Raw genomic sequence first — 51,096 nt, forward strand, 5'->3', positions numbered from 1 at the left:
ACCATCGCTGCAGCTACGGGAGGCGCGGCAGCAGCCGCACCAGCAGCTGCACCGCCACCGGCGGCCGCGCCGGCCCCAGCGCCTGCTGTACTGCCAGCCCCAGCGGTGCTGCTCGTTGCTGATCCGGTCGGCACTACTTTCGAGCCGCCGCCGGTCACGTCTGCACCCGTCGGTGCAGCACCATCGCCGCTACCGTCCCCGCCACCCTTGGGAGCGGACGATGACTTCTCCGACTTCGCCGGAGGTCCCTGCGGTGGTGCCTGGCTACCGAATCCCTGTCCTCCACGCGGCGTGCGGGACGCACCCTGCGGTATTGCCGCACCCAGTGCGGCGAAGCCCATCGCAGCCCCACCGCCGCCACCGGAGGACGCCATGGCACCCAGCGCCGGACTAAGGAACCCGATGAGGACCGGCAAAGCGACGACGGACGCGAGGATCAGCATGAGGCCAGCGGAGAACTGCAGGAGAGCCTGACCGGAGAACAGGCCAGAGGTCGTCATCTGGATACCGGTCGCGTAAATTAGTGCGGCGGCTGGCTTGTAGAACGCGAAGGCGAGAGTCCACGCGATGATTTTGCTGAACCAGCTCTTACCGGTTTCGGTGTTCATGAACGCCGCCGACAGGGGCAGGACGCCCGCGATGAGGAACAGCATCGCCGTGCGCAGGACCATGAGCATGATCTGCACGATGTTGACCAGCACGGCGAGCAGACCGCCGACGATGATGAGCATCTGGTTGCCCATGAGGAAGGTTGCGCTGGATGTGCCGGTGTCTTCCATGCCCAGCAGCATCTGGACGTCTGATTGGAAGTCGTCTCCGACTCCGGCTGTGATGATCTGTTCAGCCAGAGCGTCGGTAGCTCCGAGGAGCACGTTGAGGAGGGCGACACCGGAGGCGGTGACGATGGCCAGCGTCAGGAGTCCCTTGAGAAGGTCCTGCGCCGGTTCGGCGCGCTGGGACCACACCATGCGGACTCCGGCGACGATCATGCTGATAGCCGCCAACGCGAGGGTCAGGTAGAAGGTCTGATCCTGCACGAAGCCCACGGCCGGAGCCGACGAGGCTGCCCGTCGAGGAACGATGTAGCCGACGAGCGAGGTGGCGCCACCAACAAGGGCAGCTCCACCGAAGACAATCGTCGCGGTGTTCACCAAGCCAGCGCCGTCACCACGGCGAGCATTGGTCACCAGAGTGATCCCGAGAAGGATGATGGCGATCGTGCTGATGCCCAGCCCGATCCACGTCGCGTAACCGAGGATCGTTGCGACCTGATCGTTGAACGCACCACCAGCGGGAGCGTCCGCGGAACCAGTTTGACCTGTCGTCAGGTCACCAGCGTCGATGGTCGTCCACAGCGTGCCGAGCTGCGCGATCGTCGCGACCAATGCCGCCTGTACGGCATCCGCTATGGCCTCAATCGCATCACCCGCTGCACCAGAAATTGCGTTAGATATGCCGTTGGCCGTTTTGCAACCAATGTCAACGAGCCCGCACTCCTCCGAGGGAGCTTCAGCCATTGGTAGGTCCCCAAAGGATGTAGCCGGAGAGGTCCGAAATCTGGCCTTCTACCGGCCCACTTGAGCCGTCGTCGTTGTAGCGGATGTACCAGTCGCCGTTGTGCCACTCCATAACCGCTGAGGTTGTGATGTAGACGAGTTCAGAGCCTGAGTCTCCGGACGCCACCACCTCGACCGTTGCCTTGTCATCGTTGTAAGACAGGAGGCGGAAGCCTTCGATCTTGACTGGAGGGCTGGTGCTGGAACCTGAATCAACACGGCGCTGCAAGCGTTCCATGTCGATGTCCTTGCCTGGGCCTTCAAGTGCTACCGCTTCGGTGGTTCTAAGCAGCAGCTCAGGGTCTCCGCTGGCCGCGAGCAAGTTGGAGAGCGAAAGCAGTGCGCCTTCGGGTGTGTGGGAGTAGCACGACCGTATGCCTGTCTGTTCGCCCACGACGCCTGGGCCATGCTCGGCTGACTTGGGTGCTGCAATTCCACCGATGAACTCCCACTCAACATCCTCGGGTGCAGAGGTGAGGGTGGTTCCGCCGGTGGCATCCAGCCCGCACACGGACTCATCCGACGCCGTCATCGAAGCGGACGGCGTTGGCGTGGCTGCCTGTGTCTGGGCTGGTGGTGCGGCATCGGATTCGTCGTCGTTGCCGATCCAGACGAAGAGGATGATCCCGACGATGATGAGCAGCAGGATGGCGACCGCTGACATGAGGAAGCGGGGTGCGGCCCACCAGACGTTCTCGGTTTCTTCGGTTTCGGCCATGACTACTCCTGTAGATAGGGCTGGTTCTGCAGGGTGGCTAGGCCGTGCCGCCGCCGGAGATGAAGGTCAGCAGTGAGGCACCGCCGGAGATGAGGGCGACGGCGAGGACGATCTTGATGATGCCGGAGATCTCCTGCGTGGTTTCGCCGCGGCTGGAGTCGAAGGCCATCTTGCCGCCGACAACGAGCAGACCCAGGACGCAGATGCCCAGGGCGATCCACTTGCCGACACCGACCATGCGGTTCCAGGCGTCCCCGATACCGGGAGGGGCCAGCGGTCCGCTGTCGGGCAGGGTGTTGGCGTTGATCAGGACATCCTGTGCGATGAGCAGCAGTTGCATGGTTCTAATTCCTTCCAGAATTACGGTGTTCGATGACCTCACTGAGACTGGTGAGGACTTTCCTTGGCTCGCGGGCCAGCGACTCGGGGTCGACTGTGCCTTCGAGTCGAAGCTCTTCTATCCACGGCAGCGTCCACGTCTGTGGGACACCGCCGGCGGTGATGCGGGTCAGGTTGTGCAGGACCTTGGGCGTTTTGCCGGGTGCGTCTGTGATCACGACGAGGCCGCGCAGGGTGATGGTTGGGTGTGAGCCTGCGGCCCAGTCGCGGGCGGCGAGCTGGGCGGCTTTCAGTCCCCGGTGGTTTTGACGGGCGACGAGGAAGACGTCGGCGGGAGGCACGGTCGGGTCGGCGTCCGAGCGGGAGGGCCAGCGGTGGTGGCAGGGTACGCCGCCCAGGAGGTCGGCCATGGTGTTCTCGCCGGCTCCACCGTGTACTCCAAGCCAGAAGACCTCGGGGTTGTCCGTGATGAACCGGGCCATGCCCTCCCCTGCAGCGAGGCCAAGAATGCCCTGCTGCGGACCGGCGACACCGCGTAAAACCTCAACGGCGTCCCGAATTTCGGTTTCCGTCACGACCGGCGCCTTTACAGGCTCGCGCGTGACGAAATCACCCCAGCGATTGCTCATTTAGCTATGCCCCCAACGGCTTCCCATAGACTCGACTCTGATCATAGTAGCTCACTTAGTGAACTGGAAGGCCGTTATGTCAACTGAAGTGAATCAGAATGAAAGAAGGCTCAATCTAGGGTATCGTTCCCTGCATGGGGAATGGAGTGGTCGTTGTGTCTAGAGCGCTCGATGTTCTTTTCGCTGACCTGCCCGCGCGACTCAGTGTCGAACAGCTCACTGACGTTCTTGGTCTGTCCGACAAGACAGTGACGTACCGATGGCTGCGCGAGGGGCGGATACCTGCAATCAGGCTCGGCGGGACATGGCTCATCTTTCGCGATGACATCAAGGATCACCTCGAGGCGCACTACAACACGCCTGGCTCCATCTCCGTACCGGAACCAGGTGCAGAGGATGAGAAACCTGAGGATCTTGAGGGGACATGATGACGACGGAAGCGTTGACCAGACCTGTATGCACGGCAACCATTGGCGATGACGACACAGTGAGCGTCACGGTCGATGGAGTCGACCAAGCGTTCGGCTCCATGCCGGAAGCAATCGGCTTTTTCGCGGGCACGGCCGGCGATCTTGGCCGCCCCGTCAAAGTCACCGCCTACGACCCGTCCTCGGCCACGCAGCCGGAAACCTACCTCATCGTCAACGAAGACGGCTCAGTCGACGCAGACACCAGCGTGGCCGTGAAGAAGCGACCCGCACGCCGAACCACTCCTCGTCCCGTCAAGGCAGCAGCTGCAACCCAGCCCGAAACTCCATCAGGGGAAGAAGGTACTGCGGCTATGCAGCCCGCTGCCGTCATTGGTGCCCATTTCGTGCCCGACGTCGCAGCAGCGGAATCAGCCGACGCTGCCAGAACTGAGCAGCGACCGTCGGTCGAGACACCACCTGAGGCACACCCTGCTCTTCCCACCCAGCAAGAGGTCCCGACCTCCTCTCCCGAGCCAGCACCGGTCTCATCGGCACCGCAGGTGTCGCAGGAACCACAGGTACAGCGGACCGCGTCCACCGTTGTTCAGGTCGAGCCGGGGGACGAGCGGATCAAGGTGCGCCCCGAGGTGAAGGCCGAGAAGGCTGCAGCACCGGCCCGTGAGGGGTTCCGAGGCTGGCTGAACGCCACCTTCAAGGCGAACCTCGCCGCCTCCCCTGCAGAGCAGGCAAGCCGTGGGCGCCGGGCACGTATCCAGCGGCCGCTGGAGACCCACTGCACCATGGCCGTCGTCCAGCTCAAGGGCGGGGCGACGAAGACCACCGTCGCCTACCACCTGGCCGCGACCTACGGGCGGATCCGCGGAGGCAACATCCTCGCCGGTGAGTTCAACGAGAATCAGGGCACCCTCGGTGAGCGTGCCCTGGCAGGCTCCCACGACCGCACCACCCTGGACCTGATCCGGAACCTCGGCACCGTCACCCGGCGCACCAGCGACCTCGTGCGCTACATCCGGCCCCAGGGCGACGACAGGATCCACGTCCTTGCGTCCCCACCCGAAGGCGCTGACCGCCGCCGTGTGGACGGCACCTCCGTGAAAGCCGCGCACGACGTGCTGCTCTCGCTCTACAACCTGATCCTGCTCGACACCGGCAACTCCGCCCAGGCATCGACCTGGCAGGCCGCCGTCGACGTCGCTGACTCGCTCGTGTTCGTCGCCCAGAACAAGGCCGATGACTTCCGACTCCTCGAGGCAACCATCGAGGGCGTCAAAGCCCAAGGCCACGCGGACAAGTTCGCCCGGTCGATCCTGGTCATCACGAACACCGCTCAGCCCAACAGCGAACGCCTCGCCCAGCTCAAGGAATACGGGGAAAGCATTGGCCTCGCGGCCGTCGTCGTCGTGCCGTTCGATAGGTCTCTCCAGGAGGGCCAGAACTTCGACTACGAAGCACTGAACCCCGCCACACGCCGGGCCTACGAGGAAGCAACAGCCGCCCTCACCGACCAGCTCTAAACGCACATCATTCGGTCTCACATCCGGGCTCACATTCGGGCTCAGTTCAAACGCAGGGGTTAGGAAGGCATGGCAGGGGGGAAAGCCATCGGGTGCGGCATCGCCGCGCTCACCGTCGTGCCTCTCGGCGCGGTTGTGGCCATGACCATGCTTGTCGCCGGCATCGCTGAGGACGAGGAGGCCGCGCAGCTTGAACGAGCGTCCTGCACGGTGTCCGAGGACGCGGGTGCGAAGCCAGGCGCCCTGCAGGCTGTTCCGAACGGGTGGGGGCCTCTGGTGGAGGCGGCGGCGAAGGAGGCGGGCCTTCCGGCCAGCGTCGTCGCCGCCCAGCTGAACCAAGAGTCGGGGTGGAACGAGAACGCCACCAGTCCTGTCGGGGCTCAGGGCGTCGCTCAGTTCATGCCAGCAACGTGGGCGGCCTACGGCAACGGCGGTGACCCGTTCTCCGCGAAGGACGCCATTCCCGCCTACGGGCGGTACATGGCCGCACTGAAGGAGGAAGTGCAGTCGATCGCAGGCGGGGATGCGAACCTGCTCGTGCAGCTCACCCTCGCTGCGTACAACGCCGGGCCGGGAGCCGTGCAGCAGTACAAGGGCATTCCCCCGTACCAGGAGACCGAGAAGTACGTCAGTGCCATCCTCGACTCCGCGCAGAGCGGGTTCTCCATGGACTGCAATGCACCCACCGGCGGCAAGCCGTGGGACGGCGACCTCGGAGACGGCGAGTGGACCACTCCCCTGCCCGGAGGCGTCTTCACCTCCGGATACGGGAAGCGCAACGTCATCGGCCTGCCCGCTTGGGCACAGGACCACGTCGGTGTGGACATCTCCACACCCGGTGCCGGCTACGGCAACGGTGGCCCCGTCGTTGCACCCACAGACCTCCGCATCACCGGGTTCAACGACAAAGACGGGTGCGTGATTGCCAAGGAAGACGGCGACGACCCCGACTTCGGGTTCGCGTTCTGCCACCTCAACGCCTACTCCGTGAAGGTGGGCGACAAGCTCAAACGCGGCGACATCGTCGGCACCGAGGGCAACAAGGCCGACCTCGGCAGTGTTCCTACACATCTACATTTCGAGATTTATACACCCGAAGCCCCCGACGTCACCTACCCGTACGAAGGCTTCAACATCGACCCCGAACCGATCCTCAAAGAGAAAGGCGCGTGGCCAGCATCATGACCCCGACACCCACGCACCACCGACCCACACACCGGCACCTACCCCGCCGCGCGGCGGCCGTGCTGTGCCTGGTCCTGCCTCTCACGCTTTCAGCCGTCGCCTGCACCAACAACGAGGGCCAAGCAGGGTCGACGCTCGAGCCGACGCCCACGACCATCTACGAGGGCTCCTACACGACGGCGGCCGCCGAGGACATGATCGGCAACGGCACCTTTCCCATGCCGGCTGACGCCGACCGGACCAACGTTGAGTCCACAGCCGAGGTTGCCGCCCTCATGCTCCATTCGTGGGACACCACCATCGACACGACTCAGACAGCAGCCGCCATCCGTGCGATCCCGTTGATGAGCAATGAATGGGCGACCAACCAGGTCGAGCCAGAGCGCAACGGCGCACAAGGCGAATGGCTTGAACCGGCTAAGCACCAGGCCTACAGCGCGCCCTCGATCGTCCCCGCCCCCGGCGACGTCTCCCAGGACGTGGCCGACGACAAAGCCATCCGCGCTTACGACGTCAGCTGGCGCTGGATTAGCCGCAACGGCACCGACCTCCCTACCACCGGCCGGCAGATCGTCACGATCTACCTCGAGAAGCACGACGGCCAGTGGGACGTCGTAGGCCACCAGTTCCAGGACATGGGCCTGTGACGACAATGTCTTTAATTTCCGACACGCCGCAGACCTCCCCCGTCGCTGTAACAGTTAAGGCAAGAATCGGCGCTATGGCACTTCCAGGGCGAACGAGGCGGTCACGACCGACCAAAGGTGAACGGCATCTCATTGGCGCGAGACTCCCCATGGCCGATGCCATCAAGCTTGCTGACGTAGTGGAAGCCCAAGGCACCACAGTCAGCGAATACGTCGCACACCTGCTCCACGAGCACCTCGCGACTGTCGATATTTCCCACATCACCAACCAGGAGACGCTCCAGATCAACCAAGCAAGTTAAAAAGAGAGGGCCCGCCTAAGCGGACCCTCGTCATATTCAATTCTTCGAAGCGTTCCACCCCATCGCTGCCAGGCACCGGGTGAAGCGCTCAACCAAACACACCCTTGGAGGGGCCGTTTGTTGTGCCCAGTTTACACATGACGCCAGAACTACCGGTAGCAGATTCGGCGCGCCGCGCACCTGAGTCCTGCCGTGATGCTTGGGTTTTTGCGTCGCTGATCGCGGGACAGCCGTTTTACCGTCTGGGGCGGTGGAAGGACGGCCGGTTCCAGTACCCACGGCCCACTACTCCCTTGCCAATTACTAGGACGCCCCCGGAGCGGCCCGCGGCCGTCATGCTGCACGACGTCGACGGTACTGTCCGCACACTGGCCCTCGACCTCGACACCTCCAAGGCCCGGAAGCCGGTCGTCGACGACGACGCCCGACGCCTCGGAGACCTCCTGCGCACAGCCGGCCTCGCCTACGTCGAGGACGAGTCCCCCAGCGGCGGCCGCCACCTGTACGTGCCCCTGCAGGAACCCCTCACAGCCGCCGAGGCCCGCCAACTGGTCGAAGCGCTCGGACGTCGAGCCGTCAGCCTCGACCCGAGCCCACACCAGAACGTCGTCCACGGCTGCATTCGTGTCCCAGGATCCGCACACAAGGCCGGTGGCCACCAACGGCTCATCACGCCGCTCACGGACGCCTACCGCATCCTCACCCGCCGCAACCCCGCTACCGCGGTAGCGGCCCTCCGAAAAGCCCTGGCGCCGGAGCTGTATCGCATCGAGCAGCAACGCCGCACCCAGGAACGCGCGACGGCAGCGACAGCAGCCGTCCACGCGATCGCCAAGGGCTCCGCCGCATCGTCGGCACCAACGGTGGGCAGTGAGCGCCCGCTGCGCTCCGTGGCCCGCACAGGGCTCTACGACACCAGCCGGTACGCCAGCCACTCAGAAGCCCGCATGGCGGTCCTCAACCACTTCTCCGCCTGCCACTGGACCCTTGACCAGGTCCGCACCGGCATGACCGACCAGTACGCCGGCCTCGCCGCCCTCTACGGCACCAAGACCGACCGGCTCCTGCCCCTCGAGTGGGCCAAAGCCCAAGCCTTCACCGCCACCACAGCGCCAGCGAAAGACCCCGCGCAGCGAGCAGGAAAGAAGACTGCGCACAAATACGACACAAGCCCTACTTACCTCACGGGGGGCAGCCCCGAACCCGCTCCGCAGCCAAGCCAGCACTCCATCCATCAGCTCGTGAACGACCTCGAAAATGTCCTCTACGCCGTGCTCGACTACAGGCTCATGGAACGAGGCAGGGAAGGCATTCACCTGCGCTTCCTCATCCGCGCAGTCCTGGCCTACATGCGGACCATGGAGACGAACATCCTCGACGTCGGATGCCGCACCTTCGCCCTGGCCCTCGGCAAGAGCCACGCCACTATCGCACGTCTCCTACCCGTCCTCGAGCAAGCATCAGCAGGCATCCTCACCCGTATCGATCGTGCACGCGGCCGCAACGCCGATACCTACGCCGTGCAGCTCCCCGAACACTTCCAGCAGCTTGCCCGCGAGTTCACCTGGCGCAAGGGCAAGATCCACGCCATCCGCCCCGTCTTCCGGGTCCTTGGGGACGTCTCAGCCCTCGCCTTTGAGGCCATCGAACGCGGACACCACTCCCCCACCACCGCGGACCTCGCCCGCATCACCGGCATCTCACGCCGCGCCCTCACCGATCACCTGGCCGGCATGGAAGCCCTGCAGATGATCCGCCGGCACCACGGCCGTTGGGAGCTCGTAACCACCACCAACCTCGCCCAACTAGCGGACCGTCTCGGAGCCACCGAGGACCGTGAAGCCCAGCTCACCCGCTACCGCAAGGAACGGGCCGCCTGGCACGCATGGCTCGACCGCCACCTGACACCCCAGCTCGAGGAGCACGAGCTGTACGACGCCGACACGGACGAGTACTGGCAACCCCCGATCGAGGACGAATACGAGCATCAACGCGCACTGTGGAACGCCGCCTGATACTGAGGGCTGCTACCTCGATCGAGGATACTGATGCTGTGATCTTCATCGTTCCTGATACAAACATCCTGCTCGGCTCTCCGTTGCTGGTTCATGAAGAGTGGAAGTCTCTGGGCCAAAATCGGGAGGAGTGGGCGACTCAAATTGCTGTCCCCGATGTCGTGCAGATGGAAACAGTTCGCAAGATCCGAGAGACGTGGACTCTAGAGCGCAAGCCATTCGACGAAGCGCGTCTGGGAGAGTTTGGTGTACAGGATGAATTGAGGGCGATCGCTAGCGCGATCACGGCTCGTATCGACAGCTACGAAGCCGACTTGACGGAAAGGTTCGCTGAACTCGGAGCTAAAGTCGTTTCACCGTCGGCTGTGGATCATCTCGAAATTGCGCGTCGCGCTGCCTATGGCATCGCTCCTTACCATGGCAAGAAAAAAGACGGCTACAGAGACACGGTGATCTGGTTGACGGTCATGTCCATAGCCGAGGAGAACCCGGACGCTGAAGTGTGGTTCGTCAGCGACAACCACACGGATTTCGGCCCGATTCCGCCGAACTGGACCGGGGAGAACGAGGGAAGTCGCAGCGACTGCCCCATCCTTTTTCACTCCCAGCTTCGGCAAGACTTGGAAGCCCGAGGACTAGCGGATCGGGTCAAGTATGTGACCAGCCTGCAGACCCTGGAACAACACCTTGCTTCACTCCACGAACCTATCTCAGACGATGAGCTGGCTGCTCTTATCTCAGAGTTGGACGGGTCTGAGCTGTCATTCCTTTTGGAGGAGCAGATTAAAGGCCAGCGGATCGCCCCTTCCCAAGCAGCACTGTCCTTGAACACACTCTCTGCTTCGATAGTGAACGCTGATTCCGTCGGCTACAACTGGCGCTTTTCGGATAGTGCGCGACGCGGCCAAGGTCGATGGACCGCAAACTTCGACATCACTGTCGATGCATATGTTCAGACAAGGACGTACAGCGGAGATGTCGTGATGGTATCGAAGCCACTGAACGCTGGTGGGCGAATCACTTTCAATGACTCGTCGAACGTTGAAAGTCTTGAGATCCTCTCGGTTGAGGCCTTGCCCGATGATCCAAACAGATCCCTCTGGACGGCCGATGCGCAGCTTGAGCGCATCCAAGGAAAACAGCTCACACTGGGATTCCTTCAACAGCTCGACCTCGCGGGGTTACTACCCAAGATCGACACGTCACTCATGTTGCCAGGCGTCAATTGGGCTGAGGTGATCGGTTCTCAAATCGACACGATGGGCATGCTGCCGGGCTTCGACTTCACAGGCGTCGACACAAGCAAGCTATGGGGCAACGTCGACCCGCCGAACATCGCGTTATCCAAAGGAGTTTGGGACCTCGTGCGGGCAGCAGGTGAAGTAGCACAAGCAGAAACTCCATCTTCAGATCAGTATTCAGGCGTGGAGGAGCAGCCCGGCACCTCTCAGGACCCTGAAACCACAACGGACGAGAGCACCCGGGAGGAAACCCCTCCTGACATCGAAAAGAATGAAGGGGAGGACGGCCGCTGAATGGACGGCGCTTTACTAGAGTCTCGGGCCTCCTGCCCACCTGGGCACGGCTCAAGCTCCCCCACGCTCCGCTGCTTGTCCCGCACACACGTGGACAGCAGGAACCAGAGGGCCCGCCTGCACACACCCACCTGCGTCACCGACACGGTTAGCTCACCTTGCCCGAGCGGTGGCCGTGCACAGCCTCCTGATGCTCAGGTACCGAAACGATTCTTGACTGGGATTTCCCGGCGCCGGCACTGATCCGGCCGCACCCACGCCTCACGAGCCCGCGAGAACTCAACCCACTGCGCGTACACAGCATCAGGGGTCCATGCCATCGCGAAGCCCTTCACCGTCTGCTTCCGCCCATCGGGGTATTCCAGCTCCACCCAGAGGGCAGGTGCCTTCTCCGGCTCCGTCGCAGGCTTATCGGGTGGGTCGAGCTGCAGCGGAGGCACATAGCGGTCCGCGCTCGGCGGGATGCCATGCCAACCAGGGCGAGGAGCAGGAGTCACCGGCACACCGTACCGACCTCCCCCGACAGTCAGGGTCTACGAGTCCCGGTCCGTGTGAATCGCGATCAGGGAGAACCCTTCGGGTACTCGGGACAGCATCTGCGCTTTCGCGTCCTCATAGGTCGCGCCCGCGGCGCTCACCTGGTCCAGCTCTGCGCCTCGAATGACTCCCGTAATAACCATCAGACCAGCCTAGCGGCGGGCTATGGCACCACTCCCCCGCCGAAGTGCTCTGCACCAGGTTCAGAGCACTTTGCTGCGCTCAGCCGATCGATCAACACCTTTTTGCAGCTGCCCAGGGAGCGTACGCACTCCCTCCGACCTGTCTACAGCTACGCCGCCATGACCCCAGAACTTCTCCCGGGCGCTGCGCTTATTTCCCGGCAGAACTTCTGTGCCCCTGGCCCTACGGGTAGACACCTCTCCGCGGAGCGCAGCGAGACAAGCTCGCCAGCAGCAAAAGCGATGGAGAGGAACCACACCATGAGCCCCGCAACCCACCAGATCGCCCATTAGGTCGACCTGTTCGACCTCCTCACCCTCGAGGAACCCATCACCGCTCCCCTCGGCTTCACGACCGACACCTACAGCCCGGACGACCTGAACAAAGCCGCCGACCGGTGGCGCGCCGAGCACGGAGTCTTCGGACTCTGGGGCAAGTCCCACATGTGGCACTGCTCCAACTACGACTTTGGCAGGACCAGGACGGTAGCCGGCGAACACCCGACTGTGCTGATGACCGCAGACACCCGCTGCGACCACTACGGCCCCACCCGCTGCTCCTGCATCGGTGACCTGCTCTACCGGGCACTGTGCGAAGGATGCGGCCACGCCACCGCCATCCATGCCACCGAGAATGCCGCCGTAGAGGAACACCTCGACCACTGCTGGACCGGATGGAGGAACCTCCCCACCGTCACCCGCACAGCACAGGGCGCATGGAAAATCCCCGACGACTACCCCACCAACTGGCAGATCCCCGGCGCCCCCGTCCGCACACTCCGCGAACCCATGGGAACCCGCCACGTACCCGGAGCATCCCCCTTCGGAGGCTACAACGCAGGAACCCTCACACCCTGACCACCAGCTACACATCGAGATACCTAGCCTTCTACCAATCAAGAAGGGTAGGTATCTGCTTTTGTCGTAAAGTAGAAATCTAGAAATGTAGAAAAGTAGAAAACACGAAAACTACAGGTGTCGAAGTGTAGACATCTACGCTTCGTGGCCTGTAGATTTCTGGATATGCAGGTACTAGCGGTCTACTCAGAGAGCGGTGGAGTCACCAAGACCTCCACCGCGGTATCCCTTGCCGTCATTGCGGCACGAACCGGACGGCGCGTGACGCTGATCGACTTGGACCCCCGAGCTGCGACGACGAAGTGGGCACGCGTCGAGCCCGAGAAGGAACACCTTCACGTCGGGGCAATCCTCGCTAATGACGACGTGGAAGGCTACGCCGAAGAACTCGGCATCGTCGTCCCCACCTGGTCAGACAACCTCCGGGTGATCCCGGCGGCACGGAACGTATCGAACAGGGAAGCCGAGAATGCCGACGGGGCAGAGTTTCGGCTGAAGACCTCACTCGTGGACCTCGAAGCGGATCTCGTCGTCATCGACTGCCCCAACAGGCAGGGCGGACCCCTCATCAAGGGAGCCCTCATCGCATCCGACTCCATCGTTTACGCCTCAAAGCTTTCCGGTGATGGAGTCGACGGCGTGCTCGGCGCCCGGCAGACCGTCGCCCAGTTCAAGAAGAACCTCGCCCGCATCGGAGCGCCGGCCTCACCGGACGAGCTGGGCATCATCGCGGCCGCGATCAGCGACAACCCCGTCGCGCAGCCCGTGGTCGAACGCGCCGCAGCCGAAGACCTCGCCGCCATGGGCATGCTCCTGACACCGATGGTCCCCAAGCGGACCATCGTTGAGCAGGTACGCCTGACAGGGGAGTGGTACGGCGACTACTCAGCCGGCAAGAAAGTCCTCGACGCCTACACCGAACTCGTACAGAAAGTGATCCGATGAGCGACCGCCCGAACCTCGAAGCACGACGAACCCGCCGTGACATAAAACCAGCACCCGACGAGCACGTCGACCCAATCGAGACGCCGGCCCCGCGTGCGGCCGAACCTGCACAGAAGGCACAGCCAAAGGCATCCGCCCAAGCAGAGACAACGCGACGCGCCCTGAATATCCAGGTCAGCGAGGAAGTCGCGCAGACCATCGACTTCGCCAAGTTCAAGACCAAGCTCTCCAAACGAGCACTGGTCGAGCAGGCAGTGCTCGCACACTGGTCGAAGTACAAGCCCGACCAAGACTGACGCCACGGCAGGATGGGGGACTGACCGATGCAGGAGACAAGGAACCACGAACCAGCGGCGCGCTTCCGCTGCGCTCCACCGCGCCACGATGGTCCTCCGCGGTGCTCCGGACTGTCCGGCCGGCACTCCTACGTCGCACCGGCCCCTCTGCTTTTTGCTGCTGTCCTGGCGGATTATGCGCCCCCGCTCCACAGCGTCAATCGCTACGCGACCTCGCGCCCAGGCAATGTGTCCGGCGCTCCTTCGTCGCTTATCTCCTCCCACATTCCCTCAGCACTCCGCCCTTCGGGTTGAGCACTGTTCCGTCGGGGACGAGCGAGCGAGCTCGCCAGCAGGCAAAACAACGGGGGATAGGGCCACACCACCACCGTCTCGACGTACTCACCTAGGGGGAGGGTTCTCATGACACTCACGCTGTACATCAAACTGGCGAACTGTTTCGCGTGCGACAAGACCAAGCAGAAGTTCACCGAAGCCGGCATCGAGTTCACAGCCATCGACATCACCACCAACGAGCAGGCCCTGACCTACATCTCGGAGGAGCTCGGCTACAGCCAAGCCCCAGTCATCGTGTACGAGCGAGACGGCAGCGAAGATCACTGGTCCGGCCTCAACCCACCCAAGATCGCCCACGTCATTGCCCTCGAGAGCACGAGCGACAGCTAGGCCCTCGGCGCGCTACATCTATAGAAATGTAGAAGCGTAGAAATCTACCTCAGTAGAAACTGCGAATCGACGAATCAAGAAGCATCCTGCAGCACATGAACTGAAAGGTCTCGCATGTCCGGCACAGCAGTATTCAAAGTCCTCCGGGCGGTGCCCTACACGGCCTACCTCATGGTGGCATCGACCCTCATCATTGCTTGCTGGACAGCCTTCATCCATCAGATGTTCCGCGGCAAAGGTGAGCTCCGGCCGCTAACCGTCATCGGGGACGTCCTCAACTTCATCAGTGGACGGACACCCGGCGCGTTGACGTCGCTCAGTGACTGGCTCCGAGCGGAAGCAGGCATGACCAGTGTCATCGCCGTCGGAGTATTTGTCGCCGGCATTGGTCTCTTCTATCTGTACGCGAGAGATGAGAGGGCTGTTTGGTATGGGTTGCCGACCGCCTACATCGCGTTGGCCGCCTTCGCGGAGATCGAACCCAGGGTGGCTCTATTCACGGGTCTCGGTGTCTTCCTCCTTCAGGCGTTCATCGGAGCGTTGCAGATGACTTGGGATGCAAGAACGCCGACGGAAGGCTATATACCCCTGTCGGGCGTGGAGCGCCTATTGAACCAGTGGACCGTCACCACCGCAGGGCTCATCTGCGGACCCCTCATCCTGGTCGACCAACTCAAAGCACCACGGGCTGACGAAACACGCAAGAACCCCTACGTCGGCGCCCAAATAGTAATGTAGGACTGTTGTTTTGTAGAAATCTACGAATCTACACTTCAGAAGTACCTTGCAGCACGTGAACTGGAAGGCGTCTCATGTCCCCAGATGAAATTCGCACGAAGATCGAGAAGAAGCACCGCGACAAGCTCGAGCGGTTCAAGCAGACAGTCATGAACGACGCGAACCTCGTTGACGGCCCCAACTCACCAGCAGCTCTCCAGCCCAGCAGGGCCGGCCGCTTCAGGTCGATCACCAACAGGTTTGCCGACCTCACTCTCATGGGCGATCGCTACACACTCGCTCATGCCACCAGCACCCCAGGACTCGCAGGCTACAGAGTGAGCCTGTCGATCGCGGGACACCACCGGCTCATGGGACGCCGTTTAGAACTTTCCATGGAAGAAAACGTTGCGTGGGTCTACGCCGTGTGGGGAAACGAATGGGCCGACTACAGCTACAACCTCCGAGCGGTTTTTGGCAGTTCCGAAGTCGGCACCATCTACTACTTGCTCTACCTCTCCAAAGACCTGCAACCGATACCGATGCCCGACGCCGAGACCCTCCGCGGCGCACTCATCCAGCCAGGAGTGTTCGGGTAAATCCTCATGCGTAAGTTCGATCTGCCGTCGGACGGCATCGAGTATGTCTTTCCCGGTCTGTCCGTTGCCGTGATCATCGCGGGAGTCGTCCTGCAGATATTTGTTGACGGGGTGACCTGGACAGGGTGGTTTGTAATCGCGTTGGGGGTAATCATGCTCCTGTTTTCGAGCCTGATGTGGTGGCTAAACGACGGGCCATAAGTCGTAGTGCCAGGACTCGAGCGCAGCAGGAAGTCCTGCCCAGGGTGCACGGTAGGTCGAGTACGACGGACACCCCGGACAGGACTCCACTACAGAGCGTAGAACACGATGCTGACACCGTGGCTGACACACTGGACGGATGCCCGAGGGCTGGCGGGACGTCATCAGGATCTACAAGAAGGGTGAGCTCGACAAGCTGGCCGGCGACCGAAAACCACCGCCCACGGGTGCGTTCGAGGACGAATAAAAGGAAGGCCCCGGGGAGGCTGCGTGGATGGGGGATAAACACGCAGACGACCGGAGCCTTCACCGATAGTTCTACTGGGTGAGAGCGCTCCCCAGATAGCTTGGATGCGGAGGTGTGACCTGATGAGTACCCCGGCCCTGGCACAGTGCTGTGTCTGCCGCGCCACAACCAAGCTCCAGGACGAGGGACGACCCCTACCCGAGGGCTGGCTGTACCGAACGATCACCGTCGACGTCGGCCGCTACTACTGCGCCGAGCACGCCCACAAAGCCTGACCGACGCCCGCCCTCACGGGCTCGCGGCTCTAATGGGCTGAAATATCAGACGCCGCTGCGGACAGCAGCTGACCGATTACCCAGATCGGGTTCCACGCATTCGCGGAAACCTCATCCCGGCAGGACTGACTCTCACACGCAAGTGAGAGCGAACCTGACGCGGGGGAGTACACCGTCAGGGCCATGAACAAGGCCGCCAGGGCAGCGACAGCCGACAAGCCAAGCCGTACACGCTCACTCATTGTCAGGCGTCCTGGCGCAGCGCGATGATCACTTTGGTGACGTTCCAAAGGGCCGCGATTCCGAGGACGCACATAGCCACAAATGCAAGCCAGCTGTTGCCGCCGGGAAGTTGCATGACGAAGAGCAGGCCGAACACCACAGCGCCTATGCCGTACATCAGCGCAGTGCGTTTGGTGCTGCGCGTTTGTGAGCGTGGTGGTGCCTGTGCGTGGTCGTTCGTCCCCAGAGTCATGGTCACAACTCTACGGAAGTGTCATGGCCGGCAGCCGCGGGTGTCTCACCTGTAGTGCTTCCCTGCTCTCCGCCAGGGGGCTCCGAGCAGGGCTATGGTCCTTCGCTTCGCTCCGGCCTGTTCCGGCCAGGCTGCTCCTTCGTCGCATCCAGTCCGGGATGTTTTTTGTCTGCTGTCCTTCGGATTGTGCGCCCCCGCTCCACAGCGTCAATCGGCTGCGCCGACGTCGCCGGCCACAAACCTCTCCGGCGCTCCTGCGTCGCTTATTTCCTCCGAGGTTTCTACCCGCCTCCGCCCTTCGGGTTGAACACTGCTCCGTCGGGGACGAGCGAGCGAGCTCGCCAGCAGGCAAAAAACAACTGGGAAGGGCAAGTACCAGCTGGCTCACCACAAGCTCTCTCCCCACCTCGTGACCCAAGGAGCAACAACCATGAACACCATCGAAGTCACAACCGAGGACACCGACGAAACCGTGCTGGTGCCTGTCCTGCCAGCTGACGACCAGCCCGACGTCGAGATGCACTGGGCCGACGACATCGTGCCCGATACCCAGTGGGAACTGATGGGCCAATGGGGAACCGCCGGGTACGACGCAGGGCAGTGGCCCTACGTGTTCTTCGTCAGCACCCACCACGACGATGAGGCGGGCAGGTTGTACGGGTACGGCACCTACAACCGAGGCCAGATTGCAACGCACTGGTTCCGGAGCGAGGAAGCCTGCCACAGAGCCATCACCGCCGAGGTGTTCTGGCACTGGAGGTTCGGTGGCGCGGATTGCCCACCCAACCTGACCTTCAACCTCGAGGACCTGCCCGAGGAACACACCACACCTTGGGTCTAGGCAACAAGCCCGCAAGGGCCCGTCACATCCTCACCACAAGCTCTCCCCTCGTGAATTAAGGAGCAACAACCATGGAAACCACCCAAGCCAACCCCACAGCTGTCCTCGAGCACTTGAACCCGACCGAGCTGACCATCGACGCGAATGTCCGCGCAGATGTCCGTCTCGATCCGGAGTTCTTGGCCTCGATCAAGCAGCACGGCGTCCTGCAGCCCGTCGTCGCCCACCGCACCGAGCAGGGCGTGCACGTCCTGTACGGGCAGCGCCGCACCCTGGCGGCCGTGGAGACCGCGCAGCCGACCATGCCTGTGTACGTCGTCGCCTCGCTGACGGAAGCAGACCGGTTGGTGCAGCAGATGGTCGAGAACGACCAGCGCCTGGCCCTGAACGACCGGGACCGCACCGAAGCGTTCCACCAGCTGTCCCTCATGGGCATCACGGCCGGGCAGATCGCCAAGAAGACCGGCACGAAGAAAACCACCGTGGAGACCGCGCTGAAAGTCCGCGCCAACACCACCGCCACCGAAGCCCTCACCGCCGGTTGGACGCTGGAGCAATCAGCGGCGCTCGAGGAATTCAGCGACGAAGAGACGACCGTGGCACGCCTGCAGCACATTATCGAAGTCCAGCCCGAGCAGTTCGACCACCACGTCGCCTACCTCCGCCAGGAACGCGCCACCGCCCGCCTCATCGCCACCGCGAAGGTCGAGCAGGAAGCCCTCGGCAACACCGTCGTCGACGGGTACGGCTACGGGACCCCAGAGCACCAGCACCCCAACATGCTCCTACGGGCAGACGGCGAGAAAGCAACGAAGGACGACGCGAACGCCGTGGTCATCAGCACAACCTACCGGGGCGAGGTTCAAGTAACGCCGGTGGTCGCAAACTTCCGGGACCACGGGTTCACGATCCGCGAAGGACTCGGCATGAGCCCGACAGCGGGCCAGTCAGGGCCGATGACGGACGCCCAGAGACAAGAGCGGCGCACGGTGATCCAGAACAACAAGAAGTGGGACGCGAGCACCGAGGTCCGGCAGGCATGGCTCACAACCCTGCTGGGGAGGAAGACCCCGCCGAAGGGATGGGCGCACTTCACGGCCACGACCCTGGCGAACTACGGTAACTCGGTGGCCCGGGCGACGGCGCAGAAGCACGAACTCGCCGCCGGCCTCGCAGGCGTCACCGACCCCGACTACCGGGCGTACCGGGCACTGGTCGAGAAGCCGACCACGAACCCCGACAAGGCAGTCCTGGTGATGATGCTCGCCGCGCACGAAGCGGACCTCAGCCGCGAATCATGGCGACGCCCCGGCCCCCAGGCCGCCTACTACCTCTTCCAGCTCGAAGAATGGGGGTACACACTCAGCGAGGTCGAGTCCCTGATCACCGCCCACGCGATGAAGGACACCAAGGACAGCAAGGACGAGGAGGCGACCGAGTAGGGGAGTGAGGCGGGGCGGCAGGGCACGAGCGTTACACAGCGTCCCTGCCGCCCCTGCACGTCCCTTGCCCACTGCTAGACATGAAGGGTCGCACTCCCAAGTCGACCCCACCGATCACCTGAATCGGTGCAGTTGTGAGCGGCGCGATTTTCCTGACGCGCTACAGGCAGGCATGCAACGCGCGCGCCCGTGGTCGACGCGGACTACAGTGCAGACAAGGCTCCCGCCCAGATAGGGAGCCCAACAGATTTCCTTGTCACGAGGGAAAACCGGAGACGGAACCATGTGGTGTGGTTCCGTCTCCACCCATTTAAGGCGCGTTCCCGCATCGATCCGGAGTCGATCAGGGGGTGCAGCGTTTGGTGGCTGGAATGCTGGGTACATGACAGACCAACCCCAGGATGAGGCGCAGCCCGATCAGCCGCCCAGGCCGCTGCGGTTCCTCACCCTGCAGCAAGTAGCCGATGAGCTGAACACCAAGCACAGCACCATCCGGGCACTCATCGCCTCAGGGGACCTGCCGGCCATCCAGATCGGCGGCCGAGGCCAGTGGCGCATCGAACGCACCAAGCTCGAGGACTACATCGCCGCCGCCTACGCCAAAGCCCGCACCGACATAGCCCGAGGCGACGTTGGGACAACCCCAGAGGCAGCGGACTAGACGACCCGAGGGCTGGACTAGCTTCTGTCAGGAGACTCGGCAGCATCGGCCGGCGTGACAGCACTTAACCACACCCACCCCTCACGCTGAATCTTGACCAGCGGCTCGAGGAACCGGATCTTCACCGCTGTGCGCGTGTACGCGATCGCGTGCGCCTGAACCCGGATTGCCTTCGAGGGGTACCGCACCCAGGCATACACTCGGCGAGGTTCCGGGAAGTCGGTGGGCCGGCAGTTCTCGACATCGAGCTCAGCCGCCGTCAGCATGATCAGCTCCTCACGCATGACGAACTCCTCGATCCGCTCGTCCATCAGCCGCCCATACGTGACCGGCGTGATGCTTGTTCTCACCCACGCCCGGACAGTACGAGGCAGCGCCGACAATCAGACCCTGATCAGTGTTCCTGCTCTAGTCCCACCCCGCACCCATGGAGGCTGTGCACGGCCACTGCTCGCTCGAGGTGAGCTACCCCGTGTCGGTGACGCAGGTGGTTGTGTGCAGGCGGGCTCTTGGTTCCTGCTGTCCACGTGTGTGCGGGACAAGCAGCGGAGCGTGAGGGAGCTTGTGCCGTGCCCATGTGGGCAGAAGGCGTCATAACTCGACCTGGCGTTGTGAGGCTTTGTAGCGACGTTCAGAGGCCATTTCAGGACCCTTGGGCGAACGCTTCGAAAGTGGTTCCGTTGTCGCTGGAAACCTGGATGCCCGTGTCTGTGGCGATCCAGATTCGGTGGGTGTCGTCATTGGTATGGGTGGCGGCTATCGCTGCGGGTTCCCCTTCAATGGTTCCTTGCTGTGCCCAGGTCAACCCCGCGTCAGCGCTGGTGTGTACGACGCCGTCGGGGGTGACTCCTATCGCGGTGTCACCGGCGAAGGTCGTGAAGATTAGGACCGGGGCGTCAGCCACCGATTCCCACGTCGCTCCACTGTCGTCGGATCGGTACGGGCCGTCCTCGGTGGTGGCGAGGACGACACCGTCTTGTGATGCCGAAAGGTTGAAGGCGGAGAGGGTCTCGTTTGTGACGGTCCAGTGATGACCGTCCGGGCTCGTGACGATCCGTCCTTCATGTCCGATCAGCCCGTCCTGTGTGGCGGCGAGGGCGTGGAAGTCGGTTTCACCCTGCCGGGACACGGGTTCCCAGGTAAGGCCGTCGTCGGTGCTGGTGATCAGACCAACGGGATCGGGAAGATCCGTGCCTGGTCCGGGGTGTCCTGATGCGTATAGGGTCCCGTCGCTGGTGGTGGTGAAACCCATGAGGTCGATCGTCGGGCCGATCTGCTGGGCCGGGGATCGGCTGACGTCGAAAAGGCCGTCGTGGGTGGCGAGCAGGATGCGGTTGGTGCCCGGATCGACGCTCATGCCGTGGATGTGCCCGGACGGGTAGTCGGCCGGTGATGCGGATGTCGCTGGTGCATCCGCTGATGCGTCCTCTGATGGGTCCGGGGAGGTCGAGGTTGTGGTGGCGCAGGCGCTGAGCAGCACGGCGAGGACGGCGATCGAGCCAAGGCGCGCGACGCGGTACAGGGGAGAAGGCAACAGGCAGTCCTTACAGGAAGCGTCGAAAAATCAGTCGACACAGGAACGGTCGCTGAGTGGCTGGCCGGTGACTGAGGGTTCGGTGGGTGGTCGAAACGGTGCCGGTGTGGAGGGAACGGGGCCCCCACACCAGCACCTGTCAGAGGGCAGTCCACCTCTGGGTCAGGTCCTTAAGGGGACACCCGCTTGAGGGGCGGACTGCGTAGTGGAACTGGCGTGGGGTCAGAGGCCCGCGAGCAGCTCTTTCATCTCGTCGATTTCGGCCTGCTGGGTGTCGACGATGGTTTCGGCCAGCTCGATCGCTGCGGGGTTCTCGCCGTCATTGATCTCCGTCTGAGCCATACCGATGGCGCCCTCGTGATGGGCGGTCATGGACTCCAGGAACATGCGGGACGCCTCGGTGCCTTCGGCGGATTCGAGGGCGGACATCTGGTCCTCGCTCATCATTCCCTCCATGCTGCCCATGGATTCCGAGTCGGATCCCATGTTGCCCATGTCGTGGCCTTCCATGCCACCTTCGGGCTCCATGGGCTCACCCCAAGCTTCCAGCCAACCGGTCATCGTCTCGATCTCAGGGCCCTGGGCGTCCTTGATCTTCGTCGCAAGGTCCGTGATGTCCGGGCTGATGTCGTCCTTGGCGAGCATCATGTCGCTCATCTCCACGGCCTGCTGGTGGTGAGGGATCATCATCTGCGCGAACATGACATCCGCGTCGTTGTGCTCCTCGGACACAGCATCCGAACCGGTGGTTGCTGACGCGTCAGCGGACGGGGTCGTTTCAGCAGCTGCGCTCGAGGCAGGAGCTGCAGCTTCGGTGCTGGTCGTGTCGGTGCTGGTGGTGCCGGAGTCGGCGCCGCAGGCGGAGAGGGTGAGGGCCGTGGCCAGGCTCAGTGCGGCAAGGGAAAGGTAACGCTTCATAGTGGTCAGATCCTTCAAAGCTCAAAAAGTGGTGTGCTGTCGGTCGCTCACTCCCGCCCAGACAGGGCCAACGGGGTGAGGCAGCGCCGGCTACGCCGTCGATCGACGCGCGTGCATCGAGGGGCGTGCGGGCATGCTGGAATGTCGGCCTACCGCCCCGTAAGGGGCGGGTACGGGCCGCGTATTCTATGTGCGACTGATGCAGAGTTGAGTCAGTGAAGGGGTGGGAGCTGGTCGGGACGCCCAGTACGGCAGGGGGGGTCCGCGGCGACGCAGCGAGGACGTGAGGGCTCGCCCGGTCGGGGTGAGGAGCCAGGCGATGCCGACGAGGACAAGGGCGAGCACGCACATGCTCAAGGCCATCTCGTCGGCGCAGTCCGCACCGCACCCTGCAAGTATTCCCTGATCCGACAGGTCCCCGGCCGCCTGGGTCAGAGCGTGCAGCAGCTGCGCCGCAGCATCGCCGTGCGTGTGACCGGATGACACCACTGGGGATTCTGCCGAAGACACGAGTGAGGAGCCAGAATCAATGGCGGTGGGGTCCGCCGACGCGGTGTTCAGCGCCGTGTTCAGCGCCGTGGAGGTCGACGGTGTGGAACTCAGCGTCATGGAGCCGGCGCTGTGGTGCGCTGTCGCCCCGTGTCCGCCCATCCACACGTGCATGGCGAGAATCCCGACGATCACAGCGGTCAAACCGACGAACGAGAGCAGGGCAGGAAGCAGGGAGCCCAGGGACGCGGGGAGCATCACGGGATGACGCGTCCCGGCGCTGATCACCGTCCTCATCGCGTCCCCACCTCCTTCCGCTTCCCTTACTGCCCTGACTGACCTTGCTGCGCCTCATGCGGGTTTACTGACGCCGATGACGCCAAGGTCAGGCTGACCGGTCGGCGCCGGTGTGGTGTTGCGTTCGCGTCTTGGTATCTAAGCGTAACGAGATGCGTCCACGAGCACCGAACCTGATCAACCAACCTGCTCAACGAACAGATCAGCGAGCAGGTTCGATGCCGGGTGGGATACCTAAGAGGCGGTGGTCATCTCAGTCGGTGCTGATCCGTTCCGGCCTGAGGTCGATCCGCCGCAGCAGCTGGGCGTTGAGCGCCACCACGATCGTGGACACACTCATGAGTACCGCGCCGGCGGCGGGGGAGAGCAGGATCCCCGCGAACGCCAGGACGCCTGCAGCCAGGGGAACGGCGAGCACGTTGTACCCGGTGGCCCAGATGAGGTTCTGGATCATCTTGCGGTAGCTGGCCCGGGACAGGTCGATCATCGCCAGCACAGCCCTCGGATCGTTGCCGGCAAGGACGACACCGGCGGATTCCATCGCTACATCGGTTCCAGCGCCGATCGCGATGCCGACTTCGGCCCGGGCCAGGGCTGGGGCGTCGTTCACCCCATCGCCGACCATCGCGACTTTCAACCCCCGGGACTGCAGCTCAGTGACCTTGGAGTCCTTGTCCTGCGGCAGGACATCAGCAAACACCTCATCAATGCCCAGCTCCGCCCCGACGACGTCGGCGACCTGCCGTGCGTCGCCGGTAATCATCGCGACCTTCACACCACGGTCCTGCAGCGCTTTCACGGCGGCCCGCGATTCTTCCCGAACCTTGTCCTCCAGCCGAACCGCACCGATCACGGCGCCATCGCGAATGACGTGCAGGACAGACGCGCCACGGCCCACCCAGTCCTGCACTGTCCCGGCGATATCGGCAGGGGTATCAAGGCCGAGTTCCTTGAGCATGTTCGGGCCTCCCACAGCGACGTCATGGCCGTTCACGGCCGCGCGGACACCTCGACCGGTCATCGACGTAAAGTTACTGCCCATGTAGCCGAGGTCGGTTGCTGCCGGATTGGTGCGGGCGGCGGTGACGATGGCCCGGGCAACGGGGTGCTCACTGTCGGCTTCCGCGGCCCCCGCCAGCGCCAGGAGCTCGGCCTCCGCGACACCGGGGACAGTGGTGGTCGCGGTGACGGCGTGCTGTCCTTCGGTGAGAGTCCCGGTCTTGTCGAACAGGACGACGTCAATGGTGCGCATCCGCTCCAGGGCGATCCGGTTCTTGATCAGCACGCCCGCCTTCGCGGCGCGTTCGGTGGAGATCGCGATCACCAGGGGGATCGCCAGGCCCAGGGCATGTGGGCAGGCGATCACCAGCACCGTGACAGTGCGGATGACAGCGTCATCCGGGCTGCCCAGGAGCATCCACGCGATGAAGGTCAGGATGCCGGCGCCGAGGGCGAAGTAGAACAGCAGGGCCGCGGCCCGGTCCGCGAGGGCTTGCGCCCTCGAGGAGGAGGCCTGCGCCTCGGCGACCAGGCGCTGGATCCCGGCCAGGGTGGTATCCGCGCCGACCGCCGTGACCTGCACACGGACTGCGTTGTCGGTCGCTACGGTGCCGGCGACGACCGTCTCCCCAATGGTGCGGGACACCGTGCGGGACTCACCGGTGATCATCGATTCGTCGAACTCGGCGACCCCGTCGATGATCTGTCCGTCCGCGGGGACCCGAGCCCCGGAGCGGACGAGGACCACGTCTCCGGTGACCAGGGAGCTGACCGGCACAGTCTGAACACTGGCGGTGGCACCGGTGCCGGTGACTTTGTCTGCTTCGTCGGGCAGCAGGGCGGCCAGAGCGTCGAGGGCGCCGGCCGCGGAGCCGAGGGCACGCATTTCCATCCAGTGCCCCAGGAGCATGATGACCACCAGCAGGGCCAGCTCCCACCAGAAGTCCAGGTCGAACCCGCCGATACCGAGGGTGGTCACCCACGAGGCGATGAAGGCGACGCTGATCGCCATGGCGATCAGCAGCATCATGCCAGGCTGCCGGGACTTCAGTTCCGTTACCCCGCCCTTGAGGAACGGGGCACCGCCGTACACGAAGATGACCGTCCCCAGGATCGGGGCGATCCACCTCGAGCCCGGGAATTCAGGCGGCATGTACCCGAAGAGCATCGTGAACATGGGACTGAAAGCAACCACGGGGATCGCGAAGACGAGACTGAGCCAGAACTTGTTCTTGAACATCGCGGTGGAATGCCCAGCGTGCTCGCCGTGGGAATGGACCTGATGATCCTCATCCGTGCCATGACCCGCGCCATGACCTGCGTGATGCCCCGCCCCATGGCTTGTGTGGCCCGCGTGTTGGCTGGGCTCATGGTCTTTCTCGGGGTGCTCCTGGGTGGAGATCGCTGAATGGGCGTGACCATCGGGCATTGCCTGACCGTGCGTTGATTCCGGTCCGTCCGGGTGGTGGTGCTGGTTGGTGACGTTCTGCTTTTTGCTCATGATGACTCTTCCTTTGAGCCCGCTTGGGGAGAGGGGCCCGTGCCTGTGCCAGTCGGCTCAGGCGGTCGCGAGCTGGTAGCCGGCCTTCTCGACGGCGTCCTGAACGGACGACGCGGCAAGGGGCTGTGTGGTGGTGACACTGACGGTGGATACGCCGCCAGGAACGAGAGCGATCTCGACATTCTCCACGCCGTCCAGGGCGCCGATGGCGCTGCTGACACGGCCTGCGCAGGAACCGCAGGTCAGGCCGGTGACCGCGTAATCGGCAGACAGGGTGCCTTCGGTCGCAGGTTGCGGTGCAGCGGTCTGCTGGGGTGCGCAGCACCCACACGACCCTCCCGTAGGGGAGTCCGCATCCGAGTTCTGGGTTCTGCTGATGTCGGTGAGGTTCATCGGGTTCCTGACGATGTCAGTCATGGTGGTCTCCTGCAATCGGTGAGCAACGAATTATTGAGGGAGCCGCGGCGAAGAACGTGTGAGTGCTGGTGAGGCCCTGGGTTCTATCGCGCAGTGCAGTTGACCTGTACGGCGTTCGTCCCGAGGAGGGGAGACTACCTTCTGAGGTACAACCGAATTTATACCCCCCGGGGGTATTGGTCAAGGTGTAGTGCATCACAGCGAAAGCGTCCGCTGGTGAATCAATTCTGGGCGCGCAGCAGCAGGCCCGCAGCACAGGATGCCGCTGCAGGTTGGGTTGAAGCCGGATGTAGGGCTGTGGTGAGGGTGTTAGCGCAGGAGCCGGCTGATGGCCTGGGTCGCTTCCTTCACCTTCGCGTCGACCGCGTCCGGTGAGCCGCTGGTCGCCGCCTCCTGGGCTGCGTCGACGACGCAGTGCTGCAAGTGGTTCTCCAGCAGTCCCAGACTGACGGCGTGCATGGCACTGTTCACGGCTGCGACCTGCGTGAGGATGTCGATGCAGTACTTGTCCTCGTCAACCATGCGCGCGATGCCGCGGACCTGACCTTCGATACGCTTCAAACGGCGCAGATAGGCTGCCTTGTCCGCCGCATAACCATGAGATACACCCTCACCGGAAGTCGGGCCAGAGCTCTGATCGTCAGGCTGGTCAAGACGCTGGCCCCGGGGCTGGTCCTGGTTCTGGGGCTGACCGCTGGTGAGATCTGCATCGTGGCTGGTGTTCTGGTGGGTGGTGGCGGTGCTGCGTGTTCCGGATTCGGCGGTCACGGTGGTGTCCTTTTCATCATCAACCAGTGAGCTCACGGCGGTGCCGGATGTGACTGTTGATGCGTCCCCTGGCCGCGCCCTGCGCACAGCCGTATCCAGTATCGCTGCCACGCAAGCCGCCAGATCACCGGTGATGGTGCTTGATCATCGTGCCACCGCCCTTCGAGACGGCTTGCAGCCCACGAATCGTTACCGTCGCGAACCATCAGCCTGTATTTTTCGGCGCGTCTACCGGACACGCCGTCGCACGTTACCGGAATGTGACTTTGATACCACCCCCGGGTATTCTCGGGGGGGTGTTCACGGCATCCCGTCGAGAACACAATCCCGCGCAGAATGCCGAGCCCTGCCGCTGCATCCGGGACCCGTTCGTAACACCCAGTTGGCAGGGACGGGGGAACCACGTTTCCACCGGGCCACCGCACACGCTCTGGATTTCCTTCGCGTGCAGTGACCCTCGGGGTTAAGTCGATCCGATGACCGACGTGCCAAGGATCTGCAGGAGCGTCCGCGCCTGCAGGAACAGCACGAGGGCCAAAGGGCGGCCGGATGAACTCCCATCCGAACCCGACAGCTCACCCCGCAGGCATGGGAGAGGCAATCACCATGACCCGTACGTCCATTTCGGCACGCCACCGCGCGGCCGTCACCCACTCCATCGCCCTCGAGGGCCTGTCCTACTCCGCGAAGAGCGGCGCCATCGCAGTCGGTAAGCCGGCCATCATCGCAGCAGCCACAGGAGGCCTCGTCTTCGCCGTCGGCGCCCCCGCACAGGCCGGCACCTATACCCAGGAAGCCGCCAGCACCACGGGCACCGTCGCCCAGGCACCCGCAGCTGCCGGAACCCACACTGTCGTCGCCGGTGACACCCTGGGAGCCATCGCGGCCAAGCACGGCCTCAACCTCACCACGCTCCTGGCCCAGAACGGCCTGTCCTACGCATCGGTCATCTACCCCGGGCAGCAGATCAGCCTTTCCGGCAGCGCCGGTGTTGCAGCCAGTGCCGCAGTCAGCCCCGCCGCTGTTCCCGCAGCAGCACCCGCCAGCCAGGTCTTCTACGCGGCCCCCGCCCCCGCAGAAGCACCCGCTCCCGCAGCGGCCCCCGCTGCAGCAGCCCAGCCTGCGTACTCCCTGACCTCGGCTGCTATCGCCCCGATCGCTCCCGCCGCCCCGGCGGCTCCCGCCACACCGGTTGCCGCCAGCGGTGTTGGCGCTGCCTTGGTTGCTTCGGCCTACGGCCAGATCGGTTCCATTCAGGACTGCACCGTCCTCGTCGAGCGGGCCCTGCGCTCCATCGGTAAGAACGTCGGCGACCTCGGGCCCACGCAGTTCTACCAGTACGGCACTGTCGTCTCGACCCCCGCCCCCGGTGACCTGGTCATCCGCCCCGGCCACATCGCGATCTACGTCGGTAACGGCGAAGTCATCAGCAGCGGCATGAACGGTGCGAACCTCACCATGAAGCACCCCCTGTCAGACCTTGCCGGTTCGTCCTTCGTACGCGTCAACGGCTAACACCAGCTGACATCACACCCTGCGGACGCCAGTCGTCCGTAAAGTGAACATGAGTGGCAGGCACCCTGGACGGGGGTGCCTGCCACTCTTGTCTGGCCCGGTTTACCAGGCAGTCCTGCGTACCAGGTAGGTTCCACCGATCATTGGCGCCGGATCATCCCATCCACGATCACGCCCACCAAAGCCCGGGCCGCTTCCGGGGTCGGCGCGGACGCTGCCGCATTCACGGCATGCAAAGCGAACGAGGCAAGATCGCTCGATGCCATATCCGACCGGATGACAGGGAAGGAATCCGGGTTTCCCGACGCGGGGAGCTTCGCGTCATCAATCATGGCGCTCAGGAAGTCCTGCAGGTGTTCCTGCGCGTGACCTACATGGGAACTCGAATGCAGGAAGCCTGGAGATTCAGCCATCGACGTCTTCTGCAGCATCAGCGCATACGCCTCCAGCACCGCCCGCACCGTGTCAACAGGGCTTTGTCCAGCACCACCCCTTTGGAGGTGGGCGCGCACGTGATGCAAGTGCCCAAGATGCTGCTCCACCTGACGCTCATGCCAGGCCGCGAGCAACGCCTCCACATCCGGGAAGTACTTGTATAGGGTCACTCGCGAGATCCCTGCACCCTCAGCCGCCTTCGTCATCGACACAGCCTGGATTCCACCAGCGGCGACGAGTTCCGCAACAGCATCCAGCGCCGCCTCACGCACCGAACTCCGGTGTTGTTGCACGGTCTCATTCCACAGCTTCGGCATGGACCAACTGTATGCCAAGTAAGGCTCATCTACATGTGTTTACGAGGTGTACAGTCTGTAAAGAAAAACCAACACGAACAGTAAGGATGCATGGTGGCCGAATCACCAGAACTACCATCGGATCAGGAAACACGGCAGGGTGAAGGCGTGCAGCGGGTCCGGCCTCCCATGCCGCGCTGGGTGAAGATTTTCCTCGCCGTTGTTCTGATAATCGCCGCTGCCCTGCTGATCTCCCGGGCACTCGGTGTCCAGCACGGGCCCGGGATGCACGGAGCATCCGCCGGCACTGCCGTGGTTTCATCGACCTATAGCTCCTGATGATCATGCCGCCGCGGGTCCGAAAGGCGTCCCTCGCCCTGCACGTCGCGTCATCGGTCGGATGGTTCGGGGCAGTCGCAGCATTCCTTGCCCTGGCGATCGCGGCAGCAACCATCGAAGACGAGATGAACCTACGAGCCGCCTACATCTCCATGGAAGTCATCGGGTGGGCCGCCCTCGTCCCCCTGAGCATCGCGTCCCTCACTACCGGAATCATTCATTCCCTCGGCACACAGTGGGGGCTGATCCGGCACTACTGGGTCATCATCAAGCTCCTCATCACCGTCCTCTCGACCGTGATCCTCCTGCTGTATATGGAGACACTGACCGCCCTCGCCGACGTGGCACGGGACACCAGTGCACCCATCGGACTCGGGGAAGTGCTGCCCAACTTCTCACCCGTGCTGCACTCAGCCGCAGCACTCCTCGCCCTGGCTCTCGCCCTTGGCCTGTCAATCTACAAACCACGCGGACTCACCGGATTTGGATACCACAAGGTTTCCACCCGACCGCCCAACTCAACCGCTTCGTCTAGGAACTAGATGTCACTCGTAGCCGATTGCTCACCCACCTGTGGACGGCTTTGCGCTCCACCCTTCGGGCTCCACCCGCCCACACCTGGATGACCTTGACGCTCTGTAGTTCCGCGGTGAGTAGACATAGTGGAGGTTACTTAGACGACTGCTCGGGCCCTTACTTAAGTGTTCAGGAAGGAGTGGCAACCAGGCCTTCTCGTTCGAGAAGCTGCCTTACATCTTCGAACACTGCACTGATCCTGCCTTGAGGGAATCGAAGTTGTCCGAGCCCGTCGACATTCGAGAAGGGCTCACATCCTTCTTCCAGCATGATGATTGCTCTTGAGAAGCCTAGCCGTCCTTGGAACAGTCCTGCCTCGTGGACAACGTTCTGACGCGCTACTTGTGTCTTGTCTGATCGTTCATCCTCGGCCGTGAGTACGAGGAACGCGACCGCGGCGTTGTCCATCATCTCGGAGAGTCGGTCGACGTTCGTAGTTCCAGCGATTGGAACCCGATTGAACTCGTCGTAGGGAAGCTCAAGGCGGTCCGCCACGAAATCTTTTAGCTCACGCCACAAGAGGGAGCGCCCGTGCCCGATGAAGACTCTGGACCCGAGTGGTCGGGCTGTTGATGACGGTGCCTGAGTGAGACGCGCAATATGATCGGCGGCCCTACGAGCTATGCCGGCTAGTGTGGTGCACTGACTGGAAGCGAGACTGATTGCCTGAGCCTTGATCCCTGCGACCTCGTGAGGGGCAAGATGAATGCCCTGTCCGATAGCTAGAGCATCTCTAGACATCACGGTTCCAAACCCTGACAGCTCGACGCGCGACAGCTGATTTTCTGTCAGCTCCACAAGGGACTCTGCCTTCTCTTTGAGCTTGGAGACATACTCGTCGTTTGTGAATTGAACATACGCAGTCAAAACAGATACCACAGTTGCTTGCTCGTCTCTGAAAACTGATCTAGCTTCCTTCGCCGATTGCTGAGGTGCTGCTAAGTCAGGATTCCCCGCCAAAGCCATGATTGCGGCATCGACTTCGTCGCGACTGTATTCGACCCAGTCTCCCGTGGTTCCTAGGTATACGCCCTCGAAGCCCCACTCGGCGGAGAAGTGTGCCCCAGCGGGAGGCGTTTGAAAATCTCGGTAGTACACGCACGAATGAAACCCGAAGCGTGAACCAGATGAGGCTTTTGCAAACTGTGAGCATGCTTCGTTCAACCGATCAACAACTGAGGTGATTTCGGCAGTTTCATGTTTACGAACTGCTTCGTCCAGGCTGTTTGCGGCTGTTCGAAGGTGCTCTATGTAGGTCGGGGTCACGACTCCATGATCACGGACGGAGCCACCCAAAGCTTGCATTCACACGGAGTGAGTGACTCGTGGGCATGACGATGCAGTCATGTGGCGTGCATTTACTACAGCAGGAGCTGTCGTTGACGGCTCCTTCGACGTAGGGCACGAGGAAGCATGCCAAGTGCAACAAGCACACCGCGCGTGAATATCATGATCAGCTTCGTTGCTGCCAGAAGAAGGACACCGCTGAGTACGGCGACAACTACCGACTGGCCCATGTCGGAGGCGAAGAAGGCAACGAAGGCATCTAGGAGGCTTATAGGCATATCTGGATGCTATGGCTGACGTCCGACATTTTCGCCCCAGGGCATTATTCGAGGTGGGCGTCGTCCTCCACCACGGGAATGGTGCGGCGCTCCAGGAGACTACGTACGTCTACGTGCTGGGTGACTGGAGTGGCGGTTAGGACCTGATTGATCATCGCAAGCATGAACTGCTCTGGACGTATGTCTTCAGGTACTTCATCCAGCTCGATGGAGAGTTGGCGGTCATTAGGGTCGTCGCTCCAGCTGACGAGGGCGAGGCCCGTTGCGGTGTAGCCGTTCGTTCCGCCGAGGTCGCGAAGCTTGCGCATCATGTCCTTGGTGCGTTCAAAGGCATCCGGCTCGTCGCGAAGGATGGTCGAGCGTTGGACAAAGAAGAAGCCTACGGCCGCCAGAGGGTATCGACTGCGGAGGTTGCCGGCGTCTCCATAAGCTTCCTCGAACCGGTTGCTGAGGTTCTTTCCAAAAGATGAGACCTGCGTTTTCGTGCTCAAAAGTAGCTCAGGGCCGCGATCCCAGCGGGCCATCGCTACGTCCACCTGCTTTTCGTAGGCACGCCCGAGGAAGTGAGCGTCCGAGGGTCCAACGGCAGGCAGGTTTTCCACCCGGCGTCGGACCTCCGCTGCAAGCGTCGAGGGAAGCTTGTCGAGCAGGACTGCAATGTCCCGTGGCAGGATCCGCGGTCTCGTTGCGCGTGGCCACACCTCGTCAGGGCTGAATTGCGCTCGGCGCAGCTCGTGCGCCAGCCAGGAATCAACGCCGTTAGCTAGAACACCACTGGCCGAGTTCTTCCCGGCTACTACCGGCAGGGTCAGGAGCTTTCCAAGCAGGTCATAATCTGGCGCGTATACCGGTGCCTCGCCGTAATGGTGCGTCCAGGGGTCGCTGAGCGGAGTCTCGGCCAAGACGTCATCGAAAACGCTAAATGCATCAATGCGCGCCATGGGGTTAGACCGTTCCGCGGGCGTCAGCGCCACGAGCAAGACGGCGGGCGAGGAGTATTGCTCGTGCTTCTCGTAGGGCGGCGAGTTGAGTATTGGTGATGTGCATTCCGTGGGCGAGTAGGACATTGTCGACGAGCTCGACTGCGCCCAGAAGGTCGCCGAGACGAAGTTTTCGCAGCACTGCTGGCCGGATTGCTTCTAGCTCAGGGGATGCAGCAGTAACAAGTTCCGGCGAGGGGACCGGTAGGTCATCAGCCTCTCGTGGCTCGATCTTCAGCATCCCGCCACCGTAAGCACGCCCGACCATCTCCGCGCCGAGCAGAGTCAGGCTGTTCAGTGACGCCAGAGGGAGGGCTTGCCGGCCTACTTCGCGGTGTTCGGGCGCGAGGTAGATGCCGTGAACGCTGTTGAGATGCCGGGCGCCGGCGCTGTTTGTGGTGATCCTGGGAGTATCTGAGTTCATGTACGTCAGCAACAGATCAGCTGGTTTGACCAGAGGGACACGCCACCAAGGGCTGCGCACCCGGCACTTGTACGCGGTATCCACTCCTGCCAGATGCCCGGTTGCTATGTAAGCCTTTGCGGCGTCTGAGGGCTCACCGCTCGGCCGGAAAAGCCATGTAGCCCCACCTTTTTCTCCCAGCGTGCGCATCTGCCGGCTCGTCAACTCCAAACCGCGCAAGTGCTTGCTGCCAGGCGGTGAAAGCCTCACCAAGTCAGATGGCTTGAGTCCTAGCTCCCGTACCCGGGCAGGTGAGAGAGTGAAAAACTTGTTGTTGCCCGTCACCATGCCCAGCGTCGTATCCCCCCAGGCCTCCAACGTAGTGAATGACTTGCCCTGCAGCGCGGCCGAGTACGTGTGTAGCGCTTCCTTGCTGAGCAGGGACGGAGTCCACTTCGCCTCAGGATCGGCCGGGGTCCAGGTGTACGCGTCCGCGGTCGCGTCCAACTCGTCGGGAGAAGGAACCTGATAGATCGACGTGTGACTGGTGGGGCCTTCTTGGTAGCCATCAGCGAGCAGGAGGACTACTTCTTCGAGAACACCGGGGAACACCCGCTCGTCGAACATTACTAGTTTTACGTGCTCAAAACTCTCCATGAGGAACCGACGAATCTCGGCCGCGTAGTTCACGCTAAGCAGCTCCGCTGGTAGTACCAGCCCCATACGTCCGCCTGGCTTGAGGAAAAGAGCCGAGTGCACGGTGAAAGCGGCCCAGCTAGAGGCCAACGCCGTGAGATTCACGCCGCCACGAAGAGCCGCGGCACGGGAGCGAAGGCGCGATTCTCCGCTGAAGTCCTGATACCGGACATAGGGCGGATTTCCGATCACCACGTCATACAGAGGAGCAGGGTCCAACAGGAAGAAGTCTTCGGTGACGATCGCCGATGGCTCGCCGGTTTCAGCTACGAGAGCTGCCGCGGTCTCTGCAGATCCAGCGTGCAGTTCAACCCCATTTAGCTGGATCCCAGAGGCGGCTACAACGGATCCGACCGAACGTAGATCCTGAAGACGGGCAGCCGCTGCAACGAGGAACGCTGCTTCCCCGCACGAGGGCTCCAAAATCGTCTCGGTGCCGGTTCGGATGGCCCATTGAGACACGAACTGAGTGACTTTCTCCGGGGTGAAGAAGGCGCCGCGAGCCTTACGCAGCTCAGCGGTGTCGACGGCGTCAGAGAAGGAGGTCACTAGAACAGTCTGCCGCACGCCCCTGACTCCTAGGCGCGCTGACGCACGCCCTGCAGTGGATAGCGAGGTAGGCAGCACCTTCCGCGTTCGCTTCGGTGTTTGGTGCAGATCGGTGTTCAAGTATGCGCACGGTGCTGCTATTGCTCTCCGGGGTTGCGGGCTGACGCTGACGCGATATGAAGTACCACGGCTTTCGTGGCCCAAAGCGTGCGAAAGAGTCGCAGGAAGGCTAGGAAACATGTCGTTCCCACAATCCACGCCGCGTAGGGGCTGATGCTTGCTCCTGCATTCATAAGAAGAGCCATGAGCGCCGCGATGGTGGAGAGTGCGTGAGCTCGAATCCCGGCCAGGTAAACCTGTAGGAGAGTGACGAGCTGCTTCGAGTCGCGAAGAAACTGGAGTTCCGGTGCTCGCGAGTATCCCAGCACAATCGTTAGGGCAGCTAACACGAACCCCAGGAAAGCTCCTTGAAGGCCAGTGATCGCCCCGTACACCGCTGCTTGTTCAGTGGTCAGCAGTCTGCTCATGTGCAGAGAAAAGGCGTCATCACTCAGGAACGCGCCTAAGGCTCCGAGAAGGATGACTGCCGCTTCGACATACCACGCGTCGATCCGAGCAGACTTATGATCCATCGGTTGTTACCACTGAGACACCAGCGGCGTGTAAGAGCTGCGGCTTCAGCTGGTCGTAGGCTTCCTCAATTGCGTCGTATGCGGCAACTGGGTCCACGGCTCTGCTATTCGGCCCAAGAGTCACGATCTTCCTTGTGCTAACGAGTTGATCTTCGAGCAGGTTGATTGTTTCAACTCTTCCCGTTAGGTCATTGACTCCCTTGGCCCTAAATTTCAGCACGTTCTCAGGCAGGTTCTGGTGTGTGGCTAGTTTCTTAATGCCCTTAAGCAGCTTCGGTCCAAGAGATGTCCGGCCGTTCGGTTCCGGTCGAAGGGTCACCCCTACAACTTCCGCCCTCGACGCCCGTCCCAACTGGTTGATCGCCCGCCCCAGTTTTTTGCTGGCCTGTTCCACCTGATCCGCGTAGGCCGGTCTGACGTGCAGATCCAGTAACCGTAGTTCGCGCTGATGCTCAAGTTGGTCTTGTGCGTCTTGTCGCAGCAGCGCCTCGAGAGTGAACACGGGTGAGTTGACAACGACATGGCGCAGATACAGGGGTAGACGAGAGGGCCTAGGACCATAGAAGTTGAACTCAATACCGAAGATGTTGTCCGGAAACACGCGGATGTGAATGGGCTCATGCAGCCCTGCCCCGACACCCAACGGAAGATCGGCCAACGTCCCGTTGAGTTCGGATTGAGGCAGATTCGAGCGTCGAACGGCGGCGAGGACGAACCTGTCGTGTGTGGGTGCTGATGTGCTTGTCCACAGTCCAATCGAGTCGCCGCCTCGTTGTGGCCAGTACCGCGGCGAGCTAGGGGCGAAAGGGGTTTGGTCGACTTGTTGGAGAACTGTCGTGAGGTCGATCGGTACGGGGGTGCCGCTAACATCTGCACCGGCGTCAGCGCGGTAGAAGTAGATACGTCGTTCGACCGTGCGAGGGCCCCCAGTTTTTGGCATAGGGAAACTATCCCATCCGGGCAGGTCAATCCCGGTTCTCATCCATTTAATGACGGCATCTTCTCGCGGGTGGCAAAAAGGACCGTTTAAGAGCCAGTTTTTTTGCACCACTCGAATGTGAGTTTCCTTGGAGATGGCGGGGTTCTATCGATCAACTTGGCGGGGTCTGTTGCTGTGGTATCGCCAGGAGGGTGTCGTATGGGGCGAGGGTGGGAGACGGCCTCGTATCCACCGGGAGTCCTTGGACTACCTTGCCCACGAGAGCTGTCGCAGCGCCTGTCTCGCTATTGCGGGCCCGGAGGTATGTGTAGACGGTTTCCCGACTGATCCCGAACTCCCGGGCGAGGACCGCTTTGGGTACGCCGGCGTCGGCTTTCCTGCACAACTCGGCCGCCTGCTCCGGGCTCAGTGACGGAGCGCGCCCTTTGTAAGCGTTTCGTTGTTTCGCGAGGACAATCCCTTCCCGCTGGCGCTCACGGATGAGGGAGCGCTCGAACTCAGCGAACGCACCCATCACGTTCAGCAGCAGGGTCGCCATCGCGTTGTCCTCACCGGTGAAGAGCAGATTCTCATGCACGAACTCCACCCGAACCTTCTTCCCTGTGAGCTGGCGGACGATACTGCGCAGGTCCTCGAGATTCCGGGCGAGTCGATCCATCGAGTGAACCACCACGGTGTCACCGTCCCGCACGAAGCCGATCAGCTCTTCCAGCGCTGGCCGGTTCTGGTCCTTGCCCGAGGCGTGATCAGTGAACACCCGATCGAGACCCACCCCGTCCAGCTGGCGAACTGTCTTCTGATCCAAACTGCTCACCCGTATATAGCCAACCCGCTGCCCCGTCACCGACACCCTCCCATTTCCGACGCTTGTGTCAGGTTGAACCTTAAGACCCGCAGGCAAGGGCGTCCATCAAGGTCAAAAGTGACTCTAGACGGACACTTTGTATCGACGAACCTGACGTGGCGTATGGGTGTACTTCAGATAGGCACCACCGATATGACAGCTCGTAGGGCATTGGGCAGACTGCACGAAAATCTCAGGGCCTATGCCTGGTCGTCGGCAGAGCTGTTGGGGAGAGAGGTCACCGGGGGCCTGACAGGTGGGAGCGTTACCGATGCGCTGCAGTTACTGGAGCTGCTCAGTGATGCGCTGGAGGTGGAGTGCCTCGTCAATGACGATGAGATCGGTGACAGCTGCTGATAGCAGAGCCTGGTGGTTGGTGGCGCCTTCAGCGCTGGCTGTGAGGATAGCGAGGACGGTGTCCGCTCTGACGCCGCGGACGCTTTCCAGATCTGTCAGTGGAATCTCATGGTGGCTGGAGGACCGCGCATGGGCAGGATTAGCGAAGGCAGCGTCATCGGTGGGACTCACAGCTACAGGAACGAGATAGTCCGTATAAGCGTTCCGAGGCGCATCAGGACCCTCTGTCTGTATACGAGTCATAGCGTCGGCTGCCGCTGCCCCTCTTCCTTGGATCACGTTGTGCACGCCGGGCAACATTTTGGACTTGCGGTTCATCGTGAGTGCGGGGCACGGTAGTAAGCAGACTGATCTTCACCGCACCGCTGGCCAACGGCGGTCCAACGGCTACATGGCTGCTTTACGGTGCTCAACAACTCTTGGGTGGCGGTGAGGTTTGGTATCACGACGCAGGGTAGGGCCCGCTAGGGGCCGGATGACGCAGAGAAAGCGGTACGGATCATGGCACAGGACAACACCTCGGGGGCAAGCACCCCGAGAAGCAGGCGTAATGACGTCGTGGCCGCGGAGAAGGAAGCCTTCGGCGGCATCAAGTTCGGGTCGGCGTTCTTCGGGTGGCTGACAGCCATCGGACTCACCGTCATTCTCGGCGCCCTGGCAACGGCTATCGGCGTTGGGGTAGGGGCCGCGAATACGCCCAGCGCAGGCGACGCAGCGAACCAGGCCACCCAGAACGCTGACACGATCGGGATTGTCAGTGGGATTGTCCTGGCAATCGTCCTGTTTCTTTCCTACTACTGCGGCGGGTATGTCGCCGGGCGTATGGCACGCTTCGACGGCGTGAAGCAGGGCGTCGCTGTCTGGTTGTGGGGCATCATCATCGCGATCGTCGTCGCGATCCTCGGCGCTATCGCTGGCAGTCAGTTCAACATTCTCTCCAGCATCGGTGGGGCTCCCCGTATCCCGGTCGACGGCAGCCTGCTCACCGCCAGCGGTCTCATCGGACTCGCGATCGCCGTGCTCGTACCCCTGATCGGGGCGATCCTGGGCGGTAAAGCCGGCATGCACTTCCACCGCAAAGTCGACCAGGTCGGCATCGATCACCAGAGCGGCCGCAACGGCTAACCCGACCAGGCAGTAACCGCAGTAGCCGCGAGGGCGCCCCTGATGGAAGGGGTGCCCTCGCTCCTTGTCCCAGGATGATGCACTGAACCGTTGTATCAGGGCCGAGATGCAGCAGGGTCGATAGTGCGACCTTCCAGGTGTCTGCACAGAAAGACCGGGCCACCCTACTGGGTGGCCCGGTCTCGGTCGTGACGACGGTGTGTGCTACTTCTGATCGCCGTCCTTGTGCCCGTCGAGGGCGTCTTTTGCCTTGTCCTTGCCCTGGTCAACCTTGTCCGGGTTGTCCTGTGCGTAGTCCTTGGCCTTGTCTGCCATTCCGCCTAGATCTGCCATAGATGGTGTCCTTTCGCGATCGGGCCCGAGACCCTTGCCTGCAGTCCCGGTCTGACCCGCCCATCCTGCACCCGGTCGTCGCACTAACTCCAGCTCGGCCGGGTCCGCGCATCTGACCAGTATTCAGCCACTAGGTGCGGTACCCTCACACGTCCGGGAGCGGCCATTACCCGCTTCCGGCATGTGCCCTTGCCGGGCTCGAAAGGCTTTGTCCTACACGCCTTTGGAGTCATCTGGTGCGGTATTGATTTCCTGTTCGGCGACGGTGGCCAGGTCTCGCAGCGACTGCTCATCCTCGGTTGAGAAGTCGCGGGGGCTCTGGTCGATGACGCATAAGGTTCCAACGGTCCACCCGCGCAGGCCCCGGAGTGGGTAGCCGGCATAGAAACGGATGTAGGGCTCTCCCAGGACCAAAGGATTGGACTTGAAGCGGGGATCCGTCCGGGCGTCAGTGACAATGAGCGGGCCGGCGTTGCGGATCGTGGCATTGCAGAACGAAATTTCCCGGGGCATGTCCTGGGATACGTTTCCCACCATGGACTTGAGGAACTGCCGGTGATCATCAATCAGGGCGACAGTCGCCGTGCTGACCCCGAATCGTTCCCTGGCCTGACGGGTAATCCGATCAAAGCGCTCCTCACCCGGTGTGTCCAGCAGGTGCGTGCGCGTCACCGCCCCCAAGCGCTCCTCTTCGGCTTCGGCAGGTGAGAGTAAAGACGATCCGGCGGCGCCGAGCATCCGCCGGGCATTACCGTCTTGGCTCTGCGCTTGAGCCTCGGCGCTATATGGCACCCGCAGTGTCGAGGAAGCTTCCTCGAGGAGCTCGTTGGCGGCCGTCGCCAGGATGTCGCGGTCGAACACGGACACGTCGAACAGGGCGTTGAGGTAGGCGTCGACTTCAAGCTGCGACAGATCACCGCCCAACCCGAAATAGCTGACCCACAGTTCCTCCACGGGAAGGCCCGCTTGAATGAGCGCGTCGCGCGTCGGATCCTGGTGCGTACGCTGGTCCACAATGAACATCCGATGATGAAGTGAGGGGGCCTGACCACGGCGACACCAGGAAAGGTTAGGGTCCCAGAACCACCAGTACTCAGCTTGCTTACTAGTTCACGGTACCGCGCCTGCCCTGACCACAGAAAGGACATGTCAGCGGTTGCATCCGGACTGAAATCGACAGTGCACAGGATCCATAGGACGCACGGCAGCTATCCTGCCAGCTCGTCGGTGACTCTCCTGATCCTTTCTTACAGTGCGGGTCCCGGGTAGAGCGACCCGTTGCGGCCGGACGCAGGGTGCGGCGAAACGGTGGTTCAGACGCTTGGTGTGACGCAGTCCTGGGATCGTTTGGTGAGGCTCCTAGACTGACGGTATGGAACAAGGTATGGGTAGCACGTCAGATGCAGAGAGGCTGCAACGATTACTGCTCACCTCGGGCACCCTGGACATTTTCCTCGAGGGTTTCGCCAGTCACACTGTGACCCTCCTTGAGGGTCAGGTCGACGTGTTATGCGGAGTGACGCTGAAGCAGCAGAAGCAGGCCCTTACGGTTGCCAGTAGCAGCCCCGAAGCCAAAGCTCTCGATGAGGTGCAGTACGGCTACGGCGACGGCCCATGCCTCAACGCCATCAGGACCGGCACGACCATCATCGTCCAGGACACCCGCACGGACGGGCGGTGGCCGGAGTACTTCGACGCCATCACCGCCCAGGGCTTCCACTCCGTACTCGGCGTTCCCATCCTCACCGGCACTGGCGAATACACCGGCGACAGTGGTGACAGTGGTGACAGGGCTGGGAAACGCGATAGCGACGGTACTGGTAAGCGCCATAAGAGTGGCGGCAAGAGCGGTGGCAAGGACGGCGGTAGGGACAGCGCCGAGGGTGTTGCCGTGGACCTGTACGCACGTAAACCTCACGCGTTCACCCCTGAATTGATTAAACAGGTTGAAGCGTACGCGGCCGAGGCCACGCTGACCCTTCAACTGGCCCTGCGCCTGGCTGCCCATGAAAGGACGGCAGCCCATTTGAGGGCCGCGATGGAATCACGCACCAACATCGATATCGCGATCGGCATCATCATCGCCCAGAACCGGTGCACCCCCGACACGGCCATCAGCATCCTGCAACGTGCCTCCAACGGGCAGAACATCAAGCTACGCGTTCTGGCCGAGCAGATCGTTGCATCCCTGGCCAGCACGCCGGCGCCAACCCACTTCACCGACTAACCGAGTCGAGCCCCAACTGATCGGCAACACCCCGGACCAACCTGGATGAGGTCGGCCCCGGCAGAGCCCAGTGGTGGGCGGCGCTGAGCGTCTTGCCCCTCTTGTCGGGCGTTGTAGTGCGCGGCTACCTGTGTGGCGGGCAAGGCCTGGGTGTGGATAGCGGTTTCGTCGAGGGTGCCGACGAAGTAGTTGCTGGTGGGTGGGGAGGGCCATCCTGGCAGGGTTCCAGCCCCGATCTACCCGTACCCGCTGTAGGGTTCTGCGTTGCGGTACCTGGTGCCGGAGGCGATGAGGGTACCGTCGCCGTAAAGGGTCATACCTGCACTGGAGAGGGTCGCGACGACCTTATGTCATGCTCCGTCGTTGTAGGGGCGCGGGCCGAAGATGTACCGGACGGCGCCCGGATAGATGCCGAAGACGATGCGACCATCGTTGATCATCTAGAGGTGCCGGTCGTTCTGGGCGGCGTTCAGACTGGTGCTGTCTCTGATAGGCGGTCAGCGGACACGAAGCAGACCGATTCACGAGGAGAGCGAGGCGGCACCATGGCGGAAAGTGTGGAGTCGGGTCCTGAGCGGTACGTAGACCCGGTAGGACAGCGGATAGATGACCTTGTGGCTGCCCTGCGCCGGGAGGTCGACAAGGTTGAACAGCTGGGCGACGCTCTCACCAGCAGGGATGTTATCGGTCAAGCCAAAGGCATCCTGATGGAGCGATTCGAGATCGTCGAGGACGAGGCGTTCGCGATGCTGCAGGACACCAGCAACCGGACGAATGTGAAGCTCCACGATGTGGCTCGCCGGCTCGTGCGGGAGCGAGTGATTGACGGGCATTCTTAGGCGCTCATAGACCACATGACGGTGCAAGGGAGCTATGTCACGTTCCGATGTGTGGTCCTGGTATTGAAGCAGAAGGTCCACTGGAAGGGACTCGAAGACTGGTGTCTAGCAGCGGGCAGGGTCTGGTAGTCCGGTGAAGGGTTGCAGGGCCGCGGGAACGCGCGGGCCCTGCACCCCTTCGCTGTGCCACGATGAGGCTCGGATCAGTACTCCTACCTGTGGGTAGGATGAGGAATCCTTTAAGGTCTGGCTGGTCTCGGAGCAGGGGTTGCATCGACAAGGGATGACGACCGTGCCCGATCCTGCCCCGGGGAGCCCATGACCAGCGTCAGCGCATCCACCACCCATGCCGAGGACTACAGGATCGTGCGTTTGGACCGGTGCGCGGTCTTTGTGTCCATGGCCCGCCCAATGTCCATCACGGAGCAGGACGCCCTCCAGATCCTGCATGACAGTTTCGAACTCACCCAGCACCGCCAATATGCCGTCCTGGTCGATGTGGGTCTGGTTCGTGATGTAACGCCAGCGGCCCGCCGGGTGTTCTCCTCGGCCCGGAACATCCTGGTTGCCGCGATGCTTGGTAGCACTCCAATGGACCGGATGCTGTCCGCACCGTATGAGCATGCCGTTTACCCGTCGGAGTACTTCACCGACAAGGACGAAGCCCTCCTGTGGCTGCGCCTGATGCACGACCGCCTCTGCCAGGACCCGGTCAAGCACACGCTGAGTTTGACGATCGATCTTGACCCCTTCAGGCCCCGCCCCCAGTCGGCATCCTTGTATTCCAGTAACTAGCTCCGTGGCCTTAGGCACTAAGCAAGCTTTCCTTTAGGGTTGACGTGAGGGCCCTGCCCGGGGTCTGGGACTACTTTCGTGAAGGTGTTCGTCATGACTATCGCCCCGCTTGCGCCCACCGATTTTCCGACACCAACCGTTGATACTGTTCTACCGGCTGGTTGGGACAGTGACCAGTCACTGGTGTCCCGGGACCTCTCCGATGTATCCACCCGCGAGCTCAGGGTGCTGTGCAACCAGCTATACAGGTCGCTGGATATGGACTTCCCGCCCTATGGGGCGCAGGAGGACTACGCCATGGTCGCTGAAGAGCTTGAACAGCGCGAAGCCCATGCACGGCAGCGGACCGAACCGGCCGCGCCCGTCAGTGCGCCGCGTGAGACGTTCCGGGACAATCCACTGGGTTCACGGTTCGAGTTCTTTCATGACGGAGTGATGTCCGGGTACGTGAAATACGACCTGCGAGCAGGGCATATTTGGCTTCTGGAAACGGTGGTCACCGAACCCTACCGAGGCCGAGGACTTGAGTCGGTCCTCATCCGGGAGGCCCTGCTGAACGCCCACCAGCGCCGCCTCAGAGCCATCCCGTACTGCCCGCATGCACAAGCTTTCCTCACCGCCAACCCACAGTTCACCACGCTGATTCCCGCAAGCTAAACGGCTACCCAGCGTCAAAGCCGACTAGACAGACTGGTTTTCCGCGGTTTCTAGCTGATGAGTTGGAAGCGCTCCAGAATCACTGCAGTCTCATCGCGGACCGTAAAGGCAGGGTCCGTTAGGTAAGAGCGCATCTCTTCTCCGTGCCAGTACTGCTCGTGATCTGCACGCCACTGAGCGACGGTGACATGCCCCTCTCCCTCATCAATGACGTGGCTGAGTGGTACCTGATCCAATCTCGCTTGGTCGACCTGCACTGTTTCAATGATGGCGACAGGCTGTCCCGCCGAATCAATCACTGCCTGCCTCCTTCCCACTGCTGGTAGCGGATCACCTTCGATGGCGTACTCCACAAGCAGCGATGTCGTCGTGGTTTTTGTGCCCGACAGGATGGACGCGACCAGCGAGTCTCGAAGCGGCCCTGGGAACCCGAACTCGGCGTTAGGTAGCGGTGGCTCAGTCATGCTTCCACTCTCGCACTTCACTCGACCAGGCTTCACTTCACGCTGGAACGACCCCGGATGCTTCAACCACGGGACGGCGTTGGGGGCTATCCCGCCAACGAGGCTTCAGAAAGCCCGCCATGTGCAGGAAAAGTCACAACTCGAACCCGCGCGTTTTTTGGCTCTTTAACCAAGTGCGAAACGTGTACTGTCATAACGCGAGGGTGAGACGGATTCTGCGACCCTCCGAACTGAGGGAGGACATATGGAACGACCGGAACGTCTCGAAGGCGTCGAGGAGCCGAGGCTGGTGCCTGATGGTGTCCTGATCGGATACGCCCGCGTGTCCACCCTGGACCAGAACCTCGAGGCTCAGACTCGTCAGCTGGTCGATGCCGGTTGCTATGACGTCTACGCGGACCACGGGAAGTCCGGCGCGACTATGACGCGACCCGAGCTGGAGAAGTGCCTGCGGGCACTGCAGCCAGGTAACACTCTCGTGGTGACCAAGCTCGACCGGCTCGGCCGGACAGTGCGCGGACTCGTGGAACTCCTCGACTCACTGCACGAGCGGGGCATCATGTTCCGATCCCTCGGTGAGGGGATCGACACCACCACGGCCTCGGGCCGGCTGATGTTCAACATCATCGCCAGCGTCGCGGAGATGGAACGCGAGCTGATCCGGGAACGGACGAAGGCCGGCCTCGCCGTCGCGACGGGGAAGGGCGGTCGACCGCCGCGCCTTCAACCCCACGACGTCGTGGAAGCGCGACGGCTCAGGGAGGAGAAGTGGACTGTCGAAGCCATCGCCAAGAAGTTCAAGGTCCACCGCTCCACAATCATTCGCGCATTGCGCACCGATGGTCTCGCTGGTGCCGCCTATAAGGGGCCTGCGAACCGTAAATAGAGGACTGATGCCGATGTATGTGAACCCTCCCCGGAGTGGGGTCGGGCGCTCGGTACGGTGGGGAAAGTATTTCCACCGGCACCAGGGGGCCCTCGATGGCGCGATCGCGCAAGCGCAACCAGATTGATGGACAAGCAACTCTCGACCTAGATGCATTTCTTTTCGCACCACCAGAGGAGGTTCTCGATGAACAAGTACGGCAAGTTCGCGCAGGAGACGTGGAAGATGACCGCGCCGTCGCAGTACGCCCTGATTCCGGACCCGGAGGAGTGGTTCCGGAAGCTGGGAGAGGAAGCGATGCGTCAGGTGGGGGAGCTGCAGTACCAGATCGCGGGACCGGATCCGGAGGGCGAGACGTACCTGGAGAAGGTGGGCCGGCTGAACGCCTCGAGGATGCAGGCCGAGGAGATCGTACGGGCGGAGATGTTGACGCCGGAGACGATGGAGACGGAGGGCGACGAGACGGAGGAGGACGAAGTCGACCGTCGGCAGCGAGAGATTTGGGAGACTCACCGCTCGATAGTTCGGTTGCAGCAGGAGCTGCTGAACGAGTACCGGGAAGTCGAGATGGATCAGTACAACCAGAAGTCCTAGAGCCCACTGATGAAGCGGACTCCCGCTTCATCCCTGCGCGGCAGGACGACCTCGCCCCGTCCGGTGCCCGGGCGCGTTTCCAGGCCAACGTCGCTGCGCTGCGCGTTCTGCGTGAGCTGCAGGACCAGGATCGGGCAGCCACCGCACAGGAGCGCGCCGTGCTGGCGCGGTGGGGGAGCTGGGGTGCCACAGGTGTGGCTGAGGTGTTTGATGAGACTCGCGCCGAGTACGAGGCTGACCGCGCCGAGCTGCGCGAGCTGCTGAGCGAGAGCGAGTACCGGGCCGCGAACCGGACCGTCATCAACGCCCACTACACCGACCCCGCCCTCGCCACGGAACTCTGGCAGACCCTGAACACCTTGGGCTTCACCGGTGGCCGCGTGCTCGAACCGGGCTCAGGTGCCGGCACCTTCATCGGTCTCGCACCTGAGACCGTGACCATGACCGGTGTGGAGCTGGACCCGATCACCGCGGGCATCTCCCAGGCCCTCTACCCGGACGCTGACATTCGCGCCGAGTCCTTCGCTGACACGCGCCTGCCTGCTGGGTACTTCGACGCTGCCGTCGGTAACGTCCCGTTCGCCAAGACCAGGCTGCACGACCCGCGACACAACGCGAGCAACCACTCGATGCACAACCACTTCATCATCAAGTCCCTCGACCTCACCCGACCCGGTGGCGTCGTCGGTGTCATCTCGTCCGCGTTCACGATGGACGCACAGAACCCGGCCGCCCGCCGCGAAATCTACGAGACAGCCGACCTGCTGGGAGCGGTCCGCTTGCCGACTGGTGCGCATCGTCGCGCCGCCGGCACCGACGCCCTCACCGACGTGCTGATCTTTCGCAAACGACTCCCAGGCGAGGAACGGCTCAACTCGCAGTGGCTGGAGTCGCGCGTCCTGTCTCAGGGCGACGACCAGAACGCCGCGCAGGATGTACTGCTCGACGCGAGCCAGGACGTAGCCCGGATGAACGCCTACTTCATCGAGAACCCGCAGCGGGTGCTGGGTGAGCCCGTGGTGGGTAACGGCATGTACGGGTCAACGACGCTCACTATGCGCAACGAGGACCTGTCCGCCGTACCGGAGCAGCTGCACAACCAGTTGCAGGACATCGCCCTCACCGCCGTCGACGCCGGCAGGGGAGCCGCAGAGCGTCAGCCCGGGCAGACCATTGAGTCCGTAGCCATCGTCCCTGCAGGCAAGCAACTCCAGGTCGGACACATCATGTCCGAACCGGACGGCACCTTCCGCCAGGTCGACATCGACGGATTAATCGCCCCGCTGAAGGTCCCCGCCACCCAGGCACGAGAACTGCGGTCCCTGCTGCGGCTGCGCGACCTCGCCCGCTCCGTGCTCACCATTGAGGCGAGCAACGTGGAGGACACCCCGGAGCTCGACGCCGAACGCACCAACCTGCGCGACTCCTACCGCACCTACGTGGACACCTACGGTCCGATCAACCGGTTCTCCGAGCGTCGCACCGGGAAGGTCAACGGCGCCGGCGAGGACATCATGGCCAGGGTCACGCCGAAGGCGGTAGCGCTCTTGCGCAATGACCCCTTCGGGCCGATCGTCCCGGCTTTGGAGCGCTTCGATGAAGCCAGCCAGACCGCGATCCCGGCAGCACTGCAGCGAGGCCGCCAGGTCCAGCCACGCCAACCCATCCGAGGCGTCGACACCCCGGCCGAGGCCCTTGCCGTCACCCTCGACACCCGGGGCGAAGTCGACCTCACCGAAGTAGCCAGTCTGCTCGGCGTCGACCCAGCAGCGGCCAGAGACGCACTGGGGGACTTGGTCTACGACATACCGGGTGAGCCAGGCGTTATGGAAACACGTGCCGAGTACCTCAGCGGCAACATTCGGGAGAAGCTCGACGTCGCCACGGTCGCCGCGGCAGAGGACGAACGGTTCCTGCGCAACGTCGAGGACCTCAAAGCTGCCATGCCTCTGCCGCTGGGTGCAGATGAGATTGAGGCCCGAATCGGGTCCATCTGGATCTCGGCCGACGTGCATCAGGAGTTCCTGCAAACCATCACGCGCGATCGGCAAGCACGCGTGGACAGGGTGACAGGGGCGAACTGGGACGTCCAGGTCAACAGGCACAGCTTCACCGTCCGCAACGACTGGGGTACCGAGCGGATGCCTGCGGGCGAAATCTTCAAGTGCCTGCTCGAGCAAAAGCGCGTCCAGGTCACGGATCCGGATCCCGACCCCGAAAGCCAGCGACGCATCCTCAACCCTGTCGAGACAGCATCCGCGCAGGAAAAGGCCCAGCTGATGCAGGACCGGTTCGCGGAGTGGGTGTGGGAGGACGCAGACCGCGCTATCGCACTCACGGACGAGTACAACCGCAGGTTCAACTCGCTCGTGTTGCGCGACTACACCGTGGAAGGTGAACGCCTCACCCTGCCCGGGCTCGTCAAGGACTGGACTCCACAACCGCACCAACGCGCCGCCGTAGCGCGCATGATTTCCGAGCCATCTGTCGGCCTCTTCCACGAGGTCGGGGCGGGCAAGACCGCTGAGATGGTCATGGGTTCCATGGAATTGCGACGACTTGGCATGGCCCGGAAACCTGCCGTCGTCGTACCGAACCACATGCTTGATCAGTTCGCTCGCGAGTGGCTGCAGATCTACCCCCAGGCGCAGATCCTCGCCGCATCCTCAGCTGACCTCGCCGGCGACAAGCGCCGACAGTTCGTGGCCTGCGCGGCCGCGAACGACTGGGACGCGGTCATCATGACCCGCACCGCATTCGAACGCGTGTCTTTATCGTCTGAGTCTCAAGCCGAGTACCTTTCCCGCGAGATTGATCGCAAGCGTCAGGAGATTCTGGCCGCGAAGGAGCGTGCACTCGCAAGTGGCGGCAAAGCGATGAGCGTCAAGAAGCTCGAGGCCCGCCTGCAGTCCGAGGAAGAGAAGATGAAGCGCCTTCTCGACTCTCCCGTCGATCCTGGCATCACGTTCGAGCAGACGGGCATCGACTACCTCATCGTGGACGAGCTCCACGACTTTAAGAACCTCGCAACGACCTCGAACATCCAGGACGCGGCGATTGACGGATCCAACCGCGCCTCAGACCTACACGCGAAGGTCGAGTACCTCCGCGACACGCACGGTGACAGGGTGATGACCGGCGCGACGGCGACGCCGATCGCCAACAGCGTCACCGAGATGTACGTGATGCAGCGATACCTGCGCCCGGACCTGCTGGAGAAGGCCGGCATCAACGACTTCGACACGTGGGCTGCGACCTTCGGTCAGGTCGTCACAGAGATGGAGATGACCGTCGCCGGCGGTGACAGCTTCAAGATGAAGGAACGGTTCGCGAAGTTCCAGAACGTGCCCGAGCTGCTGAAGATGTTCCACACCTTCGCGGACGTGAAGACCGCCGATGACCTGAAGCTACCCGTGCCCGACATCGAGGAACGCGAGGACGGCAGACGCCTGCCGCGCATGGTCACGGTGGAGCCTTCCATCGAGCTCGAGGAGTACATCGCGGACATCGCGGACCGCGCCGAGAAGATCCAGGCACGTCTGGTCGATCCGACCGAGGACAACATGCTGAAGATTTCCAGCGACGGACGGAAAGCCGCCCTCGACATGCGCCTGGTCGACCCTGACCTCGACGCCATGATCGGAGCCACCAAGATCAGCGCGACCGCGGACCTCCTGGCCAAGGTCTACGAGGAGACCAAGGACCGCATTTACGCGGATCCGGAGACAGGCGATCCGCACCCGACACCTGGCGCCCTGCAGATCGTGTTCTGCGACCTTGGCACGCCGTCCGATAAGTGGAACGTCTACGGGCAGCTGCGTGAGGACCTAGTGCAGCGCGGGGTGCCGGCGGAGAAAGTGCGGTTCGTACACGAGGCGAAGAATGACGCCGAGAAGGGTCGGCTTTTTGAGGCCTGCCGGACAGGGGACGTCGCCGTGCTCGTCGGATCGACGCAGAAGATGGGTACAGGTACGAACATGCAGGCACGCGCCGTGCACCTGGTCGACATGGATGCACCATGGCGGCCGGCGGACGTCTCCCAGCGTCACGGCCGCATCATCCGGCGAGGTAACCAGAACCCGGAGGTTGCAGTCTCTCAGGTAGTCACCAAGGGATCGTTCGACACCTTCATGTGGCAGACGCTGGAGCGCAAGAGTAAGTTCATCGACCAGATCATGCGCGGCCGCCTCGACGTCCGCGAGATTGAAGACGTGGGAGACAGCACCCTGTCCTTCGCGGAGGTCAAAGCCATCTCGAGCGGCAACCCATTGATCCTGGAGAAGTCCAAAGCCGATCAAGAACTCACCCGCCTGCAGCGCCTCGAACGCGGATGGCACCGCAACCAGGCTGCGCTCAGCCGGCGCAAGGACAGTGCCATCGTCCGAGGCAAAGCACTCGCCGCGGAACTGCCCGCACTGAAGGAAGCCGCCGCCCGCACAACCGCCGATGTTGGAGGCGACGCGTTCCGCATGACCATCAACGGTAGGACCGTCGACAAGCGCACAGACGCAGTGGAAGCGCTGCGCACGTGGGCGGACAGGAACGCCGCAGGACGACCCCCTATCCAGGGGTCGAAGGACCTTGGTGTGATGGCTTCCATCGGTGGTCACGACATCAGGTTCGTGCAGGGCCAGGCGAACATGGTCGAGATGGGTGCCTCCCGTGTTGAGCTGCAGATAGAGGGCGCGTCTGGCGTCGCGGTAGAGCTCAAACGAAATGATGCTCTGTTCCCGACTGTCGGGGTCATTCAGCGCCTCGAGAACCAGGTCACGCGCCTACCTGATGAGGTGGTCAAGCGTGAGCGGCAGCTGGAGGAAGCACGGCAGGAGTATCGCGACGCGGCAAACGCACTGAAGCAGCCGTTCAAGCACACAGAGGCACTCGAGAAGGCTAAGTGGGAGGTCGAAAGGATCGGTCGTGAGATGCGTGGAGAAGATGCCGCGCAGACAACGCTCACCCCTGGACTGGAAGAACTGAAGCGCCATATGCGGATGGCTTTTCCGAACTCTCCGAAGCCCGGGCAGGCAGCTGAGAGAACGGGAGCGCAGACCCGACCGAGCCATCTGGCGGGACGGAATATTGAGCAGTCGGGTGGATTCGAACGCTAGGGTTCACACATAGAAAGAGGGCGGCTCCTACCGGGTAGGGGCCGCCCTCTTGTCGTCTACGGTCAGCTGTTCGCCGTACTGCTGGGGGCAGATGAAGTTGCTTCCTCAGAGCTGGCAGGGCGCCGTGAGCGACGCTTAGCAACACCGCCGACCTCCAAGCCGAGCTTCTTCAGTTCGTCCTCGCTCCATCCGTCCTTTGTTGCTCGGACGTACGCCTTCTTGTCCTCACGTTCGGCTTCGGCGAGCTGCTCGCGCAGTTCGTCTACGCGCTTCCGGGCGATCACCAGATCGGTGACAGATTCGATACGGGAGTCGAGGAGTTTGCGTGCCTGGTCTTTGGTGGTTTCGAGGTCGATGGTAGCCATGTTCATCAGCCTAACGTCGTGCACAGACAGCCGCCACGGGGTGCAACGTTCATCGGCCCGCGGGGTAGTCGTGGAGGTACCCGTTGGCGGGGTCGTTGAACCAGTCTTCAATGTCGCCGGAGTCGTACCGGACGGTGTTCCGTCCCAGTGTGAAGTAGGGCGGTCCGAGGTTGGCGCGGCGCCATTGAGCTAGCTCTTGGCTTGTCACGCCGTACAACTCGGCCACGTCCTTGGGTGTCATCATCGTGCCCACCATGAGTCCCTCTTTCATCTTTGCCCCGTTCCTTTCGGCAACGCCGTCATCACTTGGACGCGAAGTGAATTGGCAAGGTGGAGAGGTCGGACCGTGGAATACCGGAGCGGAGCGAGGATATGCCGCGAAAGCCGTCCTCGGAGCCTTGCCAAGAGAAGGGCGGACAGTACATTCACAAGCCGAAACGGAACGGCGCAGCCGTGAGGATCAATCCAGACGCGGAGCGTCTTCCGAGAGCTCGAACACCCCACCCGGCACATCCCGCCGGGGAGAGCGTTCCCAAGCACCTGCGGAGCAAGCTATGTATTTATGTGCCATAAAAGCGGATCCCGCTGGCGCCTGCGGCTGGCCGGTGACACACTTGGGGTGTGGGGCCTCCGGTGGAGGGGCGCTGCGCTGGGCATGGAGGGAGTACGAGCGATGAGCGAAGGCCAGGAGCAGGAACCCGCTGCGCGTCCTCCAAGTACCGGCAAGCGGCACGTGTGGTCTTCCCGGCGCAAGCGCATCGAAGGTAAGACCGTGTACGTGCGGGTCTCGATGTCCGAGATGGAGCGTGCTCAGCTGCTGCAGCTGGAGGCTCAGACAGG

The 51,096-nt window shown here is 62.6% G+C and carries 54 protein-coding genes and 1 pseudogene; 30 read left to right on the plus strand and 25 right to left on the minus strand.

Going from position 1 to position 51,096, the window contains the following annotated elements; translation table 11 throughout:
* The 4 genes from AC0Z9V_RS16965 to AC0Z9V_RS16980 form a co-directional block, all read right to left on the minus strand.
* Nucleotides 1–1,517 (minus strand): TrbL/VirB6 family protein (locus AC0Z9V_RS16965; protein ID WP_485142216.1); only part of this gene is annotated, 1,517 nt, incomplete at its 3' end.
* Entirely contained in the window at nucleotides 1,510–2,274 is a 765-nt protein-coding gene (locus AC0Z9V_RS16970) for a DUF8175 domain-containg protein (RefSeq protein WP_485142217.1), read from the minus strand. The genes AC0Z9V_RS16970 and AC0Z9V_RS16965, both read right to left, overlap by 8 nt.
* 37 nt (nucleotides 2,275–2,311) lie before the next feature.
* Nucleotides 2,312–2,614: a hypothetical protein gene (locus AC0Z9V_RS16975; protein ID WP_104181678.1), complete on the minus strand. Its 303-nt coding sequence runs from the start codon at nucleotides 2,612–2,614 to the stop codon at nucleotides 2,312–2,314.
* 4 nt (nucleotides 2,615–2,618) lie between these two features.
* Nucleotides 2,619–3,242 (minus strand): DUF6668 family protein, encoded by a 624-nt coding sequence (locus tag AC0Z9V_RS16980; RefSeq protein ID WP_485142218.1) that lies wholly within the window; start codon nucleotides 3,240–3,242, stop codon nucleotides 2,619–2,621.
* Between the two features lie 155 nt (nucleotides 3,243–3,397).
* Here AC0Z9V_RS16980 and AC0Z9V_RS16985 point away from each other — a divergent pair, with 155 nt between their 5' ends.
* The 7 genes from AC0Z9V_RS16985 to AC0Z9V_RS17015 all read left to right on the plus strand — a co-directional run bounded on the left by AC0Z9V_RS16985 (nucleotide 3,398) and on the right by AC0Z9V_RS17015 (nucleotide 10,871).
* Nucleotides 3,398–3,670, plus strand: coding sequence for a helix-turn-helix domain-containing protein (locus tag AC0Z9V_RS16985; RefSeq protein ID WP_485142219.1), 273 nt, complete (start codon nucleotides 3,398–3,400; stop codon nucleotides 3,668–3,670).
* Nucleotides 3,671–4,212: 542 nt separating this feature from the next.
* Entirely contained in the window at nucleotides 4,213–5,187 is a 975-nt protein-coding gene (locus AC0Z9V_RS16990; protein WP_485142220.1) for a MinD/ParA family ATP-binding protein, read from the plus strand.
* A 69-nt stretch (nucleotides 5,188–5,256) separates the two neighbouring features.
* The gene (locus tag AC0Z9V_RS16995; protein WP_485142221.1) at nucleotides 5,257–6,372 is read left to right on the plus strand and encodes a transglycosylase SLT domain-containing protein; all 1,116 of its coding nucleotides are present in this window, start codon (nucleotides 5,257–5,259) and stop codon (nucleotides 6,370–6,372) included.
* Nucleotides 6,357–7,019, plus strand: coding sequence for a hypothetical protein (locus tag AC0Z9V_RS17000; protein WP_485142222.1), 663 nt, complete (start codon nucleotides 6,357–6,359; stop codon nucleotides 7,017–7,019). Before AC0Z9V_RS16995 ends, AC0Z9V_RS17000 begins: the two co-directional genes overlap by 16 nt.
* 149 nt (nucleotides 7,020–7,168) lie before the next feature.
* On the plus strand, nucleotides 7,169–7,321 hold the full coding sequence (locus tag AC0Z9V_RS17005) for a hypothetical protein (RefSeq protein ID WP_485142223.1): 153 nt from the start codon (nucleotides 7,169–7,171) through the stop codon (nucleotides 7,319–7,321).
* Between the two features lie 293 nt (nucleotides 7,322–7,614).
* On the plus strand, nucleotides 7,615–9,336 hold the full coding sequence (locus tag AC0Z9V_RS17010; protein WP_485142224.1) for a hypothetical protein: 1,722 nt from the start codon (nucleotides 7,615–7,617) through the stop codon (nucleotides 9,334–9,336).
* Nucleotides 9,337–9,374: 38 nt separating this feature from the next.
* Nucleotides 9,375–10,871 carry a PIN domain-containing protein gene (locus AC0Z9V_RS17015; RefSeq protein ID WP_485142225.1) on the plus strand — a complete coding sequence of 499 codons (1,497 nt, stop codon included), beginning with the start codon at nucleotides 9,375–9,377 and terminating at the stop codon, nucleotides 10,869–10,871.
* A gap of 533 nt (nucleotides 10,872–11,404) precedes the next feature.
* Here the strand turns inward: AC0Z9V_RS17015 and AC0Z9V_RS17020 are convergent.
* The gene (locus tag AC0Z9V_RS17020; protein ID WP_485142226.1) at nucleotides 11,405–11,551 is read right to left on the minus strand and encodes a hypothetical protein; all 147 of its coding nucleotides are present in this window, start codon (nucleotides 11,549–11,551) and stop codon (nucleotides 11,405–11,407) included.
* 369 nt (nucleotides 11,552–11,920) lie between these two features.
* On the opposite strand from AC0Z9V_RS17020, the gene AC0Z9V_RS17025 reads away from it, so the two are divergent.
* The 8 genes from AC0Z9V_RS17025 to AC0Z9V_RS17060 all read left to right on the plus strand — a co-directional run bounded on the left by AC0Z9V_RS17025 (nucleotide 11,921) and on the right by AC0Z9V_RS17060 (nucleotide 16,394).
* Nucleotides 11,921–12,448 (plus strand): DUF6349 family protein, encoded by a 528-nt coding sequence (locus tag AC0Z9V_RS17025; protein WP_485142266.1) that lies wholly within the window; start codon nucleotides 11,921–11,923, stop codon nucleotides 12,446–12,448.
* A gap of 165 nt (nucleotides 12,449–12,613) precedes the next feature.
* The gene (locus tag AC0Z9V_RS17030; RefSeq protein WP_485142227.1) at nucleotides 12,614–13,393 is read left to right on the plus strand and encodes a ParA family protein; all 780 of its coding nucleotides are present in this window, start codon (nucleotides 12,614–12,616) and stop codon (nucleotides 13,391–13,393) included.
* Complete coding sequence (locus AC0Z9V_RS17035) at nucleotides 13,390–13,689, plus strand: hypothetical protein (protein WP_485142228.1); 300 nt, start codon at nucleotides 13,390–13,392, stop codon at nucleotides 13,687–13,689. The genes AC0Z9V_RS17030 and AC0Z9V_RS17035 overlap by 4 nt, the downstream gene beginning before the upstream one ends.
* Nucleotides 13,690–14,091: 402 nt before the next feature.
* The gene (locus AC0Z9V_RS17040) at nucleotides 14,092–14,355 is read left to right on the plus strand and encodes a glutaredoxin family protein (protein WP_485142229.1); all 264 of its coding nucleotides are present in this window, start codon (nucleotides 14,092–14,094) and stop codon (nucleotides 14,353–14,355) included.
* A 114-nt stretch (nucleotides 14,356–14,469) separates the two neighbouring features.
* Nucleotides 14,470–15,093 carry a hypothetical protein gene (locus AC0Z9V_RS17045; protein ID WP_485142230.1) on the plus strand — a complete coding sequence of 208 codons (624 nt, stop codon included), beginning with the start codon at nucleotides 14,470–14,472 and terminating at the stop codon, nucleotides 15,091–15,093.
* Between the two features lie 74 nt (nucleotides 15,094–15,167).
* Entirely contained in the window at nucleotides 15,168–15,671 is a 504-nt protein-coding gene (locus AC0Z9V_RS17050) for a hypothetical protein (RefSeq protein ID WP_485142231.1), read from the plus strand.
* Nucleotides 15,672–15,677: 6 nt separating this feature from the next.
* The gene (locus AC0Z9V_RS17055; RefSeq protein WP_485142232.1) at nucleotides 15,678–15,872 is read left to right on the plus strand and encodes a hypothetical protein; all 195 of its coding nucleotides are present in this window, start codon (nucleotides 15,678–15,680) and stop codon (nucleotides 15,870–15,872) included.
* Between the two features lie 369 nt (nucleotides 15,873–16,241).
* A complete protein-coding gene (locus tag AC0Z9V_RS17060) occupies nucleotides 16,242–16,394 on the plus strand; it encodes a hypothetical protein (protein ID WP_485142233.1) in 153 nt (50 codons plus the stop codon).
* A 244-nt stretch (nucleotides 16,395–16,638) separates the two neighbouring features.
* On the opposite strand, the gene AC0Z9V_RS17065 is transcribed toward AC0Z9V_RS17060, so the two are convergent.
* The gene (locus tag AC0Z9V_RS17065) at nucleotides 16,639–16,869 is read right to left on the minus strand and encodes a hypothetical protein (RefSeq protein ID WP_485142234.1); all 231 of its coding nucleotides are present in this window, start codon (nucleotides 16,867–16,869) and stop codon (nucleotides 16,639–16,641) included.
* Between the two features lie 430 nt (nucleotides 16,870–17,299).
* On the opposite strand from AC0Z9V_RS17065, the gene AC0Z9V_RS17070 reads away from it, so the two are divergent.
* From AC0Z9V_RS17070 to AC0Z9V_RS17080, 3 genes are all read left to right on the plus strand, one after another.
* The gene (locus tag AC0Z9V_RS17070; protein WP_485142235.1) at nucleotides 17,300–17,710 is read left to right on the plus strand and encodes a hypothetical protein; all 411 of its coding nucleotides are present in this window, start codon (nucleotides 17,300–17,302) and stop codon (nucleotides 17,708–17,710) included.
* Between the two features lie 71 nt (nucleotides 17,711–17,781).
* Entirely contained in the window at nucleotides 17,782–19,152 is a 1,371-nt protein-coding gene (locus AC0Z9V_RS17075; protein WP_485142236.1) for a ParB/RepB/Spo0J family partition protein, read from the plus strand.
* 382 nt (nucleotides 19,153–19,534) lie between these two features.
* Nucleotides 19,535–19,813: a helix-turn-helix domain-containing protein gene (locus AC0Z9V_RS17080; RefSeq protein WP_485142237.1), complete on the plus strand. Its 279-nt coding sequence runs from the start codon at nucleotides 19,535–19,537 to the stop codon at nucleotides 19,811–19,813.
* A gap of 17 nt (nucleotides 19,814–19,830) precedes the next feature.
* Here the strand turns inward: AC0Z9V_RS17080 and AC0Z9V_RS17085 are convergent, their stop codons facing one another.
* From AC0Z9V_RS17085 to AC0Z9V_RS17115, 7 genes are all read right to left on the minus strand, one after another.
* A complete protein-coding gene (locus AC0Z9V_RS17085) occupies nucleotides 19,831–20,124 on the minus strand; it encodes a hypothetical protein (RefSeq protein WP_485142238.1) in 294 nt (97 codons plus the stop codon).
* Between the two features lie 332 nt (nucleotides 20,125–20,456).
* On the minus strand, nucleotides 20,457–21,293 hold the full coding sequence (locus AC0Z9V_RS17090) for a F510_1955 family glycosylhydrolase (protein ID WP_485142239.1): 837 nt from the start codon (nucleotides 21,291–21,293) through the stop codon (nucleotides 20,457–20,459).
* A gap of 276 nt (nucleotides 21,294–21,569) precedes the next feature.
* Nucleotides 21,570–22,265 carry a DUF305 domain-containing protein gene (locus tag AC0Z9V_RS17095; protein WP_485142240.1) on the minus strand — a complete coding sequence of 232 codons (696 nt, stop codon included), beginning with the start codon at nucleotides 22,263–22,265 and terminating at the stop codon, nucleotides 21,570–21,572.
* A 186-nt stretch (nucleotides 22,266–22,451) separates the two neighbouring features.
* Complete coding sequence (locus tag AC0Z9V_RS17100; RefSeq protein WP_485142241.1) at nucleotides 22,452–23,051, minus strand: hypothetical protein; 600 nt, start codon at nucleotides 23,049–23,051, stop codon at nucleotides 22,452–22,454.
* 253 nt (nucleotides 23,052–23,304) lie between these two features.
* Entirely contained in the window at nucleotides 23,305–25,479 is a 2,175-nt protein-coding gene (locus AC0Z9V_RS17105) for a copper-translocating P-type ATPase (protein ID WP_485142267.1), read from the minus strand.
* A gap of 129 nt (nucleotides 25,480–25,608) precedes the next feature.
* Nucleotides 25,609–25,968 carry a heavy-metal-associated domain-containing protein gene (locus AC0Z9V_RS17110; protein WP_485142242.1) on the minus strand — a complete coding sequence of 120 codons (360 nt, stop codon included), beginning with the start codon at nucleotides 25,966–25,968 and terminating at the stop codon, nucleotides 25,609–25,611.
* A 309-nt stretch (nucleotides 25,969–26,277) separates the two neighbouring features.
* Nucleotides 26,278–26,736 (minus strand): metal-sensitive transcriptional regulator, encoded by a 459-nt coding sequence (locus AC0Z9V_RS17115; protein ID WP_485142268.1) that lies wholly within the window; start codon nucleotides 26,734–26,736, stop codon nucleotides 26,278–26,280.
* 588 nt (nucleotides 26,737–27,324) lie between these two features.
* Here AC0Z9V_RS17115 and AC0Z9V_RS17120 point away from each other — a divergent pair.
* Entirely contained in the window at nucleotides 27,325–28,251 is a 927-nt protein-coding gene (locus AC0Z9V_RS17120) for a LysM peptidoglycan-binding domain-containing protein (protein ID WP_485142243.1), read from the plus strand.
* Nucleotides 28,252–28,391: 140 nt separating this feature from the next.
* Here AC0Z9V_RS17120 and AC0Z9V_RS17125 read toward each other — a convergent pair whose 3' ends face one another.
* Nucleotides 28,392–29,003, minus strand: coding sequence for a TetR/AcrR family transcriptional regulator (locus AC0Z9V_RS17125; protein WP_485142244.1), 612 nt, complete (start codon nucleotides 29,001–29,003; stop codon nucleotides 28,392–28,394).
* A 90-nt stretch (nucleotides 29,004–29,093) separates the two neighbouring features.
* Between AC0Z9V_RS17125 and AC0Z9V_RS17130 the strand changes: the two genes are divergently transcribed.
* Nucleotides 29,094–29,321, plus strand: a complete 228-nt coding sequence (locus tag AC0Z9V_RS17130) for a hypothetical protein (RefSeq protein WP_485142245.1) — start codon at nucleotides 29,094–29,096, stop codon at nucleotides 29,319–29,321.
* Nucleotides 29,321–29,863, plus strand: coding sequence for a DUF2269 domain-containing protein (locus AC0Z9V_RS17135; protein ID WP_485142246.1), 543 nt, complete (start codon nucleotides 29,321–29,323; stop codon nucleotides 29,861–29,863). The genes AC0Z9V_RS17130 and AC0Z9V_RS17135 overlap by 1 nt, the downstream gene beginning before the upstream one ends.
* Before the next feature lie 163 nt (nucleotides 29,864–30,026).
* Here AC0Z9V_RS17135 and AC0Z9V_RS17140 read toward each other — a convergent pair whose 3' ends face one another.
* The 5 genes and pseudogenes from AC0Z9V_RS17140 to AC0Z9V_RS17160 all read right to left on the minus strand — a co-directional run.
* Nucleotides 30,027–31,163: a TIR domain-containing protein gene (locus AC0Z9V_RS17140; RefSeq protein ID WP_485142247.1), complete on the minus strand. Its 1,137-nt coding sequence runs from the start codon at nucleotides 31,161–31,163 to the stop codon at nucleotides 30,027–30,029.
* A 343-nt stretch (nucleotides 31,164–31,506) separates the two neighbouring features.
* The gene (locus AC0Z9V_RS17145; protein WP_485142248.1) at nucleotides 31,507–32,403 is read right to left on the minus strand and encodes a hypothetical protein; all 897 of its coding nucleotides are present in this window, start codon (nucleotides 32,401–32,403) and stop codon (nucleotides 31,507–31,509) included.
* 4 nt (nucleotides 32,404–32,407) lie between these two features.
* Nucleotides 32,408–34,090 (minus strand): N-6 DNA methylase, encoded by a 1,683-nt coding sequence (locus AC0Z9V_RS17150; protein WP_485142249.1) that lies wholly within the window; start codon nucleotides 34,088–34,090, stop codon nucleotides 32,408–32,410.
* A 621-nt stretch (nucleotides 34,091–34,711) separates the two neighbouring features.
* Entirely contained in the window at nucleotides 34,712–35,380 is a 669-nt protein-coding gene (locus AC0Z9V_RS17155; RefSeq protein ID WP_485142250.1) for a hypothetical protein, read from the minus strand.
* Nucleotides 35,381–35,957: 577 nt separating this feature from the next.
* Nucleotides 35,958–36,506: pseudogene (locus tag AC0Z9V_RS17160) on the minus strand (recombinase family protein); the annotation flags it as partial.
* Nucleotides 36,507–36,584: 78 nt separating this feature from the next.
* On the opposite strand from AC0Z9V_RS17160, the gene AC0Z9V_RS17165 reads away from it, so the two are divergent.
* Both AC0Z9V_RS17165 and AC0Z9V_RS17170 read left to right on the plus strand, forming a co-directional pair.
* Nucleotides 36,585–36,863: a hypothetical protein gene (locus AC0Z9V_RS17165; RefSeq protein ID WP_485142251.1), complete on the plus strand. Its 279-nt coding sequence runs from the start codon at nucleotides 36,585–36,587 to the stop codon at nucleotides 36,861–36,863.
* Nucleotides 36,864–37,364: 501 nt separating this feature from the next.
* Nucleotides 37,365–37,988, plus strand: coding sequence for a hypothetical protein (locus AC0Z9V_RS17170; protein ID WP_485142252.1), 624 nt, complete (start codon nucleotides 37,365–37,367; stop codon nucleotides 37,986–37,988).
* 204 nt (nucleotides 37,989–38,192) lie between these two features.
* Here the strand turns inward: AC0Z9V_RS17170 and AC0Z9V_RS17175 are convergent, their stop codons facing one another.
* Both AC0Z9V_RS17175 and AC0Z9V_RS17180 read right to left on the minus strand, forming a co-directional pair.
* Entirely contained in the window at nucleotides 38,193–38,321 is a 129-nt protein-coding gene (locus AC0Z9V_RS17175; RefSeq protein WP_485142253.1) for a hypothetical protein, read from the minus strand.
* A 213-nt stretch (nucleotides 38,322–38,534) separates the two neighbouring features.
* Nucleotides 38,535–39,344 carry a GAF domain-containing protein gene (locus AC0Z9V_RS17180; protein WP_485142254.1) on the minus strand — a complete coding sequence of 270 codons (810 nt, stop codon included), beginning with the start codon at nucleotides 39,342–39,344 and terminating at the stop codon, nucleotides 38,535–38,537.
* A 349-nt stretch (nucleotides 39,345–39,693) separates the two neighbouring features.
* Here AC0Z9V_RS17180 and AC0Z9V_RS17185 point away from each other — a divergent pair, with 349 nt between their 5' ends.
* Nucleotides 39,694–40,548, plus strand: coding sequence for an ANTAR domain-containing protein (locus AC0Z9V_RS17185; RefSeq protein ID WP_485142255.1), 855 nt, complete (start codon nucleotides 39,694–39,696; stop codon nucleotides 40,546–40,548).
* Nucleotides 40,549–41,069: 521 nt separating this feature from the next.
* Here the strand turns inward: AC0Z9V_RS17185 and AC0Z9V_RS17190 are convergent.
* Complete coding sequence (locus tag AC0Z9V_RS17190) at nucleotides 41,070–41,240, minus strand: hypothetical protein (protein ID WP_485142256.1); 171 nt, start codon at nucleotides 41,238–41,240, stop codon at nucleotides 41,070–41,072.
* 15 nt (nucleotides 41,241–41,255) lie between these two features.
* Here AC0Z9V_RS17190 and AC0Z9V_RS17195 point away from each other — a divergent pair, with 15 nt between their 5' ends.
* From AC0Z9V_RS17195 to AC0Z9V_RS17205, 3 genes are all read left to right on the plus strand, one after another.
* Nucleotides 41,256–41,387: an ANTAR domain-containing protein gene (locus tag AC0Z9V_RS17195; protein WP_485142257.1), complete on the plus strand. Its 132-nt coding sequence runs from the start codon at nucleotides 41,256–41,258 to the stop codon at nucleotides 41,385–41,387.
* A gap of 318 nt (nucleotides 41,388–41,705) precedes the next feature.
* Nucleotides 41,706–42,182, plus strand: coding sequence for a DUF7793 family protein (locus AC0Z9V_RS17200; protein WP_485142258.1), 477 nt, complete (start codon nucleotides 41,706–41,708; stop codon nucleotides 42,180–42,182).
* Nucleotides 42,183–42,275: 93 nt separating this feature from the next.
* Nucleotides 42,276–42,839 (plus strand): GNAT family N-acetyltransferase, encoded by a 564-nt coding sequence (locus tag AC0Z9V_RS17205; RefSeq protein WP_485142259.1) that lies wholly within the window; start codon nucleotides 42,276–42,278, stop codon nucleotides 42,837–42,839.
* Between the two features lie 50 nt (nucleotides 42,840–42,889).
* On the opposite strand, the gene AC0Z9V_RS17210 is transcribed toward AC0Z9V_RS17205, so the two are convergent.
* Entirely contained in the window at nucleotides 42,890–43,303 is a 414-nt protein-coding gene (locus AC0Z9V_RS17210; RefSeq protein ID WP_485142260.1) for an ASCH domain-containing protein, read from the minus strand.
* A 244-nt stretch (nucleotides 43,304–43,547) separates the two neighbouring features.
* Here AC0Z9V_RS17210 and AC0Z9V_RS17215 point away from each other — a divergent pair, with 244 nt between their 5' ends.
* From AC0Z9V_RS17215 to AC0Z9V_RS17225, 3 genes are all read left to right on the plus strand, one after another.
* Nucleotides 43,548–44,189, plus strand: coding sequence for a recombinase family protein (locus tag AC0Z9V_RS17215; RefSeq protein ID WP_485142261.1), 642 nt, complete (start codon nucleotides 43,548–43,550; stop codon nucleotides 44,187–44,189).
* Nucleotides 44,190–44,375: 186 nt separating this feature from the next.
* On the plus strand, nucleotides 44,376–44,783 hold the full coding sequence (locus AC0Z9V_RS17220; protein WP_485142262.1) for a TnpV protein: 408 nt from the start codon (nucleotides 44,376–44,378) through the stop codon (nucleotides 44,781–44,783).
* Nucleotides 44,784–44,977: 194 nt separating this feature from the next.
* Complete coding sequence (locus AC0Z9V_RS17225) at nucleotides 44,978–49,891, plus strand: helicase-related protein (protein ID WP_485142263.1); 4,914 nt, start codon at nucleotides 44,978–44,980, stop codon at nucleotides 49,889–49,891.
* Nucleotides 49,892–49,953: 62 nt separating this feature from the next.
* Here AC0Z9V_RS17225 and AC0Z9V_RS17230 read toward each other — a convergent pair whose 3' ends face one another.
* Nucleotides 49,954–50,256 carry a hypothetical protein gene (locus AC0Z9V_RS17230; RefSeq protein ID WP_485142264.1) on the minus strand — a complete coding sequence of 101 codons (303 nt, stop codon included), beginning with the start codon at nucleotides 50,254–50,256 and terminating at the stop codon, nucleotides 49,954–49,956.
* A gap of 49 nt (nucleotides 50,257–50,305) precedes the next feature.
* Complete coding sequence (locus AC0Z9V_RS17235) at nucleotides 50,306–50,527, minus strand: helix-turn-helix transcriptional regulator (RefSeq protein ID WP_485142265.1); 222 nt, start codon at nucleotides 50,525–50,527, stop codon at nucleotides 50,306–50,308.
* Nucleotides 50,528–51,096: the final 569 nt, after the last annotated feature.

The sequence above is a fragment of the Arthrobacter sp. UYP4 genome, from assembly GCF_057291175.1.

Bases quoted from the DNA above. Each gene is read 5' to 3' on its own strand.
- AC0Z9V_RS16970 (WP_485142217.1), bottom strand. From the start codon at position 2,274: ATGGCCGAAACCGAAGAAACCGAGAACGTCTGGTGGGCCGCACCCCGC.
- AC0Z9V_RS16975 (WP_104181678.1), bottom strand. From the start codon at position 2,614: ATGCAACTGCTGCTCATCGCACAGGATGTCCTGATCAACGCCAACACC.
- AC0Z9V_RS16980 (WP_485142218.1), bottom strand. From the start codon at position 3,242: ATGAGCAATCGCTGGGGTGATTTCGTCACGCGCGAGCCTGTAAAGGCG.
- AC0Z9V_RS16995 (WP_485142221.1), top strand. From the start codon at position 5,257: ATGGCAGGGGGGAAAGCCATCGGGTGCGGCATCGCCGCGCTCACCGTC.
- AC0Z9V_RS17005 (WP_485142223.1), top strand. From the start codon at position 7,169: ATGGCCGATGCCATCAAGCTTGCTGACGTAGTGGAAGCCCAAGGCACC.
- AC0Z9V_RS17020 (WP_485142226.1), bottom strand. From the start codon at position 11,551: ATGGTTATTACGGGAGTCATTCGAGGCGCAGAGCTGGACCAGGTGAGC.
- AC0Z9V_RS17030 (WP_485142227.1), top strand. From the start codon at position 12,614: ATGCAGGTACTAGCGGTCTACTCAGAGAGCGGTGGAGTCACCAAGACC.
- AC0Z9V_RS17035 (WP_485142228.1), top strand. From the start codon at position 13,390: ATGAGCGACCGCCCGAACCTCGAAGCACGACGAACCCGCCGTGACATA.
- AC0Z9V_RS17040 (WP_485142229.1), top strand. From the start codon at position 14,092: ATGACACTCACGCTGTACATCAAACTGGCGAACTGTTTCGCGTGCGAC.
- AC0Z9V_RS17045 (WP_485142230.1), top strand. From the start codon at position 14,470: ATGTCCGGCACAGCAGTATTCAAAGTCCTCCGGGCGGTGCCCTACACG.
- AC0Z9V_RS17050 (WP_485142231.1), top strand. From the start codon at position 15,168: ATGTCCCCAGATGAAATTCGCACGAAGATCGAGAAGAAGCACCGCGAC.
- AC0Z9V_RS17055 (WP_485142232.1), top strand. From the start codon at position 15,678: ATGCGTAAGTTCGATCTGCCGTCGGACGGCATCGAGTATGTCTTTCCC.
- AC0Z9V_RS17060 (WP_485142233.1), top strand. From the start codon at position 16,242: ATGAGTACCCCGGCCCTGGCACAGTGCTGTGTCTGCCGCGCCACAACC.
- AC0Z9V_RS17065 (WP_485142234.1), bottom strand. From the start codon at position 16,869: ATGACTCTGGGGACGAACGACCACGCACAGGCACCACCACGCTCACAA.
- AC0Z9V_RS17070 (WP_485142235.1), top strand. From the start codon at position 17,300: ATGAACACCATCGAAGTCACAACCGAGGACACCGACGAAACCGTGCTG.
- AC0Z9V_RS17075 (WP_485142236.1), top strand. From the start codon at position 17,782: ATGGAAACCACCCAAGCCAACCCCACAGCTGTCCTCGAGCACTTGAAC.
- AC0Z9V_RS17080 (WP_485142237.1), top strand. From the start codon at position 19,535: ATGACAGACCAACCCCAGGATGAGGCGCAGCCCGATCAGCCGCCCAGG.
- AC0Z9V_RS17085 (WP_485142238.1), bottom strand. From the start codon at position 20,124: ATGGACGAGCGGATCGAGGAGTTCGTCATGCGTGAGGAGCTGATCATG.
- AC0Z9V_RS17095 (WP_485142240.1), bottom strand. From the start codon at position 22,265: ATGAAGCGTTACCTTTCCCTTGCCGCACTGAGCCTGGCCACGGCCCTC.
- AC0Z9V_RS17100 (WP_485142241.1), bottom strand. From the start codon at position 23,051: ATGAGGACGGTGATCAGCGCCGGGACGCGTCATCCCGTGATGCTCCCC.
- AC0Z9V_RS17105 (WP_485142267.1), bottom strand. From the start codon at position 25,479: ATGCCCGATGGTCACGCCCATTCAGCGATCTCCACCCAGGAGCACCCC.
- AC0Z9V_RS17110 (WP_485142242.1), bottom strand. From the start codon at position 25,968: ATGACTGACATCGTCAGGAACCCGATGAACCTCACCGACATCAGCAGA.
- AC0Z9V_RS17120 (WP_485142243.1), top strand. From the start codon at position 27,325: ATGGGAGAGGCAATCACCATGACCCGTACGTCCATTTCGGCACGCCAC.
- AC0Z9V_RS17125 (WP_485142244.1), bottom strand. From the start codon at position 29,003: ATGCCGAAGCTGTGGAATGAGACCGTGCAACAACACCGGAGTTCGGTG.
- AC0Z9V_RS17130 (WP_485142245.1), top strand. From the start codon at position 29,094: ATGGTGGCCGAATCACCAGAACTACCATCGGATCAGGAAACACGGCAG.
- AC0Z9V_RS17135 (WP_485142246.1), top strand. From the start codon at position 29,321: ATGATCATGCCGCCGCGGGTCCGAAAGGCGTCCCTCGCCCTGCACGTC.
- AC0Z9V_RS17145 (WP_485142248.1), bottom strand. From the start codon at position 32,403: ATGGCGCGCATTGATGCATTTAGCGTTTTCGATGACGTCTTGGCCGAG.
- AC0Z9V_RS17170 (WP_485142252.1), top strand. From the start codon at position 37,365: ATGGCACAGGACAACACCTCGGGGGCAAGCACCCCGAGAAGCAGGCGT.
- AC0Z9V_RS17175 (WP_485142253.1), bottom strand. From the start codon at position 38,321: ATGGCAGATCTAGGCGGAATGGCAGACAAGGCCAAGGACTACGCACAG.
- AC0Z9V_RS17180 (WP_485142254.1), bottom strand. From the start codon at position 39,344: ATGTTCATTGTGGACCAGCGTACGCACCAGGATCCGACGCGCGACGCG.
- AC0Z9V_RS17185 (WP_485142255.1), top strand. From the start codon at position 39,694: ATGGAACAAGGTATGGGTAGCACGTCAGATGCAGAGAGGCTGCAACGA.
- AC0Z9V_RS17195 (WP_485142257.1), top strand. From the start codon at position 41,256: ATGGAGCGATTCGAGATCGTCGAGGACGAGGCGTTCGCGATGCTGCAG.
- AC0Z9V_RS17200 (WP_485142258.1), top strand. From the start codon at position 41,706: ATGACCAGCGTCAGCGCATCCACCACCCATGCCGAGGACTACAGGATC.
- AC0Z9V_RS17205 (WP_485142259.1), top strand. From the start codon at position 42,276: ATGACTATCGCCCCGCTTGCGCCCACCGATTTTCCGACACCAACCGTT.
- AC0Z9V_RS17210 (WP_485142260.1), bottom strand. From the start codon at position 43,303: ATGACTGAGCCACCGCTACCTAACGCCGAGTTCGGGTTCCCAGGGCCG.
- AC0Z9V_RS17215 (WP_485142261.1), top strand. From the start codon at position 43,548: ATGGAACGACCGGAACGTCTCGAAGGCGTCGAGGAGCCGAGGCTGGTG.
- AC0Z9V_RS17220 (WP_485142262.1), top strand. From the start codon at position 44,376: ATGAACAAGTACGGCAAGTTCGCGCAGGAGACGTGGAAGATGACCGCG.
- AC0Z9V_RS17230 (WP_485142264.1), bottom strand. From the start codon at position 50,256: ATGGCTACCATCGACCTCGAAACCACCAAAGACCAGGCACGCAAACTC.
- AC0Z9V_RS17235 (WP_485142265.1), bottom strand. From the start codon at position 50,527: ATGAAAGAGGGACTCATGGTGGGCACGATGATGACACCCAAGGACGTG.